The 55,640-nt window shown below is 66.5% G+C and carries 52 protein-coding genes and 1 pseudogene (2 of these 53 cut by a window edge); 21 read left to right on the top strand and 32 right to left on the bottom strand.

What is annotated here, in order from left to right:
* A protein-coding gene (locus LGM89_RS29335; protein ID WP_226207319.1) for an MFS transporter crosses the window boundary here: on the bottom strand, positions 1-476 show its start. 727 nt of this gene lie to the left of the window's left edge; the window shows 476 of its 1,203 coding nt (coding positions 1-476); the start codon lies at positions 474-476; its stop codon lies beyond the left edge, outside the window.
* A gap of 110 nt (positions 477-586) precedes the next feature.
* Here LGM89_RS29335 and LGM89_RS29330 point away from each other — a divergent pair, with 110 nt between their 5' ends.
* Positions 587-1,528, top strand: coding sequence for a LysR family transcriptional regulator (locus tag LGM89_RS29330; protein ID WP_226274772.1), 942 nt, complete (start codon positions 587-589; stop codon positions 1,526-1,528).
* Between the two features lie 78 nt (positions 1,529-1,606).
* Here LGM89_RS29330 and zwf read toward each other — a convergent pair whose 3' ends face one another.
* Both zwf and LGM89_RS29320 read right to left on the bottom strand, forming a co-directional pair.
* On the bottom strand, positions 1,607-3,082 hold the full coding sequence (zwf, locus tag LGM89_RS29325) for a glucose-6-phosphate dehydrogenase (RefSeq protein ID WP_089428943.1): 1,476 nt from the start codon (positions 3,080-3,082) through the stop codon (positions 1,607-1,609).
* A 282-nt stretch (positions 3,083-3,364) separates the two neighbouring features.
* Positions 3,365-3,985: an FMN-dependent NADH-azoreductase gene (locus tag LGM89_RS29320; RefSeq protein WP_226207321.1), complete on the bottom strand. Its 621-nt coding sequence runs from the start codon at positions 3,983-3,985 to the stop codon at positions 3,365-3,367.
* A gap of 111 nt (positions 3,986-4,096) precedes the next feature.
* On the opposite strand from LGM89_RS29320, the gene LGM89_RS29315 reads away from it, so the two are divergent.
* Positions 4,097-4,531, top strand: coding sequence for a winged helix-turn-helix transcriptional regulator (locus LGM89_RS29315; RefSeq protein WP_089496100.1), 435 nt, complete (start codon positions 4,097-4,099; stop codon positions 4,529-4,531).
* A 41-nt stretch (positions 4,532-4,572) separates the two neighbouring features.
* On the opposite strand, the gene LGM89_RS29310 is transcribed toward LGM89_RS29315, so the two are convergent.
* The 3 genes from LGM89_RS29310 to LGM89_RS29300 all read right to left on the bottom strand — a co-directional run bounded on the left by LGM89_RS29310 (position 4,573) and on the right by LGM89_RS29300 (position 6,904).
* Positions 4,573-5,151: a peroxidase-related enzyme gene (locus tag LGM89_RS29310; RefSeq protein ID WP_226274771.1), complete on the bottom strand. Its 579-nt coding sequence runs from the start codon at positions 5,149-5,151 to the stop codon at positions 4,573-4,575.
* An 85-nt stretch (positions 5,152-5,236) separates the two neighbouring features.
* On the bottom strand, positions 5,237-6,220 hold the full coding sequence (locus LGM89_RS29305; RefSeq protein WP_226274770.1) for an MDR family oxidoreductase: 984 nt from the start codon (positions 6,218-6,220) through the stop codon (positions 5,237-5,239).
* Between the two features lie 45 nt (positions 6,221-6,265).
* A complete protein-coding gene (locus LGM89_RS29300) occupies positions 6,266-6,904 on the bottom strand; it encodes a TetR/AcrR family transcriptional regulator (protein WP_226274769.1) in 639 nt (212 codons plus the stop codon).
* A 184-nt stretch (positions 6,905-7,088) separates the two neighbouring features.
* On the opposite strand from LGM89_RS29300, the gene LGM89_RS29295 reads away from it, so the two are divergent.
* A complete protein-coding gene (locus tag LGM89_RS29295) occupies positions 7,089-8,279 on the top strand; it encodes a M20 aminoacylase family protein (protein ID WP_089496104.1) in 1,191 nt (396 codons plus the stop codon).
* Positions 8,280-8,334: 55 nt separating this feature from the next.
* The gene (locus tag LGM89_RS29290) at positions 8,335-9,669 is read left to right on the top strand and encodes an MFS transporter (RefSeq protein WP_226207326.1); all 1,335 of its coding nucleotides are present in this window, start codon (positions 8,335-8,337) and stop codon (positions 9,667-9,669) included.
* 46 nt (positions 9,670-9,715) lie between these two features.
* On the opposite strand, the gene LGM89_RS29285 is transcribed toward LGM89_RS29290, so the two are convergent.
* Positions 9,716-10,636 (bottom strand): LysR family transcriptional regulator, encoded by a 921-nt coding sequence (locus LGM89_RS29285; protein ID WP_089428962.1) that lies wholly within the window; start codon positions 10,634-10,636, stop codon positions 9,716-9,718.
* Between the two features lie 136 nt (positions 10,637-10,772).
* Between LGM89_RS29285 and LGM89_RS29280 the strand changes: the two genes are divergently transcribed.
* Both LGM89_RS29280 and LGM89_RS29275 read left to right on the top strand, forming a co-directional pair.
* A complete protein-coding gene (locus tag LGM89_RS29280) occupies positions 10,773-11,546 on the top strand; it encodes a transporter substrate-binding domain-containing protein (RefSeq protein WP_226274768.1) in 774 nt (257 codons plus the stop codon).
* Positions 11,547-11,606: 60 nt separating this feature from the next.
* Positions 11,607-12,722 carry a succinylglutamate desuccinylase/aspartoacylase family protein gene (locus tag LGM89_RS29275; RefSeq protein WP_226274767.1) on the top strand — a complete coding sequence of 372 codons (1,116 nt, stop codon included), beginning with the start codon at positions 11,607-11,609 and terminating at the stop codon, positions 12,720-12,722.
* A gap of 260 nt (positions 12,723-12,982) precedes the next feature.
* Here LGM89_RS29275 and LGM89_RS29270 read toward each other — a convergent pair.
* Positions 12,983-13,066: pseudogene (locus LGM89_RS29270) on the bottom strand (IclR family transcriptional regulator); the annotation flags it as partial.
* A 102-nt stretch (positions 13,067-13,168) separates the two neighbouring features.
* Between LGM89_RS29270 and LGM89_RS29265 the strand changes: the two are divergent.
* Positions 13,169-14,293 (top strand): PDDEXK nuclease domain-containing protein, encoded by a 1,125-nt coding sequence (locus LGM89_RS29265; RefSeq protein WP_226274766.1) that lies wholly within the window; start codon positions 13,169-13,171, stop codon positions 14,291-14,293.
* A gap of 179 nt (positions 14,294-14,472) precedes the next feature.
* On the opposite strand, the gene LGM89_RS29260 is transcribed toward LGM89_RS29265, so the two are convergent.
* Positions 14,473-15,261, bottom strand: a complete 789-nt coding sequence (locus tag LGM89_RS29260; RefSeq protein WP_039367952.1) for an IclR family transcriptional regulator — start codon at positions 15,259-15,261, stop codon at positions 14,473-14,475.
* Between the two features lie 228 nt (positions 15,262-15,489).
* Between LGM89_RS29260 and pcaF the strand changes: the two genes are divergently transcribed.
* The gene (pcaF, locus tag LGM89_RS29255) at positions 15,490-16,692 is read left to right on the top strand and encodes a 3-oxoadipyl-CoA thiolase (RefSeq protein ID WP_071331902.1); all 1,203 of its coding nucleotides are present in this window, start codon (positions 15,490-15,492) and stop codon (positions 16,690-16,692) included.
* 92 nt (positions 16,693-16,784) lie between these two features.
* On the opposite strand, the gene LGM89_RS29250 is transcribed toward pcaF, so the two are convergent.
* The 3 genes from LGM89_RS29250 to LGM89_RS29240 form a co-directional block, all read right to left on the bottom strand.
* Positions 16,785-17,285: a DUF523 domain-containing protein gene (locus LGM89_RS29250; protein WP_413227488.1), complete on the bottom strand. Its 501-nt coding sequence runs from the start codon at positions 17,283-17,285 to the stop codon at positions 16,785-16,787.
* Between the two features lie 109 nt (positions 17,286-17,394).
* Positions 17,395-17,955 carry a GNAT family N-acetyltransferase gene (locus tag LGM89_RS29245; RefSeq protein WP_226274764.1) on the bottom strand — a complete coding sequence of 187 codons (561 nt, stop codon included), beginning with the start codon at positions 17,953-17,955 and terminating at the stop codon, positions 17,395-17,397.
* A complete protein-coding gene (locus LGM89_RS29240; RefSeq protein WP_226274763.1) occupies positions 17,952-18,809 on the bottom strand; it encodes a class I SAM-dependent methyltransferase in 858 nt (285 codons plus the stop codon). Before LGM89_RS29240 ends, LGM89_RS29245 begins: the two co-directional genes overlap by 4 nt.
* Before the next feature lie 324 nt (positions 18,810-19,133).
* Here LGM89_RS29240 and LGM89_RS29235 point away from each other — a divergent pair, with 324 nt between their 5' ends.
* Entirely contained in the window at positions 19,134-20,678 is a 1,545-nt protein-coding gene (locus tag LGM89_RS29235; protein ID WP_089433395.1) for a PAS domain-containing methyl-accepting chemotaxis protein, read from the top strand.
* Positions 20,679-21,090: 412 nt separating this feature from the next.
* A complete protein-coding gene (locus LGM89_RS29230) occupies positions 21,091-22,635 on the top strand; it encodes a PAS domain-containing methyl-accepting chemotaxis protein (protein WP_226274762.1) in 1,545 nt (514 codons plus the stop codon).
* Positions 22,636-22,753: 118 nt separating this feature from the next.
* Here LGM89_RS29230 and LGM89_RS29225 read toward each other — a convergent pair whose 3' ends face one another.
* From LGM89_RS29225 to LGM89_RS29180, 10 genes are all read right to left on the bottom strand, one after another.
* The gene (locus LGM89_RS29225) at positions 22,754-23,332 is read right to left on the bottom strand and encodes a TerD family protein (protein WP_089496113.1); all 579 of its coding nucleotides are present in this window, start codon (positions 23,330-23,332) and stop codon (positions 22,754-22,756) included.
* Between the two features lie 32 nt (positions 23,333-23,364).
* Positions 23,365-23,940: a TerD family protein gene (locus tag LGM89_RS29220; RefSeq protein WP_089428971.1), complete on the bottom strand. Its 576-nt coding sequence runs from the start codon at positions 23,938-23,940 to the stop codon at positions 23,365-23,367.
* A 28-nt stretch (positions 23,941-23,968) separates the two neighbouring features.
* Positions 23,969-25,000, bottom strand: coding sequence for a TerC/Alx family metal homeostasis membrane protein (locus LGM89_RS29215; protein ID WP_089475760.1), 1,032 nt, complete (start codon positions 24,998-25,000; stop codon positions 23,969-23,971).
* A gap of 11 nt (positions 25,001-25,011) precedes the next feature.
* Positions 25,012-25,461 (bottom strand): tellurite resistance TerB family protein, encoded by a 450-nt coding sequence (locus LGM89_RS29210; RefSeq protein ID WP_089428973.1) that lies wholly within the window; start codon positions 25,459-25,461, stop codon positions 25,012-25,014.
* A gap of 47 nt (positions 25,462-25,508) precedes the next feature.
* Entirely contained in the window at positions 25,509-26,717 is a 1,209-nt protein-coding gene (locus LGM89_RS29205; RefSeq protein ID WP_226274761.1) for a TerD family protein, read from the bottom strand.
* Positions 26,714-27,307 (bottom strand): TerD family protein, encoded by a 594-nt coding sequence (locus LGM89_RS29200; protein ID WP_226274760.1) that lies wholly within the window; start codon positions 27,305-27,307, stop codon positions 26,714-26,716. Before LGM89_RS29200 ends, LGM89_RS29205 begins: the two co-directional genes overlap by 4 nt.
* A gap of 167 nt (positions 27,308-27,474) precedes the next feature.
* Positions 27,475-28,425 carry an HpcH/HpaI aldolase/citrate lyase family protein gene (locus LGM89_RS29195; RefSeq protein WP_226274759.1) on the bottom strand — a complete coding sequence of 317 codons (951 nt, stop codon included), beginning with the start codon at positions 28,423-28,425 and terminating at the stop codon, positions 27,475-27,477.
* Positions 28,422-29,516: a cysteine protease StiP domain-containing protein gene (locus LGM89_RS29190; RefSeq protein WP_226274758.1), complete on the bottom strand. Its 1,095-nt coding sequence runs from the start codon at positions 29,514-29,516 to the stop codon at positions 28,422-28,424. The genes LGM89_RS29195 and LGM89_RS29190 overlap by 4 nt, the downstream gene beginning before the upstream one ends.
* Positions 29,509-30,267 carry a trehalose phosphatase gene (locus LGM89_RS29185; protein ID WP_089496118.1) on the bottom strand — a complete coding sequence of 253 codons (759 nt, stop codon included), beginning with the start codon at positions 30,265-30,267 and terminating at the stop codon, positions 29,509-29,511. Before LGM89_RS29185 ends, LGM89_RS29190 begins: the two co-directional genes overlap by 8 nt.
* Positions 30,257-31,384: a phosphoribosyltransferase domain-containing protein gene (locus LGM89_RS29180; protein WP_226274757.1), complete on the bottom strand. Its 1,128-nt coding sequence runs from the start codon at positions 31,382-31,384 to the stop codon at positions 30,257-30,259. Before LGM89_RS29180 ends, LGM89_RS29185 begins: the two co-directional genes overlap by 11 nt.
* On the opposite strand from LGM89_RS29180, the gene LGM89_RS29175 reads away from it, so the two are divergent.
* On the top strand, positions 31,383-31,628 hold the full coding sequence (locus LGM89_RS29175) for a hypothetical protein (protein WP_226274756.1): 246 nt from the start codon (positions 31,383-31,385) through the stop codon (positions 31,626-31,628). The genes LGM89_RS29180 and LGM89_RS29175 overlap by 2 nt on opposite strands.
* Positions 31,629-31,834: 206 nt before the next feature.
* Here the strand turns inward: LGM89_RS29175 and gabD are convergent, their stop codons facing one another.
* Complete coding sequence (gene gabD / locus LGM89_RS29170; protein ID WP_226274755.1) at positions 31,835-33,304, bottom strand: NADP-dependent succinate-semialdehyde dehydrogenase; 1,470 nt, start codon at positions 33,302-33,304, stop codon at positions 31,835-31,837.
* Positions 33,305-33,396: 92 nt separating this feature from the next.
* A complete protein-coding gene (locus tag LGM89_RS29165) occupies positions 33,397-34,686 on the bottom strand; it encodes a 4-aminobutyrate--2-oxoglutarate transaminase (protein ID WP_226274754.1) in 1,290 nt (429 codons plus the stop codon).
* Between the two features lie 119 nt (positions 34,687-34,805).
* Here LGM89_RS29165 and LGM89_RS29160 point away from each other — a divergent pair, with 119 nt between their 5' ends.
* Positions 34,806-36,317 carry a PLP-dependent aminotransferase family protein gene (locus LGM89_RS29160; RefSeq protein WP_226207340.1) on the top strand — a complete coding sequence of 504 codons (1,512 nt, stop codon included), beginning with the start codon at positions 34,806-34,808 and terminating at the stop codon, positions 36,315-36,317.
* Positions 36,318-36,435: 118 nt separating this feature from the next.
* On the opposite strand, the gene LGM89_RS29155 is transcribed toward LGM89_RS29160, so the two are convergent.
* The 3 genes from LGM89_RS29155 to LGM89_RS29145 are packed head-to-tail and all read right to left on the bottom strand — an operon-like array spanning position 36,436 to position 39,668.
* Positions 36,436-37,968 carry an SLC13 family permease gene (locus LGM89_RS29155; RefSeq protein ID WP_226274753.1) on the bottom strand — a complete coding sequence of 511 codons (1,533 nt, stop codon included), beginning with the start codon at positions 37,966-37,968 and terminating at the stop codon, positions 36,436-36,438.
* 30 nt (positions 37,969-37,998) lie between these two features.
* Positions 37,999-38,772, bottom strand: a complete 774-nt coding sequence (locus LGM89_RS29150) for an IclR family transcriptional regulator (RefSeq protein WP_089475750.1) — start codon at positions 38,770-38,772, stop codon at positions 37,999-38,001.
* Positions 38,769-39,668 (bottom strand): N-formylglutamate amidohydrolase, encoded by a 900-nt coding sequence (locus tag LGM89_RS29145; protein ID WP_226274752.1) that lies wholly within the window; start codon positions 39,666-39,668, stop codon positions 38,769-38,771. Before LGM89_RS29145 ends, LGM89_RS29150 begins: the two co-directional genes overlap by 4 nt.
* Positions 39,669-40,016: 348 nt before the next feature.
* Between LGM89_RS29145 and LGM89_RS29140 the strand changes: the two genes are divergently transcribed.
* Complete coding sequence (locus tag LGM89_RS29140; protein WP_226274751.1) at positions 40,017-41,120, top strand: porin; 1,104 nt, start codon at positions 40,017-40,019, stop codon at positions 41,118-41,120.
* A 35-nt stretch (positions 41,121-41,155) separates the two neighbouring features.
* Here LGM89_RS29140 and LGM89_RS29135 read toward each other — a convergent pair whose 3' ends face one another.
* The gene (locus tag LGM89_RS29135; protein WP_226274750.1) at positions 41,156-41,992 is read right to left on the bottom strand and encodes a DMT family transporter; all 837 of its coding nucleotides are present in this window, start codon (positions 41,990-41,992) and stop codon (positions 41,156-41,158) included.
* Between the two features lie 115 nt (positions 41,993-42,107).
* Here LGM89_RS29135 and selD point away from each other — a divergent pair, with 115 nt between their 5' ends.
* From selD to LGM89_RS29120, 3 genes are all read left to right on the top strand, one after another.
* The gene (gene selD, locus LGM89_RS29130; protein WP_076841442.1) at positions 42,108-43,172 is read left to right on the top strand and encodes a selenide, water dikinase SelD; all 1,065 of its coding nucleotides are present in this window, start codon (positions 42,108-42,110) and stop codon (positions 43,170-43,172) included.
* Between the two features lie 73 nt (positions 43,173-43,245).
* A complete protein-coding gene (locus tag LGM89_RS29125; RefSeq protein ID WP_206147068.1) occupies positions 43,246-43,836 on the top strand; it encodes a LysE family translocator in 591 nt (196 codons plus the stop codon).
* 247 nt (positions 43,837-44,083) lie between these two features.
* Positions 44,084-45,163 carry a purine-nucleoside phosphorylase gene (locus tag LGM89_RS29120; RefSeq protein ID WP_011353903.1) on the top strand — a complete coding sequence of 360 codons (1,080 nt, stop codon included), beginning with the start codon at positions 44,084-44,086 and terminating at the stop codon, positions 45,161-45,163.
* 219 nt (positions 45,164-45,382) lie between these two features.
* On the opposite strand, the gene LGM89_RS29115 is transcribed toward LGM89_RS29120, so the two are convergent.
* Together LGM89_RS29115 and ceoR are read right to left on the bottom strand one after the other, a co-directional pair.
* Positions 45,383-45,676, bottom strand: coding sequence for a DUF4148 domain-containing protein (locus LGM89_RS29115; RefSeq protein WP_226274749.1), 294 nt, complete (start codon positions 45,674-45,676; stop codon positions 45,383-45,385).
* Between the two features lie 408 nt (positions 45,677-46,084).
* Positions 46,085-47,089: a putative multidrug efflux transcriptional regulator CeoR gene (gene ceoR, locus LGM89_RS29110; protein ID WP_039367883.1), complete on the bottom strand. Its 1,005-nt coding sequence runs from the start codon at positions 47,087-47,089 to the stop codon at positions 46,085-46,087.
* 174 nt (positions 47,090-47,263) lie between these two features.
* Between ceoR and LGM89_RS29105 the strand changes: the two genes are divergently transcribed.
* From LGM89_RS29105 to opcM, 4 genes are read left to right on the top strand one after another with little or no spacing between them, the layout of a single operon-like run.
* Positions 47,264-48,124, top strand: a complete 861-nt coding sequence (locus LGM89_RS29105; RefSeq protein ID WP_226207348.1) for an alpha/beta hydrolase — start codon at positions 47,264-47,266, stop codon at positions 48,122-48,124.
* A 32-nt stretch (positions 48,125-48,156) separates the two neighbouring features.
* Entirely contained in the window at positions 48,157-49,374 is a 1,218-nt protein-coding gene (gene ceoA / locus LGM89_RS29100) for a multidrug efflux RND transporter periplasmic adaptor subunit CeoA (protein ID WP_089433383.1), read from the top strand.
* A gap of 45 nt (positions 49,375-49,419) precedes the next feature.
* The gene (ceoB, locus tag LGM89_RS29095; protein WP_089433382.1) at positions 49,420-52,620 is read left to right on the top strand and encodes a multidrug efflux RND transporter permease subunit CeoB; all 3,201 of its coding nucleotides are present in this window, start codon (positions 49,420-49,422) and stop codon (positions 52,618-52,620) included.
* A gap of 10 nt (positions 52,621-52,630) precedes the next feature.
* On the top strand, positions 52,631-54,166 hold the full coding sequence (opcM, locus tag LGM89_RS29090) for a multidrug efflux transporter outer membrane subunit OpcM (protein WP_226274748.1): 1,536 nt from the start codon (positions 52,631-52,633) through the stop codon (positions 54,164-54,166).
* A gap of 102 nt (positions 54,167-54,268) precedes the next feature.
* Here the strand turns inward: opcM and LGM89_RS29085 are convergent, their stop codons facing one another.
* Positions 54,269-54,865: a TetR/AcrR family transcriptional regulator gene (locus tag LGM89_RS29085; RefSeq protein WP_226207351.1), complete on the bottom strand. Its 597-nt coding sequence runs from the start codon at positions 54,863-54,865 to the stop codon at positions 54,269-54,271.
* A gap of 125 nt (positions 54,866-54,990) precedes the next feature.
* Between LGM89_RS29085 and LGM89_RS29080 the strand changes: the two genes are divergently transcribed.
* Entirely contained in the window at positions 54,991-55,425 is a 435-nt protein-coding gene (locus LGM89_RS29080) for a Tautomerase enzyme (protein ID WP_226274747.1), read from the top strand.
* Positions 55,426-55,490: 65 nt separating this feature from the next.
* Here the strand turns inward: LGM89_RS29080 and LGM89_RS29075 are convergent, their stop codons facing one another.
* Positions 55,491-55,640: the 3' end of a LysR family transcriptional regulator gene (locus tag LGM89_RS29075; RefSeq protein ID WP_226274746.1), read on the bottom strand. Its footprint extends 741 nt past the window's final position; the window shows 150 of its 891 coding nt (coding positions 742-891); the start codon falls outside the window, past its right edge — the gene reads right to left on this strand; the stop codon is at positions 55,491-55,493.

The raw sequence follows: 55,640 nt of genomic DNA, 5'->3' as shown, positions 1-55,640 counted from the left end.
GTCGCGCGCCAGCCGAAGTGCTGGCCGATGAAGGTGCCGAGCGGAATGCCGGCGACGAACGCGACGGTCATCCCGCTGAACATCGTCGCGATCGCGCTGGCGGCCTTCTCCTTCGGCACGAGCGTGGTCGCGATGATCGAGCCGACCGAGAAGAACACGCCGTGCGCGAGGCCGGTGAGAATGCGCGCGACGATCAGCGATTCGTAGCCGGGCGCCTGCCACGCGACGAGGTTGCCGACGGTGAACAGCGCCATCAGCGCGGCGAGCAGGGTCTTGCGCGGCACGCGGCCGGTTAGCGCGGTGAGGAGCGGCGCGCCGATCGCGACGCTCAGTGCGTAAAGGCTGACGAGCAGGCCGGCGGACGGCAGGCTGACGCCGAGGTCGGCGCCGATCGTCGGGATCAGCCCGACGATCACGAATTCGGTGGTACCGATGGCAAATGCGCTGATGGTCAGCGCAAGCAGGGCGAGTGGCATGACGGGTGCTCCAGGGTCCGGTGAGGATGGAGCGCAGTGTGCCGCCTTTACTTTTGCTGAAAACAGGTCTATAAACCAAATTGTTTTGATTTGAAATCAAGAATGCAGCGATGAAGATTACACTCGACGAACTCCAGGCCTTTGCCGCCGTGGTCGACTCCGGTTCGATCACGGCAGCCGCGCAGCAGCTCGATCTCACGGTGTCGGCGACGAGCCGCACGCTCGGGCGGCTCGAGGAGAAGCTGAAGACCACGCTGCTGCGCCGGACCACGCGCCGGCTCGAACTGACCGAGGAAGGGCGCGCGTTCCTGCAGGACGCGCGCGCGATCATCGAATCGGTCGAGACGGCGGAAGAGCAGATGCTCGCGCGGCGCGAGATGCCGTCGGGGCGGCTGCGCGTGGACGCGGCGACGCCGTTCATGCTGCACGTGATCGTGCCGCTCGTGCGCGGCTACCGCGAACGCTTCCCGAAAGTCGAGCTGGAGCTGAACAGCAACGAGGGCATCATCGACCTGCTGGAGCGGCGCACCGACGTCGCGTTCCGGATCGGCCGGCTGAAGGATTCGACGCTCCACAGCCGCCGCATCGGCACCAGCCGGATCCGCATGCTCGCGAGCCCCGCGTATGTGGCGGCGCATGGCCAGCCGCGCAAGGTGGAGGATCTCGACAAGCACACGCTGCTCGGCTTCACGCAGCCTGAATCGCTGAACGTGTGGCCGATCCTCGGCGCCGACGGCGAACCGTGCCGCATCGAGCCGGGCATCCGCTCGTCGAGCGGCGAGACGCTGCGGCAGCTCGCGCTCGATGGCGCGGGGGTCGTCTGCCTGTCGGATTTCATGACCGCGCAGGATCGCGAGGCGGGCCGGCTCGTGCAGGTGCTCGCGCGCCAGACGCTCGAGGTCGAGCAGCCGATCCACGCGGTGTACTACCGCAATACCGCGATCTCGTCGCGGATCGCGTCGTTCGTCGATTACCTGATCGAGGCGCTGGGCGGCGGCGGCAGCGATGCGCCGGGGCGGCGCAAGGCGGCGTCGTGGATGGAGCCGCGCTAGGCGGCGGCCGGGACGACGGGGCGGGTTACGCCACGTGCGATCCGGCGTGCCGTACTCCGGCACGCCGTCGGGTGGCGGTTACGCCTCTTCGGACCAGGACATCCCGTCGCGCGCGAGCAGCGCCGACGAAGCCGCGGGCCCGAACGTGCCGGCCGTGTACAGGCGCGGCCGGTCGCCGAGCTGCTTCCAGCCGTCGAGGATCGGCTCGACCCACGACCACGCGGCTTCGAGCTCGTCGCGGCGCATGAAGTGCGTGAGGCGGCCGCGGATCACGTCGATCAGCAGACGCTCGTACGCTTCCGCGCGCCGCTCCGGAATCGCCTGCTGCAGGTCGAGGTTCAGGCTCACGGGCACCATGTTCATCCCGCTGCCCGGTTCCTTCGCGAGCATCTGCAGCTGGATCGACTCTTCCGGCTGGAGCTGGATCACGAGACGGTTGCTGTAGTGGCGCGGGCCGGTCGGGATGATCGAGAACGGCATGTCCGCGAACTCGATCACGATTTCCGACTGGCGGCGCTGCAGCCGCTTGCCGGTGCGCAGGAAGAACGGCACGTTCGCCCAGCGCCAGTTGTTGATGTGCGCGCGCAGCGCGACGAAGGTTTCCGCGCGGCTGTCCGCCGGCACGTTGTCTTCCTCGAGATAGCCCTTCACCGGCTGGCCGTCGACCGCGCCGGCCGTGTACTGGCCGCGCACCGTGTCGCGCGCGACGTCGGCCACCGCCATCGGCCGCAGCGAGCGCAGCACCTTCAGCTTCTCGTCGCGCACCGCGTCCGGGTCGAGCGACACCGGCGGCTCCATCGCGACGATGCACAGCAGCTGCAGCAGGTGGTTCTGCACCATGTCGCGCAGCGCGCCGGTATGGTCGTAGAAGCCCGCGCGGCTGCCGACTCCGACCGTCTCCGCCACCGTGATCTGCACGCTGCGGATGCTCGGCGCCTGCCACAGCGGCCCGAAGATCGGGTTGCCGAAGCGCAGCACCATCAGGTTCTGCACGGTTTCCTTGCCGAGATAGTGGTCGATCCGATAGATCTGCGATTCCTCGAAGTGCTTGCCGACCGCATCGTTGATCGCCTTCGCGGACGCGAGATCGTGGCCGAGCGGCTTTTCGAGGACGACGCGCGAGTGCTTGTCGACGAGATGCGCGGCCGACAGGTTGTCGCAGATGGTGGTGAACAGCTCCGGCGACGTCGACAGGTAGAACACGCGGATCGCATCGCCGCGCGCCGCTTCCGCGAGCCGCAGGTAGTCGTCCGGCGCGTTCACGTCGATCAGCACGTACTTGAACAGGTCGAGGAAACGGCTCCAGGCCGCTTGATCGAACGCCTTTTCGTCGATGAACGGACGCGACTGCTCGTCCATGAACTTGCGATAGCCGTCGATGCCCCAGTCGCGGCGGCCGACCGCGATGATGCGCGTCTCGGGCGGAAGGTTGCAGTGCAGGTGCGCCATGTACAGCGCGGGCAACAGCTTGCGGGCGGCCAGGTCGCCGCCGCCGCCGAAGATGATCATGTCGACGGGCCGGTCGGCTCCGGTCTGGGTAGGCTGATTCGTCATGGGAGGTTCGCGGTGTGAAACGGGGAACGTGAAACGAACGTCGGAGGCGTCGGGCGCCGGTACGGCAAAACCCTAATAGTGCACGCTTTTGATGGATTGCGTGCGTGTCCGTTTACGGTCGCGAAGCGGCCGGGCGGCGTATTGCCGTCGAACGTGCAGGAGTGAGCGCTGACATCGGGTTGGCTCGCCGGGAGCGGCAAGCGGCCGTTCGGCCCCAGCGCGTGAGGGCGGGCGTCGGCTGGCGCCGCCCGCGTGCGGCGATCGACGGGCGCTGCCGTTGTTTCAACCCGCCTGTTCCACCAGCGCCTGCACGTCCTGCCCGGCCTTCGCGATGGCCGCTTGCACCGCATCGGCGCCCAATACGGTGCCTTCCATGCGGACTTCGCGGATGTCGGTGATCCCGATGAACCCGAGCAGATGCTTCAGATAGCCGGACTGGTAGTCGAACGGTGCATACGGGCCTTCCGAAAAGACGCCGCCGCTGGCGGTGACCAGATAGGCCTGCTTGCCTTCCACCGTGCCGGCGACGCCGCTTTCGCCATAGCGAAACGTGACCTGCGGCCAGATCACGCGGTCGAACCACGCGCGCAGCTGCGTGGACGGGCCGAAGTTGGTCATCGCGGAGCCGATCACGACGATGTCGGCGGCGCGCAGTTCGTCGACCAGCGCTTGTGCCAGCTCGACGGCCTGCACTTGCTCGGCGTTGCGCGCGTCGGGCGGCAGCATGCGGCCGACGATGTAGGCATCGTCGATATGCGGCAGCGGATCGGTGGAGAGGTCGCGCAACGTCACGGTGCTGTTTGCGTTGCGCGCCGCGAGTTGCCGCGCGAGGTCGTGCGCGACGCGCGTGGACAGGCTGTCGGTGCTGCGGGGGCTGGAGGTGATCAGCAGGATGCGGCTCATGAGCGTTCCTTTCGGGATAAGATGAGAACCTGGTAACTTTTGATAACTCAGTTACCGAAAAGCATGTGGAATGCTAGGGTTCGCGCCCGGGCCCCACAAGAACGCACAGGCTTGTGCCCCAGTCACATCGATGTTCCTGCCACCATGCCCCGACCCAGCGAAGACGGCTGCCAGGCGACCCGCCAGATCCTCGACCGGATCGGCGACAAGTGGAGCCTCTACATCATCGCGACGCTGAACGACGGTTCGCGGCGCTTCAACGAGCTGAAACGCGAGATCGAAGGGATTTCGCAGCGCATGCTGACGCTGTCGTTGCGCGGACTGGAGCGCGACGGGCTGGTCACGCGGACGGTGTTCCCGACGATTCCGCCGCGCGTCGACTATGCGCTCACGCCGCTCGGCGCAACGCTGCTGGAGCCCGTCATGGCGCTCGTCAGGTGGGCGGAGCAAAACAAGGAGCCGATCGCGCAAGCGCGCGAGCGTTTCGACGAGGCGGCCGATGCGGCGCCGAAGCCGGGCGAGGGCGTCGTTTACCGCAGTCGCTAGGGGCGGGGCGCGGGCGCCGCGTCCCCGAGCGTCGCGTGCGCTCAGCGCCCCAGCGCGTAGAACTCCGCATTCGGCCGAATGTTCGTCACGTTCGCGATGCGGTTGGACATGCCGAAGAAAGCCGAGATCGCCATGATGTCCCACACGTCTTCTTCGACGAAGCCGTGCGACTCGAGCGCGTCGAAGTCCGCTTCGCCCACCCCCTGCGCGGCCTGCGACACCTTCATCGCGAAGTCGAGCATCGCCTTCTGCCGGGCGGTGATATCGGCCTTGCGGTAGTTGGTGGCGACCTGGTCGGCGATCAGCGGATTCTTCGCGCGAATGCGCAGGATCGCACCGTGCGCGATCACGCAGTACTGGCACTGGTTCGCGCTGCTGGTGGCCACGACGATCATCTCGCGCTCGGCCTTGCTCAGGTTGCCCGGCTTGTCCATCAGCGCGTCGTGGTAGGCCATGAACGCGCGAAACTCGTCGGGACGATGCGCCAGCGTCAGGAATACGTTCGGGATGAAGCCCGATTTTTCCTGGACGGTCGCGATGCGTTCGCGAATGTCCTCGGGCAAGTCTTCGAGCGCGGGCACGGGAAAGCGGCTGATGGGGGCGGTGTGTGCGGCGGTCATGAGGTCTCCTGGATAACGTGGCGCGGGCGGACTCGATGCGCGAGCCGCCGTTCGAATAAAGAAACGCCGGTGATCGTCATCGGCGTCACGCGTTGACGTCGACGACGACGCGGCCGCGCACCTTGCCGTTGATCAATTCCCCGGCAAGCGGGACGACGTCGCCCAGGCCGACCTGGTGGCTGATCGCGCCCAGCTTCCCGACGTCGAGGTCGGATGCGAGCCGGCGCCACGCTTCCAGGCGATCGGCGCGCGGGCACATGACGCTGTCGATCCCGACGAGCGTGACGCCGCGCAGGATGAACGGCATGACGGTCGCGGGGAAATCGAAGCCCGCGGCCAGGCCGCAGGCGGTCACGACGCCGCGGTAGCGCGTGGTCGCGCACACGTTGGCGAGCACGTGGCTGCCTGCCACGTCGACCGCGCCGGCCCAGCGCTCCTTGCCCAGCGGCTTGCCGGGCTCGCTGAATTGCGACCGTTCGAGGATCTCCGCCGCGCCGAGCTGCCGCAGGTAGTCGGCATCGGCGGGGCGGCCCGTTACCGCGACCACGCGATATCCCAGCTTGGTGAGGATGGCGGTGGCGACGCTGCCCACCCCGCCTGCCGCGCCGGTCACCACGATCTCACCGTCGTCCGGGCGCACGCCGTGTCGCTCCAGCGCCATCACGCACAGCATCGCGGTGTAGCCCGCCGTGCCGATGGCCATCGCCTGTTGCGGAGAAAAGGCGGACGGCAGCGGCACCAGCCAGTCGCCGTCGACGCGGGCCTTCTGCGCGAGGCCGCCCCAATGCGTTTCGCCGACGCCCCAGCCGTTGAGCACGACCTGATCGCCGGGGCGATAGTCCGGGTGCGTGCTCGCTTCGACTTCGCCAACCAGATCGATGCCGGGCACCATCGGGAACTTGCGGACCACCGGGCTTTTGCCGGTGATCGCCAGCCCGTCCTTGTAGTTCAGTGTCGAATAGCCCACGCGTACCGTCACGTTGCCGGCGGGCAACTGCGCGTCGTCCAGCGTCTGGAGCCGGGCCTGCTGGCCGGTTTCATGCCTGTCGATCACGATGCCTTGAAACATGTGTCCTCCTTTCTAGACCGATCGTCTAGTTAATGGCAAAAAAATTCAGCGGCGCGGTAGTCCATTGAAGAAAAACTGCGCGAACAGCACGAGCGGCCCGTCGCTGCGCTCCAGCTTCGCGCGCAGCACGGCGCCTTCCCAGCCGATCCAGAAGAATGCGGCCAGCTCGGCGGGATCGGCCGAACCCGCCAGTTCGCCGGCTTGCTGCGCGGCGACCAGGCATTCGGCGAGGCGCCGTTGCCAGTCCTCGAACGTGGTGCGCAGGCGTTCCCGGAAGCTTTCCGGCAGCGTGCCCATTTCCTGTCCGAGGTTACCGATCAGGCAGCCGCGGCTGTACGCGTAGCGGGCCATGCCGTCGCGGGCGTCGTCGACGAACGCGCGCACGCGCGCCAGCGGCGAGCGTTCTGGCTGGCTGAAATGGCGATCCAGCTTGCGGGCGAAGAACTCAGCGTAACGGTCGATCAGTTCGAGGCCGAACGCTTCCTTGCTGTCGAAGTAGTGATAGAAGGAGCCCTTCGGCACGCCGGCGCGCCCGAGGATCTCGTCGAGCCCGGTGGCGGAAAAGCCCTTTTCGGTGAGGATCTCGAGCCCGGTGCGCAACAGCATGTCACGCGTGGCGACGAGATCGTCGTGCTGCTTGGGTGGCCTGCCGCGGCGGCGAGGCGGATCGATTCGAGCGTCCATGGCGGAATAATAGACCGTTCGTCTCGAAAATCAATGGGTCGTGTGTCGTCCGTACTAACCCTGATTAAAAAACCTTATCGCGGTGAAAAATTCCGCATCTTATTGAACCGATATCGGCTCGCTATAGTGGCTCGCTTTCCCGCACGCACCGTTGCGTGCGCAGACAAACAGCAGGAGCCTCTTGATGCCCACCGATACCCGATTCACCGAAGTCGAGGATCTGTTGCCCGCCGCCGGCGGGTTGCGCGAGATCCGTCACCACATCCATCACCACCCCGAACTCGCGTACGAGGAGCACGACACGGCCGCGCTCGTCGCCGAGAAGCTCGAACAGTGGGGCTGGCAGGTGACGCGCGGGGTCGGCAAGACGGGCGTGGTCGGCACGCTGCGCGTGGGCGACGGCACGCGCAGCATCGGCATTCGCGCCGACATGGATGCGCTGCCGATCATCGAGGCGACGGGGCTGCCCTATGCGAGCGGCACGCACGGCAAGATGCACGCGTGCGGCCACGACGGCCACACGACGATGCTGCTCGGCGCCGCGCAGCACCTCGCGAAGACCCGCAACTTCTCCGGCACCGTGCACCTGTATTTCCAGCCGGCGGAGGAGCATGGCGTCGACAGCGGCGCGAAGAAGATGATCGACGACGGCCTGTTCGAGCGCTTCCCGTGCGACGCGGTGTTCGGCATGCACAACCATCCGGGCGCGGCACCGGGCGTGTTCCTCACGCGGCGCGGCCCGTTCATGTCGGCTGGCGACAAGGCGATCATCACGATCGAAGGCGTCGGCGGCCACGCGGCCCGGCCGCACCTGACGGTCGATCCGGTGGTCGTCGCGGCGAGCATCGTGATGGCGCTGCAGACGATCGTCGCGCGCAACGTCGATCCGTCGCAACCGGCGGTCGTCACGGTCGGCTCGATGCACGCGGGCACCGCGAACAACGTGATCCCGAACGGCGCGCGCCTCGAACTCAGCGTGCGCTCGTTCAGCCCCGACGTGCGCGCGCTGCTCAAGCGCCGCATCACCGAGCTGGCCGAAACGCAGGCCGCGAGCTACGGCGCAACCGCGCACGTCGAATACATCGAAGGTTATCCGGTCGTCGTCAATACGGATGCCGAAACGGATTTCGCCGCGCAGGTGGCGCGCGAACTCGTCGGCGACGCGCATGTGGTCGAGCAGACCGACCTGCTGATGGGCAGCGAGGATTTCGCGTTCATGCTGCAGCAGCGGCCGGGCTCGTTCGTGCGCCTCGGCAACGGCGAAGGCGAGGACGGCTGCATGGTGCATAACCCGAAATACGACTTCAACGATCGCAACCTGCCGATCGGCGCGGCGTTTTGGACGCGCCTCGTCGAGCGTTACCTCGGGCAGTGATCGCGGCGGCGGCGCGGGGCCGGCGCTTCCGGCGCATTGACAGGAGAGGATAGCGATGCAGAAAGACCATCTCGCGCTGCACCACGCATCGACGGGGGCGGCCGAAGTCAGTCCCGCGCCAGGCGCACCGGCCGTCACGCGGCGCGGTGCGATTGCCGCGGCCGTGATCGGCAACTGGCTGGAATTCTTCGATTTCACCGTGTACGGCTTCTTCGCGGTGCTGATCGGCAAGCTGTTCTTCCCGTCGAGCGACCCGACCACGTCGCTGCTGCTGTCGGTCGCGACGTTCGCCGCCGGCTTCTTCACGCGGCCGCTCGGCAGCGTCGTGCTCGGCGTCTACGCGGACCGCAAGGGGCGCAAGGCCGCGCTGAACCTGACGATCATGCTGATGGCGCTCGGCACGGGCCTGATCGCGATCGCGCCGACGTATGCGCAGGTCGGCGTGGCCGCGCCGCTGCTGGTCGTGTTCGCGCGGCTGATGCAGGGCTTCTCGCAGGGCGGCGAATTCGGCGCGGCGACGTCGACGCTGCTCGAACAGGGCGGCACGTCGCGCCGTGCGTTCCGCGCGAGCTGGCAGCTCGCGACGCAGGGCGGCGCCGCGCTGATGGGTTCGGGTTTCGCGGCGCTGTTGTCGAACACGATGACGAAGGATGCGCTGGAAGGCTGGGGCTGGCGCTTGCCGTTTCTCGTCGGCGTGCTGATCGCGCCGGTCGGGATGTTCTTGCGCCGCCGGCTCGCCGACGATGCGCCCGGCGACAGCCATCACGGCATCGAACGCGGCGTGCTGCACGAGCTGTTCTCGAAGCACACGCGCACGGTGCTGCTGCTGATGCTCACGGTAATGGGCGGTACGGTGTCGACCTACATCCTGACGTTCTACATGCCGACCTACGCGATTCACACGCTCGGCCTGCCGATGAAGCTGTCGATGTTCGTCGGCGTCGCATCGGGCTGCGTGATGCTGGTCACGTGCCCGCTGTTCGGCTGGCTGTCGGACAGGCTCGGCAGCCGGCGCCTGCCGATCTTCGTCGGCCGCGGCGTGCTGGTCGCCTTGCTGTTCCCGGCGTTCTGGCTGATGAACCATCACCCGACGCTGTCGGTGATCCTGCCGCTGACCGCGCTGATGCTGCTGTTCTATTCGCTCGGCTCGGCGTCGGAAATGGCGCTGATGTGCGAGTCGTTGCCGCGCCACGTGCGCGCGACCGGCATCTCGATCGCGTATGCGCTCGCGGTAACGATCTTCGGCGGCACCGCGCAGTTGATCGCGACCTGGCTTGTGAAGACGACCGGCAGCAAGCTCGCGCCGGCCGGTTACGTGGCCGCATGCGTGGTGCTGTCGCTGATCGCGGTGGCGATGCTGCGCGAGACGGCGGGGGATTCGATCGACTGATTCGCGGCGCAGCGCAGCACGACGGGCGGCCGGCGGCAATACGCGCTTACCGCCCGCGCACCACCCTCAGGTACGACGCGAGCATCGTCGCGAGTTCCTGCGCGGCCGGCGTCAGCGGCACGGCCGCGCGCTGCAGCAGGCAGATGTCCTGCGATTCGGCCTGTTCGCGCACGGGCACCTTCGCGAGCGCGCCGGCAAACGGCCCGTGCCGCGTCACGGCTTCGGTTTCGAGCGACAGGCAATCGGTCTGCGTGACGAGCTGCAGCGTCTCGAACATTCCTTCGACGGTGGCGAGGATCTTCGGCGGCGGCAGGCCGTGCACGTCGAAGTACGCGAGCAGCCGGTTGACGACGGGATCGGCGCTGAGATTCGGCGAGCGTGTCGACACCCACGCGTAGTCGGCCAGTTCGGCGAGCGATTGCGCATGCATCGCCGGATGCCCGTTGCGGCACACGACCACCGGCGCGGATGCACGCAGCGGCGTAACCGCGAGATCGGTCGTGTCGGTCTGCTTCGCGACCAGCGCGATCGCGAAATCGACCGCGCTTTCCCGCAGCCAGCCGATCATCATCCGCGACGTGCCGGTGCGCAGGTGCACGTCGACCTTGTCGAAGCGCGCGCGGAACGCGCTCAGCACCGGCGCGAACGCATCGATTAGCGGTTCGGCCACGAGGCCGAGCGTGACGGTGCCTTCATACGCGCCGCTCAGTTGCCGGATTTCCCGCTCGACCTGCTCGCATTCGCCGAGGATCGACCCGGAGCGCGCGAGCAGCCGCTGGCCGACGGCCGTCGGCACGATCCCGCGATTGGTGCGCGTGAACAGCGTCGCGCCGAGCGTCGCCTCGAGGCTCTGCAGCTGCTGCGTGACGCCGCTCTGCGCGAGGTCGAGCGCGCGTGCGGCCGCGCGCAGGCTGCCGTGCTCGACGACGGCCTGGAAGATGCGGAGCTGGGAGAGCGTGAACGCCATGGGCAAGCGCGGGGCCGGTGATCGGGAAAAGTGATCATGATAAGGCAGCGGGCGATTCCGGCGGCGGCGTGTGCGCACTACGATCGCAGGCAGTCCGGCTCGTGCCGTTTGCCCATCGTCCCGCCCTTCGTCGACCATGAAACGTCCCTTCCTGCCGCTCGTTTCCCTATGCCTTGCGCTCGCGGCCGATTCCGCGCACGCACTCGATGCGCGCCCCGTGCGCCTCGGCATCGATCCGACCTATCCGCCGATGGATTCGAAGGCGCCCGACGGCAGCCTGAAGGGCTTCGACGTCGATCTCGGCAACGAGATCTGCCGCCGCGCGCAGTTGCGCTGCCAGTGGGTCGAGCTCGAATTCTCCGGGATGATTCCCGCGCTGCAGGCGCGCAAGATCGACGCGATCCTGTCGTCGATGGCGATCACCGAGAAGCGCGAGAAGCAGATCCTGTTCTCGTCGAAGCTGTTCCGCTTCAAGTCGCGGCTCGTCGCGCGGCCCGGCAGCGGCGTCGACAGCACGACCGCGTCGCTTGCGGGCAAGCACGTCGGCGTGCAGTCGGGCACGCAGTTCGAATCGTGGGCGCTCGCGCACTGGGCGCCGGCCGGTGTCGGCGTGATGCCGTACAAGAGCCAGGACGACGTGTTCGCCGATCTCGTCAACGGCCGCCTCGACGCGGCGTTGCTCGGCACCGTGGAAGCCGACTACGGCTTCCTGCGCACGCCGAAGGGCAAGGGCTTCGCGTTCGTCGGCGCGCCGCTCGACCTGGGCGATCGCGGCGTCGGCATCGGCATGCGGCAGTCGGATACCGCGCTGAAGGCGTCGATCGACGGCGCGATCGCATCGATGCTGACGGACGGCACGTACGACCGGATCGCCAGGAAGTATTTCGACTTCAACCCGTACGGCGACTGAGCGCCGACTCACCTCGACGTTTCACCGGCTTCTTCGTTTTCATTTCGTTCGAGACCATCGATGCAGATTCGCACCACGCCGCTCCTGTCACCGTCGATCGGCACGCAGCGCACACTGACGAGCTTTCATTTCGGGCCGGCCGACACCGGCCGCAAGATCTACCTGCAGGCCGCGCTGCACGCGGACGAGACGCCCGCGATGCTCGCGGCGTTCGTGCTGAAGCGGCGTCTCGCGCAGCTCGATGCCGACGGCCGGCTCGCGGCCGAGATCGTGCTCGTGCCGGTGGCGAACCCGGTCGGCCTCAATCATCATCTGCTCGGGCAGTTCATCGGCCGTTTCGAACTGGCGAGCGGCCGCAACTTCAATCGCGGCTTCCTGCCGCTCGCGGAGATTGCCGCGCGTGCGCGCGACCGGCTCGGCGACGACGGCGAGCGCAACCGCGCGATCGTGCGCGAATGCGTCGGCGCGGCGCTCGACGAGATCGCGCCGCGCACGGAGTTCGATGCGCTGCAGCTCACGCTGCTGAAGTTGTCGCTCGATGCCGATGTGGTGATCGACCTGCATTGTTCGCTCGAAGCGGTGATGCACGTGTACACGAGCGACACCGCATGGCCGGAGGTCGAGCCGCTCGCGCGTTATCTCGGTGCGGACGTGTCGCTGCTCGCCGAGGATTCGGGCGGGCACGCGTTCGACGATGCGCATCACCTGCTGTGGACGCAATTGCGGCAGCACTTGCCGGCAGGCACGCCGATGGCGGCGGGCACCGTGGCCGTGACGGTCGAGTGCCGCGGCCAGCGCGACGTGACCTACGAATATGCGGAACGCGATGCCGATGCGCTCGTCGACTATCTCGTGTGGCGCGGCGCGGTACGCGGCGAGCGCACGCCCCTGCCGCCGCTCGCCTCACCGGCCACGCCGCTCGCGGGCAGCGAGCAGTTCTACGCGCCGGTGAGCGGGATCCTCGTGCACCGCGCGGCGATCGGCGCGACGATCCGCGCCGGCGATCCGTTGTTCGACATCGTTGATCCGTTGACGGATGCGAGCACGACGATCTCGAGCGGCACTGATGGTGTGTTCTACATGCGCCGCGCGATTCGTTTCGTCACGGCTGGCGCACCGCTGGGCCGCGTGACAGGCACGGTGCCGGTACGCAAGGGGATGTTGCTGGGCGCGTGAGCGGCGCGGTGTCCTACCCGTGTGCGACGCGGTTTCGTTCTTGTCAAATTGACTGCGGTTCCGTGCGTCACTAAATTGTGCGGCGCGGAGTTCGCTCCGTGTTCCGTGAGAAGAACGTTGTAACCAAGTGGAGTTGATACGGGCAGCCCTGGGCTGCCCGTTTTTTTGCTCGAGTTGTCGTATTGCTGATACGACAATTCGAGCCGGATGCGTCGTTGCCCCGGTCATTCGGGAAGCCGCACGTCATGCCGGCCCGTTGTTTACCCCCGCCGCGCCACCAGCTCCGACACCGTCTGCGCGGCCTGCTGCAGCGGCCCGAGAAACTCCTTCACCATCTGCTTCGCGTACAGGTGCAGCGTATTTTCGTTCGTGTCAGATAGACCGAGTCTTGCCCCGTCACTAAATTGTGTTGCGCGGTCATCTCCGTGTTCCGCGGAGGGGATCGCATGGGCAACAGGACGCTTTCTATGACAACCGCGAAAAGATCTGTCGTGCCGGCCGGCTATGCCGGCATCCATAGTGGCATCGTCGAATTGCTCGAGGCCGCACGCCATGCGGCGGCCCGCAAGGTCAATGCGTTGATGACGGCGAGTTATTGGGAAATTGGTCGCCGTATCGTCGAGGCTGAGCAGCAGGGAAGGCGGCGCGCAGGATATGGCGAGCAGTTGATCGAGCGCCTCGCGAACGATCTCACCGGGCGGTTCGGTCGCGGGTTCAGTCGCCAGAACTTGCAGCAAATGCGGTCGTTCTTCGTGACCTGGCCAATTCGCCAGACAGTGTCTGGCGAATCTTCCCCGGCACCGGTACACCCGAGGCGGCTCGACGAACTGGCGCAGTGCTTCACGCTGCCGTGGTCGGCCTATGTGCGGCTGCTGTCGGTCAAGGACGACCAGGCCCGTCGGTTCTACGAGGCCGAAGCCCTGCGTGGTGGATGGAGCGTGCGCCAGCTCGACAGGCAGATCGGCAGCCAGTTCTACGAACGCACGGCGCTGTCCCGGGACAAGGCTGCGATGCTGGTCAAGGGCGCGGTACGCAAGCCGGCGGACGCCGTTACTCCCGACGACGCGATCAAGGACCCTTATGTGCTGGAGTTTCTGGACCTCAAGGACGAGTACTCGGAGTCGGACCTCGAAGCTGCGCTGATCGAGCGGCTGGAAGATCTTCTGATCGAGCTCGGCGAGGAGTTTGCTTTTGTCGGGCGTCAGCGCCGGTTGCGTATCGACCAGACCTGGTATCGGGTGGACTTGCTGTTCTTCCATCGTCGGCTGCGCTGTCTCGTCATCGTCGACTTGAAGCTCGGCAGCCTGACCCACGCGGACGTGGGCCAGATGCATCTGTATTGCAACTACGCCAAGGCGCACTGGACGCTTCCTGACGAGAACCCGCCGGTGGGTCTGATCCTTTGCGCCGACAAGGGGCACGCACTTGCGCGGTATGCGCTAGAGGGTTTGCCCACCAAGGTCATGGCAGCAAACTATCGAACCGTGCTACCGGATGCGGAGTTGTTGCAACGAGAGTTGGAGAACACGCGGCGCATGCTGGAGTCTCGCGTCAAGCCGCTCCGAAGATAGCGGAGCACGCCGATACGGGCGGCCGCGTCGGCTTGGCGGGAGTGTCTCGGTCTGCATCGGAGCGCCATCTCTGCCGGCGCAGTGTTGACGACGATACCCACAGCGTTGCCGCTCCGCCCATGTCGAAGAACCAGCAGGGCGGCAACGGCTTCATCGTCGCCGTGCGTGGCGGCTTGTACTCACCCCCGCCGCGCCACCAGTTCCGACACCGTCTGCGCGGCCTGCTGCAGCGGCCCGAGAAACTCCTTCACCATCTGCTTCGCGGTATGCCGCTGCGCGTTGCCGCTGATGTTCATCGCCGCGATGATCTGCCCGCGCCGGTTGCGGATCGGCGCGGACAACGACATCAGGCCCACTTCGAGTTCCTGGTCGACCACCGCCCAGCCCTGCTGGCGCACCTGCGCGATCGCCGCCTTCAGTTCGCCGAGATCGGTGATCGTGCGCGGCGTATGCGCGCGGATGCCGCTTTGCGCGAGCGTCTCGTCGAGCTCGGCGTCATCGAGCGCGGACAGCAGCACGCGGCCCATCGACGTGCAGTACGCGGGCAGCCGGCTGCCGATCGACAGATTGATCGTCATGATCTTGCGGGTCGGCACGCGCAGCACGTAGACGATCTCGGTGCGGTCGAGCACGGCCGCCGAGCAGCTTTCGTGGATCTGCGCGGACAGCTGCTCCATCACGGGATCGGCGAGATTCCAGAACGGCATCGACGTGAGGTACGCGAAGCCGAGCTCGAGGATCTTCGGCGTGAGCCGGAACAGCCGGCCGTCGGCCTCGACGTAGCCGAGCGTCTGCAGCGTGAGCAGGATCCGGCGCGCGCCCGCGCGCGTGAGCCCGGTGGCCGAGGCAACCTCGGTGAGCGTCTGCTCGGGACGGGCCGCGTCGAATGCGCGGATCACCGCGAGGCCGCGCGCGAACGACTGGACATAGGAGTCGCCGGGTTTCGTCTGAGTGTCTTCGGTTGTCATGAGCGCCTGGAATATCGTGCAGCCGAGAAGATAGCGCATGGGGCCTGACACGCCAACCGCGCGGCGGACCGCGCGCTTGACAGGTCGTCCCCGCACTCCCTATGATGCGGTGAACGTTCGATACACGATCTTATGTTCGTATATAGAACATTTAAGCGCATCCCGACGGGCAATGCAAGGGGCGCGCCCTGTTCATTCCCCCAGCCTGTCCTGGGACCGGAGACACTGATGACCGAAGCTTTTCTGTGTGATGCGATCCGTACGCCGATCGGGCGTTACGGCGGTGCACTGTCCGGCGTGCGCGCCGACGATCTGGGCGCGGTGCCGCTCAAGGCGCTCGTCGAGCGCAACCGCGACGTCGACTGGACGGCGATCGACGACGTGATCTACGGCTGCGCGAACCAGGCCGGCGAGGACAACCGCAACGTCGCGCGCATGTCGGCGCTGCTCGCAGGGCTGCCGCAGGGCGTGCCGGGTTCGACGATAAACCGCCTGTGCGGTTCCGGGATGGATGCGGTCGGCGTGGCCGCGCGTGCGATCAAGTCCGGCGAGGCCGCGCTGATGGTCGCGGGCGGCGTCGAGAGCATGACGCGCGCGCCGTTCGTGATGGGCAAGGCCGCGAGCGCGTTCGCGCGCCAGGCCGACATCTACGATACGACGATCGGCTGGCGCTTCGTCAATCCGCTGATGAAACAGCTGCACGGCGTCGATTCGATGCCCGAGACGGCCGAAAACGTCGCGGTCGACTACAACATCAGCCGCGCCGACCAGGACCTGTTCGCGCTGCGCAGCCAGCAGAAGGCCGCGCGGGCGCAGCAGGACGGCACGTTGGCCGAGGAAATCGTCGCGGTCACGATTGCGCAGAAGAAGGGCGATCCGCTGGTCGTGTCGCGCGACGAGCATCCGCGCGAGACGTCGCTCGAAACGCTGGCGAAGCTGAAGGGCGTCGTGCGCCCGGACGGCTCGGTGACGGCCGGCAATGCGTCGGGCGTCAATGACGGCGCCGCCGCGCTGCTGCTCGCGAACGAGGAAACCGCGAAGCGCTTCGGCCTGACGCCGCGCGCTCGTGTGCTGGGTATCGCGACGGCCGGCGTCGCGCCGCGCGTGATGGGCATCGGCCCCGCGCCGGCCACGCAGAAGCTGCTCGCCCGGCTCGGGATGACGATCGACCAGTTCGACGTGATCGAGCTGAACGAGGCGTTCGCGTCGCAAGGTCTTGCGGTGCTGCGCATGCTCGGCGTGGCCGACGACGATCCGCGCGTGAACCCGAACGGCGGCGCGATCGCACTGGGCCATCCGCTCGGCGCGTCGGGCGCGCGTCTCGTGACGACCGCGATGTATCAGCTGCATCGCACGAACGGCCGCTTTGCGCTGTGCACGATGTGCATCGGCGTCGGCCAGGGCATCGCGATCGCGATCGAGCGCGTCTGACCTGCGTCACACGGCGAAGCGGCAGCGCACGCGCCGCTTCGCGCTATCCGAATCGATGCGCGGCACGAGGGTTCTCGTGCCGCGCATCGTCGTTAACCGGCCTGCGACAACTGCTTGAGGCGCGCATCGAGCGCGTCGATCTCGGTGTCAGCGAACACTTCGATGCCGTGCTCGCGCAGCAACGCCGCCGTGACACCGGCGCCCGCGTGCCGCCGGTTCTCGAAACTTCCGTCATAGATGAACGTGCTGCCGCACGACGGACTGCCGTCGGCCAGGATCGCGAAGCGGCAATCGTGCGTGCGCGCGAGGGCCAGCGCGGTGTGCGCGCCGGACACGAACGGCGCCGTCACGTCGGTGCCGTTCACGTCGACGATGCGCGCGGCGCCAGCCAGCACCCGCTGCCCCGATTCGCCGCCGGCGATTTCGGCGGGCGGGCGCGGCACGCTGAAGCCGCCGGCCAGTTCGGGGCAGACGGGGACGAGACGCCCTTCGCGCTGCCACCGTTCGAGCGCCTCATGCGCGGCGGTCTTGGCCGAGCCGTTGTAACGGACCGGATGACCGATCACGCACAGGCTGACGAGGATCTTCGGCATGGCTTGCGGCTGCGCTTCGTTTTGCAATTTCACTCTCCGTGATGCGGCGATAGCCGATAGCGGCCGTGGCAAAGCGGGAAATTCCACGCTTCAACCGCGCGCCGGTGCGTCAGGCCGTCGGTCCTTCCAGGTGAATGTCTTCCGGCTCGAGCGCGTACAGCGCCGGGTCGGGCGATGTGCTGACCGTGAAGCCGAGCCGCAGGTAGAAGTCGATCGTGTTTTGCGACGGCGTCGCGGACACATACAGGCGCGCAGCGCCCATCGCGCGCGCCTGCTCGCGGGCCGCGCGGTAAAGCTGCTCGCCGAGCCCGCAGCCGCGCCAGTCGTGGCTCACGTGCAGGAACTTCAACTGCAGCATGTCGCCGTGCGGGCCGAGCGGCTGGCTGTCGACGAAGACCGCCGCGACGAGCCGCGCGCCGTCGAACATGCCGACGCACCAGCCGCCGCGATCGTGGCAGTCGAGCAGGATCGGCGTGTAGTGGTCGGCTTCGCCGTCGGGCCAGCCCGCGACGTCATAAAAGTCGGGAACGAGATGCAGCGTGCCGTCGCGCAGCACGTACAGGTGCTCGATGATCTCGCGCCGGTCGATGGTCCACACGAGCGGCACGTCGTCGCGCGTGAGCAGGCGGGTGGACAGTGCGTCGCGTTCGGCAGCGGTGCGGCGCGTCATGCGGCCTCCCGATGCGCGGCGATCGCATACATCAGCGGCAGGCGCGGCATGTGATCGGGCGGCACCATCCGGCGGCCGTCCAGCTCGCGCATGTCGTCGAAACCCTTCCAGCCGTTCGCGTACGGATATTCGGTCAGGCGGTCGATCGCGAGCCCGGCCGATACGAGCGCGTTCACGACATCGCCGATGCCCCACATGAACTCGTAGCTCGGATGCGGGTTCGCGAAATCGACGACGCCCGGATGGTCGTGCTGCGCGCCGAGCCCGGTGCCGGACGCGGCAACGTAATCGCCGACACCTGCCGGCTCCTCGGTCGCATCGCCTTTGAAATAGTCGTAGTGCGGCTTCCAGTGTTCGTCGAAATACAGCGCGAACGGATGGAACTCGACCATCGCGAAACGGCCGCCGGGCGCGAGCAGCGCGGCGATCCCGCGGGCCCACGCGTTCAGGTCGGACAGCCAGCAGATCGCGCCGTACGACGTGAACACGCGCTCGAAGCGCTCGCCGCGCGCCGCGGCCTCGGGCATCCAGTCGAGCACGTCGGCGCGCTCGAAGCGTGCGGGCAGGCCCGCGTCGGCCGACAGTTGCCGTGCGAAGGCGATCGCTTCGTCGGAGATGTCGACGCCCGTCGCGTCCGCGCCGTCGCGCACGAGGCTCAGCGTGTCCTGCCCCGCGTTGCACTGCAGATGCAGGAGCCGCACCCCGCTGACGTCGCCGAGCAGTTCGCGTTCTTCCGGGAAGAGCGTCGAGCCGCCCGCGCGGAAAAATGCGGCCTGATCGCCTTTATGACTGTTATGCGCGACTGTCGCCGTATTCCAGGACAGCCGATTCAGTTCGTGCAATGCCTTTTTCATCGAATTCGAATACCGATTGAATGGGACAGGATAGACGGAATCGTTTCGCCGAGTGCAACGGCCGACGGCGTTGGCGTGCCGTGCGGCCTGGCTGGGCGGTGCGGCGTGACATGCGGATGAACACGCGCAGCGAATATTGCCGGATTATTTGATCGAAATCATGGCGTCCGCCGAATTGAATATTTTATGCGATCAAAGGGTAAGGTTTTTCCCCAATATGCCGACAGTAAGATGAAGACCGTCGTAAAGCGATAAACCGTTTTTCGGCTACTGAGCGTGAAGTCAGCGCGACGCGGACGTCAGATCCGCTTTTCGGAGCCTTGCATGCGCAATAACCAGCCCGTTACCCAACAGGAATTCGATTTTCCCGACGACGTCACGCTGATGTCGACGACCGACGCAGACAGCATCATCACCTACGCCAACACGACGTTCGCGCAGGTGAGCGGCTTCACGAACGAGGAACTCGTCGGCCAGCCGCACAACGCGGTGCGCCACCCGGACATGCCGCGCGAAGCGTTCGCCGATATGTGGGCGACGCTCAGGCGCGGCGAGCCCTGGACCGCGCTGGTGAAGAACCGCCGCAAGAACGGCGATCACTACTGGGTGCGTGCGAACGCGATTCCGGTGATGCGCAACGGCGAGCCGCAAGGCTACATGTCGGTGCGGACGAAGGCGCCGCACGACGAGTCCGAGGCCGCCGACGCGCTGTATCGCGCGTTCCGCGAAGGCAAGGCCGGCCAACGCCGGTTCCACAAGGGGCTGGTGATCCGTACGGGGCTGCTGCGCATCGCATCGCTGTCGCAGACGATGTCGGTGCGCGCGCGCGTGCACTCGGCGCTGTGCGTGCTCGCGCCGGCGGTCGTTGGCGCGGGCTGGGCATGCGGGCTGGCGGGCGGCGGGCTCGCGGCGTTTGCCGGCGTGACGGTTGGCGTGGCGGCGGCGGCCGGCCTGTGGCTCGATGCGCAGATCGTGCGTCCGCTGAAGCGGCTGCACGACCAGGCGCTGAACGTCGCGACCGGCGAAAGCCGGCGCGGCGTGCGGATGAACCGTGTCGACGAGATCGGCATGACGCTGCGCACGATCAACCAGCTCGGGCTGATGTTCCGCTGGCTCGTCGACGACGTCAGCGAGCAGGTGCACAACGTGCAGCGCGCGAGCAACGAGATCGCGCAGGGCAACAACGACCTGAGCGCGCGCACCGAGCAGGCGGCGTCGAGCGTACAGGAGACGGCCGCGTCGATGGCCGAGATGACGGCGACCGTCGACAGCAACGCGGAGACCGCGCTGCAGGCGAACCGGCTCGCGATGTCGGCGAGCGAGGCGGCCGGGCGCGGCGGGCAGGCGGTGGGCGAGGTCGTTACGACGATGAGCGACATCACGGCCAGCTCGCGCAAGATCGCCGACATCATCGGCGTGATCGACGGCATCGCGTTCCAGACCAACATCCTTGCGCTGAACGCGGCCGTGGAAGCGGCACGCGCGGGCGAGCAGGGGCGCGGCTTCGCGGTGGTCGCCGGTGAGGTGCGGGCGCTCGCGCAGCGCAGCGCGAATGCGGCGAAGGAGATCAAGACGCTGATCGGCGCGAGCGTCGAGCGCGTCGAATCGGGCGCGCGGCGCGTGGACGAGGCGGGCAAGACGATGGAGGACATCGTCGCGCAGGTGAAGCGCGTGTCGGACCTGATCGCGGAGATCAGCTCGTCGACGGTCGAGCAGAGCACGGGCGTGTCGCAGGTGGACCAGGCGGTCGTGCACCTGGACAACATCACGCAGCAGAACGCGGCGCTGGTCGAGCAGAGCACGGCGGCGTCGGAGAGCCTGAAGCAGCAGGCGACGCGGCTGGTGGATGCGGTGAACGTGTTCCGGTGAGCGTCGGGGCGCGCACGTGATGTGCGCGCCAAATCAAACCATCCGCGGTGACGCGCGCAATGCGCGTTCAGGTTTTTCGATTCATTAAAAATGCCCCAAACGAGAAATATTCGTATTCAAGATTTCACGATTTTGCTTTGAATCAATTCGAGAAAATTACGTTGAATCATCAGGTGAATATCCGCCAAACCGTTGCCTGTCTTGGCGTTTAGTTTCATCCATAAACAATGTGTTCGGTAAAAACAAGACAATGTATTTCTAATGCATATTTACCCGAATACACCATAATGTTTTCGTGGAATGTGCCGAAAGCGCAGGGGTAAGACCAACGTGCATGCGGACAGACCGCAATGCGCGGGTCTCGAATCAATCGACAAGCGGACGCAAGATCCGTTACCCGGAGCTCCACACCATGCGCAACAACCAGCCCGTCACGCAACGCGAATTCGATTTTCCCGATGACGCGACGCTGATGTCGACCACCGACGCGAACAGCTACATCACCTACGCGAACGCGGCCTTCATCCAGGTCAGCGGATTTTCCCCCGAAGAGATCGAAGGCCAGCCGCACAACGTCGTGCGGCATCCGGACATGCCGAAGGAGGCGTTCGCCGACATGTGGGCGACGCTCAAGGGCGGCGAGCCGTGGACCGCGCTCGTGAAGAACCGCCGCAAGAACGGCGATCACTACTGGGTGCGCGCGAATGCGATTCCGGTGATGCGCAACGGCGAGCCGAAGGGCTACATGTCGGTGCGCACGAAGGCGACGCGCGACGAGATCGCGGCCGCGGAGGCGCTCTACAAGGAATTCCGCGAAGGGCAAGCTGGCAACCGGCATTTTCACAAGGGGCTGATCGTCCGCAAGGGCGTGGCCGGATTCACGTCGCTGTTCCAGACGATGTCGGTGCGTGCGCGGCTCCATGCGTCGCTGTGCGTGCTCGCACCGGTCGTGGTGGCCGGCGGCTGGGCGTGCGGGCTGGCCGGCGGCGGGCTCGCCGCGTTCGCGGCGGTGACGGCCGGCGCTGCGGCGGCCGCGGGGCTGTGGCTCGATGCGCAGATTGCGCGCCCGCTCATGCAGTTGCGCGACGAGGCGCTGCGCGTGGCGACCGGCGAGAGCCGCAGCGGCGTGCGGATGAACCGTGTCGACGAGATCGGCATGACGCTGCGCACGATCAACCAGCTCGGGCTGATGTTCCGCTGGCTCGTCGACGACGTCAGCGAGCAGGTGCTGAACGTGCAGCGTGCGAGCAACGAGATCGCGCAGGGCAACAACGACCTGAGCGCGCGCACCGAGCAGGCGTCGACGAGCGTGCAGCAGACGGCGGCGTCGATGGCCGAGATGACGGCGACCGTGTCGAGCAATGCGGAGACGGCGCTGCAGGCGAACCAGTTGTCGGTGTCCGCGAGCGAAGCGGCGGGGCGCGGCGGGCAGGCGGTGAGCGAGGTGGTCGCGACGATGAACGACATCACGGCCAGCTCGCGCAAGATCTCGGACATCATCGGCGTGATCGACGGCATCGCGTTTCAGACCAACATCCTTGCGCTGAACGCGGCGGTGGAAGCGGCGCGGGCCGGCGATCAGGGGCGTGGTTTCGCGGTGGTTGCGGGCGAGGTGCGGGCACTCGCGCAGCGCAGCGCGAACGCGGCGAAGGAGATCAAGACGCTGATCGGCGCGAGCGTCGAGCGCGTCGAATCGGGTGCGCGGATCGTCGATGGCGCGGGCAAGACGATGGAGGACATCGTCACGCAGGTGAAGCGCGTGTCGGACCTGATCGCGGAGATCAGCTCATCGACGGCGGAGCAGAGCACGGGGGTTGCGCAGGTCGATCAGGCGGTCGTGCACCTGGACAACATCACGCAGCAGAACGCGGCGCTGGTCGAGCAGAGCACGGCGGCGTCGGAGAGCCTGAAGCAGCAGGCGACGCGGCTGGTGGATGCGGTGAACGTGTTCCGGTGAGCGTGGCTTGCCTCGTTGGCCTTCACGCATGTCGACCGGCCTCATGCGTGGATCGCGCCGTTCAGTGACGAACTGAACGGCGCGATCGGCCAGGCTGGAGATTTTCCAGCCTTTCGGATTAACCGATGCTCACCCCGTGAGCTTCTGCCAGAGGCTTCAGGCCACCCGTGAAACCTTGTCCGATCGCCTTGAACTTGAACTCGTCGTTGTGGCGATACAGCTCGCCGAAGATCATGGCGGTTTCGGTCGATGCGTCTTCGGACAGGTCGTAGCGGGCGATTTCCTTGCTGTCGGCCTTGTTGACGACGCGGATATAGGCGTTGCTCACTTGACCGAACGACTGCTTGCGGGCTTCTGCGTCGTGAATCGTGACGGCGAAGACCAGCTTCTTCACGTCGGCCGCCAGACCGGTCAGCTTCACGTTGACCTGCTCGTCGTCGCCGTCGCCCTGGCCGGAACGGTTGTCGCCCAGGTGCTCGATGGAACCGTCGGCGGACTTCTTGTTGTTGTAGAAGATGAAGCTGGCGTCGTTCAGGACTTTGCCGTTTTCACCGGTGACGAAGATCGAGGCGTCGAGGTCGAACTCGGTGCCGTCGGTGACGCGCGGGTCCCAGCCCAGGCCGACGACGATTTCGCTCAGGCCCGGGGCCTCTTTCGACAGGGAGACGTTACCGCCTTTGGACAGACTGACAGCCATGGTGTGATTCCTTGTTCAGGTGAGGAGACCGTTCAGAAGTTCATGCCGTAGCCGTTGGCCAGGGCACGCAGGCCGCCGGCATAGCCTTGGCCAACGGCGCGGAATTTCCATTCGCCGCTGCTGCGATACAACTCCGCGAAGATCATCGCGGTTTCGGTGGAGGCGTCTTCCGCCAGGTCGTAGCGGACCACCTCGGCACCGGAGGTCTCGTTCACGACGCGGATGAACGAATTGCTGACCTGGCCGAAGTTCTGCTTGCGCGCTTCCGCGTCGTGGATGGTGACCGTGAAGGCGATCTTGTCGATGTCGGCCGGAACGCGGCTCAGGTCGACCTTGATGACTTCGTCATCGCCGTCGCCCGCGCCGGTACGGTTGTCGCCGGTATGCTCGACGGAGCCGTCCTGGCTGCGCAACTGGTTGTAGAAGATGAAGTCGGCTTCACCGCGGACTTTGCCGTTGGCCCCCAGCAGGAACGCGCTGGCGTCCAGATCGAACTCGGCGCCATCGGTCGCGCGCGGGTCCCAGCCGAGGCCGACCAGGATTCGGGTCAGGCTCGGGTCGGCTTTGGACAGGGAGAGGTTGCCGCCTTTTTGAAGAGTCAGTGCCATGAAAACAGCTCCTTTGAGTTGTGACGGGTTACTGATTTTCGGCTTGCGCGTCTTCCTTGTTCGGGAAGATCACGCTGGCCAGGATTCCGATTGCCAGGACCGCCATGACGATGAGCAGGCTGGTGTTCGGGGAGATGCTGATACCGTGGTGGAACAGGTGGTCGGTCGCGTTCAGGCCCAGCTTCGCCGCGATGAAGAACAGCAAGACGACCACGGCCTTTTCCAGATGCACCACGTAGCGCTTCAGCGCTTCCAGCACGAAATACAGCGTGCGAAGGCCAAGAATGGCGAACAGCATCGCCGAGTAGACGATCAGCGGTTCACGGCTGACTGCGATGACCGCGGGGACCGAGTCGAACGCGAACAGGACGTCGGACACTTCGATCACGACCAGGCAGAGGAACAGCGGCGTAGCGAACAGGCCGCCTTTGGCCGCCAGGCTCATGTCCCGCTCGGCCGTCCGTGCTTCCGCCTCGAGCTGCTTGCGGCTCACGAAAAATTTGTGGCCGTGCAGCCTGGGCCATACGGGGAAGAGCTTTTTCGCGAAGCGGCAAGCAAGATGCTGCGAGTAATCCTTCTCCTCGTCATCGTCGTCACCGCCCTTGAGCATCATGACGGCGGTCCACGCCACAATCAGCGCGAAGGCGATCTCGACCCATGGGCCGAATGCCAGCAGGCCGGTACCGATGACGACAAAGACCCCACGGAAGACGATGGCCCCGATGATGCCCCAGTGCAGGATGCGGTGACGCATGCCGTCCGGAACCTTGAACCACGCGAAGATCGCCATGAAGACGAACAGGTTGTCGACGGAGAGGACCTTCTCCAGCGCATAACCGGTCAGGAACAGGCTGGCCACTTCCGCGCCGTGCTGCACGTACAGGAAGCCGGCAAAGGCAACGGAGATGGCCACCCAGAATACCGACCAGATGGACGCCCGGGCGAGGGTGATCGGCTTGTCGTCGCGGTGGGTCACCATGTCCAGCACCAGGGCGGCCAGCGCCAGGCCGATGAATACCGCCATGGTCAACGGCGGGAAGCCAATGTGTGTCGTTTCCACGTTTCGGTTTCCTACAGTTCGAAGTCAACCGGGTTCAAGCCGAGCTCGAGGCAAATCAGGCGGCAAGCTGCTTTTTCCTTGTCGTCGAAATGACCGTCGGATGCGCCAATGGCACAGGCCACGCGCACCAGCAAGCGTGCTTCGCCGTCCTTGCCCTTGATCTTGCCGATCGCCTTCAGCGCCTCGGCCTGGCCGATCTGGAAATCGAATTCGAACTTGCCGCAGGCGTCGTTGAACACCGCGATCACGTCGCTCAGGTTGAAGACCTTCAATTCCGGGGAATTGTTGATGAAGCCGACCATCTTCAGCTTCTCTTCGGATTTGATCTCGCCATCCGCGGCGGAGATCAGCGCGCAAGCGTTGGCGGTTGCCTCCATGAACGTCCGGTTCTTGAATTTGGCGACTTCGATGGTCAAGGTTTCGCGGGCTTTGGCCGCGTTGGTTTTCAGCCAGTCGAGCATGTGTTTCCTCTCAGTGAGCGGGGCCGGACGGCCCCGCCGGTCAATGGTTACTTGGAGCCTGCTTTCCAGCGCATCCCCCAGCCGTAGGCACGATCCATTTCCTCGTGTCCGGGATGGAAGTCGACTCGACGAGAGACCTTGACGGCCCCGTTCACGTTTTCAAGCAGGGCAATCGCGCACATGCCGTGGCGGCCGCCCTCCTCGTTCATGCGAACTTCGATGTCGGACTGGCCGGGCACGAAAATGGTGACGACACCATCCGTTGCCTTCCAGTTCGGCGCGCCGTCGTAGATGAACGCGAAAATCAGGATGCGTTCGATCTTGTTCCACTGTTGCCCATTGATGCGAAGCCACTCGCCATCGGCCACCGAGCCGGTGCGGTCATCTCCCATCAGCTGGATGTAGGGTTCCTCCCGCAGATCGCCGAAACGCTTGCCGAGCGCCTGCACGGCGCCTTTGAATCCGTCCTGCATTTCGAACAGGCAACCCAGGTCGAGGTCGATGGCGCCGCGTTTTCCCAGGAAGCCGCCGAGCAGGCCACTCGTACCCTGGTTCCAGTTGAGGTTCACCTTGATTTCACCGAAGCCGGCAGCGGTCTTCTCCAGGCTGATGCTGGGGCGTGATTTGTCGAGCGTGACTTTGCCGAGTCGGATCGTGGACGTCGGTGCGCCAGGCGGTACCGGTGCGAGCGCGGGCGCCGGGACGGGCGCCGGAGCCGGCGCGGGAGGGCTCTGGGTCGGGCTACCGGAAGGTGCGGCAACGTCGACGCCGAAGTGCCTGGCCAGCGGCTCCAGGCCGCCGGCAAAGCCTTGTGCGACACAGCGGAATTTCCATGCGTCCTGACGGCGGTAAAACTCCCCGAGGATCAGCGCAGTCTCCTTCATCCCGGTAGTCGGGATCTGCGCCTCGATCCCTCCCGTCACGGCCAGCGCCAGCGTCGAGACGCGATCGAAGGTCGCCTTGTTCTCATGGATAGTCGCGGTGAGCGCGACTTTCTCGACGGCAGGGTCGATCCGGGCGAGATCCACGGTGAACGTTGCCCGGCCGGCCGTCGTGGCGGTCAACTGAACCGCGCCGCCCAGGACACTGGTTTGGCCGTAGAAGCACATGTCGCCATCGCCCCGGACTTTCGCGGCAGCGGTGAGCGCGAATGCGGAGATATCGATCTCCGCGCCTGGAATCGGCGCGTAGTTGATGTCCACGCGCAATTGACCGGTGGCCACCGGTGCATTGCCGCCAGGTACCAGTGTCGTCATGCTCGCACCGCCTGAATCGCCAGATTGACGAGATCGTCCGCGGTGCGGCCGTGGGTGGACTGGCCGATCGCCTTGAATTCCCAGCCGCCGCCGCCACGGCTGAGGCTGGCCATGACAACACCGGTGTGGCGGCCCTTCTCCGCCAAGTTGAAACGCGCCAGCTCCTTGTCTTGGGCGTCGTCGAGGATGCGGCAGTAGGCGTTTTCGACTTGGTCGAACGTCTGACCGCGGAAGCTGTTCACGGTGAACACCAGATGCCGGATGGTGCCCGGCAGGCGCTGCAGGTCGACGTGGATGGTTTCATCGTCGCCATCGCCTTCACCCGTCAGGTTGTCGCCGGAGTGCTCGATGGCGCCGTCCCTGGATGCCAGTTGTCGGAACCAGACCAGGTCGACGGATTTCATGTCGCCGTCCAGCAGGATGCAGGACGCATCGAGGTCGATGTCGTTGCTGCCGCCGCCCAGCATCTTGGAGAAGAAGCCGCTGGGCTTTACCGGGTCCCAACCCAGGCCCAGACTAATCGAGGTCAAGCCACGGCCCGCGGTTTTTTCCAGCGAGATGCTCTGATTCTTGCTCAGGGTGAGTGCCATCTTTACGCTCCTTGTTGATCTTCAATGTTCAGTGTTCGTGCGAGGGATCGGACGGAGTCACGTTGCCGAGTCCCGGCTTGGCCAAACGGCGAGCGGGATTGCCGCCACACGGGGAAAGCGTCGCCATGACTCGTCTTGTGCGGCAGCCTCATGCATTTCCGCGCGCATCAGCCGGCCTCCGCCAGTCGGACGCCATGCTCGCCATGACTCGGGGCGGTGGGCTTCACCCCGTGCCACTTGGCGCGTTCGAGGATGTTGACCGCCCACTTGTAGTGGGTTGCCGGCTCGCACATCGCGTCGTTGTGCTTGAAAACGGCAGGCGCCGCATCGTTGACGATCAGCGTGGCGCAGTTGAAGTCCTCGAGGCTCACGCGCAGCGCCTCCTGGATGATGCGGATCTGGCTCGGATGAATGGCCGTCTTCCCTACCAGGCCATGAGCGATGTCCAGTTCCAGTTCCTCGTTCAGGAGATGGGGCGTCGCGAGTTGCTCGAAGACGGGCGCGGTCAGGGCAAATCCCTGCGCCCCCATGATTCCGGCAAGCATGGGAATCACGTAGCTGAGAGGCGTGCTGTAGAGCGTGGTGGCCGGATTGCGCCGCAGACCAAGACAACCCATCAGGTCGTTGCCGCCGATGCGCAGCGCGATGATGCGTCGGTTCAGGTTCGCCTTCAGGGCCGAGCCAAGCTCCACCATTGCGCCCGGGTCGTAAACGTCGGCTGTCTCCAGTGTAGGCATGAGGTACAAGTCAGGACGACTGACCGTGTTCTCCCACGACGAAAGGGACTGCAGCGTCAACTTGGGCACGACGAACCCGTCGACGTGCTTCATCAGCGGCCAGTCGTTCAGCACCGCCGCCATCGCGGCATCACGTGGCCGAACGAACAGCAAGGGACCGGATTCGGCGCGCCCGCCCCGGGCATCGATATTCATGAGGAGCGCCCGCAGGTTCGCCAGCGCGCTGTCGACGTCGATTGCCGCCACCGCGTCTTCCAGACAGACCACCAGCGAGCGCAGCTCAGGGAATCGGGTGCCGGAAACCACATCCAGAATGTCGCTGCGGGTGGCCGGCATGTACAGCGTCGCGCCGAGGGCGAACGGAGAGAGGGTTTTAATCAATTCGCGCTCCGAATGATGGTGACCGCGCAGTACGGCCCCAGATCGGCGCCAGCTTCCTCTACGGTCACGCCCGCGCGTTCGGTGAGGTGCAGCAGCAACTGAACGTCGCAGTCATCGCGGTCACGTACCAGCACGCGATCCGGCACACGGCGCAGGACCGCCCGGGTTGCCTCGGCGATACCCGGTTTCACGCGGTTCAGGTTGCCGATGTCGAAGCGGGTTGCCAGCGCGGACACCACGTCGTCCGCGGACGCCTGAAGCGTCAGTCGCTGGTCGTTGGTCCATGGAGCGGCAAGTCGGGCGGCTGCCAGCGCCCGACGTTCGGCGTCGATCCTGTCGATGAACGCGCGCGTGACATCGTGTTCGCGCAGGTGTTCGTAGACCACGCAACCATGCAGGCCGCCTTGAGCCGGCCAGATGGAGCGGGACACCAGCCCGGAAACGGTTGCACCGAGAATGCCGGACGGAATGGTCCAGTCTTGCGCGGAGGCAGCCAGCCACGCGCGGCCGCAAGGATCCGCCAGAACCACGAGGCGCGGACCTTCAGGGAAGCGCGTGTCGTCCGCGAGGGTCCGTGCGAGCTCGCCGGAAATAGCGCCTTTGCCGGTCCAGCCGTCGACGAAGACGATGTTTTCGGCGCCATGCAGCCGGATGATGGCTTCCAGCGCAACCGTGTCGATCCCGCGATCGCGAATGATGCTGATCCCGTAGTGGCGGGCGTCGCGCCCCATCTCCACGAGTGCCCGGCGCAGCAGCACGCCAAGCGGCAGGCCCGCGCGCACAAACGAGACCAGCGCGATGCCCGGCCCGGTGCAAGCGGCATTCAGCGCCAGCGCCAGGGACTGCACCTCCGAAGCCATGCGGGCGCCGTTCTGCACCAGCGCGCGGGCGTAAAGGCGCTGGTGCACGTCGCTGGGCGCCTGCTCGAGGCCGATCATTTCCGAGTAGTGTTTTTGATTCGTCTGGATCAGACGCTCCTTCTCCTCGACGTCGGTGACGCTCATCCGCACGTGTTGCAGAAGGACGTGCACATCGTCGGGGGCATAGCTGCCGCTGCCGACGGTGTTCAGGCTCGCGAGGCGATTACCCATGGATCGTCCCCGTCACCCAATTCGCAAGCTGGCTGCGCGCGGGTGTCGCCCACATGTGGCAGAGATCCATGTACCCGAGATCGGTGATGCTGTCGCCGAAGCCCAGGACCGGCCGCTCGCCGTGAATCTCACGGTCGCGGCGCAACCATTCCTGAACGGCTGCACGCTTGGCCAGCCCCGTTGGCAGGAAGGCAAGGTTGTTGCCGTTGGCGTGAACGTGCATGCCGTCCACCATGCGCCGGGACCGCACGCCGGCCAGCACCTCGGCGAGCACCGCGTCGTCGGACGCGTTGTGCTTGATCACCACGTAGTGGCGCAAGCCATCTTCTTCCACGACCCAGCCGCGGAGCGAGTGGCCGAGTTCCTCGCCGATCGCCAGCGTGGCCTCGCACAGTGCCGGCAGTCGCTCCTGAACGCTCTGGAGAACCTCGACCATTTGCCCGTGCCAGCTTCGATCGCGTAATCCGTCGGGGCGGAGCATGACGCCCCCATGCGAGCAGATTGCGCCTTCGGTGAAGGGAAGCATGACGCGGCCGTATGCCTCCACGCTGCGCGCGGTGACCGGAACGACGTCGGCGGTGGCGAGCAGCCACGTGATGAAGGCGTGCTGGACCGGGTCCATGAAGCCGTTTGGCTGACCGTGCACGTCCAGCGTGGCCGCCGTGCGCGGGACGCCTTCCGCCATCTTGCGGGCGGTCTGGAACAGGGTGTCGTCGAGGTCGACGAATGCCAGGGGGCGGTTACCGCTCATCGACAATCACCTCTGCGTTCAGTGCATCGACGAGTTCCACGGGGAGTGCCTGAGCGGGCGTTTCCGTGCAGATCAGGACCCGGTCGAACTGGCCGGGCTTCACGTTGTAGAGGAAGTTCGGAATACCGAGGCCGTAGTTGTCGGGGAACGACAGCGCGTGCTCGATGGCATGGCCCAGAGCGATGGGGGACCGCGTGGTCGAGCTGAAGTGGACATCCGCGCCAGATCGCTCCAGGCGTTCCGCCAGCAGAAAAGGACGCCAGACGAACTCGCCGGTACCGACGACAATGACTTTCTCGCCGGGCCGGACCTGGACGTCCGGCGCAAGCGTGTCGTCCACCTCCCGAACGCCCAGACGTCCCCAGTCATTGCGGGGCGAGAGCGGCCATTCGCCCATGGAAACGGTGCCGACGTTCGGCATATCCGGGAGCGGCGCGGACTGATCCTCGTGGAACTGGTAGGAGCCGGTCAGCAGCGATACCGCGGTGGCCGGTTCCCCGATCGCGTGACGCGCGGCACCGGCAGTCCAGTCCGTCAGGACGCAGGTGACCACTCGCTCGACGTTGCTCAGGCCTGCTGCGACCAGTGCGCGGTGCAGGTTCAGGAAGGTCTTGCCGGTGGAGGCTTCGTCGTCCACCAGGATCAGCGATCGAGCCTTCAGCATCAGGTCACGCATCTCGGGATCGACCGGCCAGTGGATCAGATGAGCGCTCGCATGGCTGTGTTCTTCCTCGAATCGAGCAAAGACGCGCGTACCCAGCGGATGCCGGGTACTGGTGAGGTACACGCTGTCAGGGCGGCCCGCACGATAGGCGCGGTGCACGCCGGCACCGAGGCCCACCGCGGTTTCGGCCATGCCGATCACCAGTACCGGCCCGGGCAGGTCCGCCGGAATGCAGGCCGCCAGGCGCTCGAAGCTGGCCGCCATGATCGACGGGCGTACCGGGATGTGACGGCCCAGGACCTTGGATACGAAGAGGAAGGCTCGCTTGGGATTCCGGCGCTCCGCGAAACCGAAGAGGTTCGCAGGAGGCAGCGCGGCGGCGTCGACTCTGATCTCGAGCAGCCCCCGCTTGAGTTGGGCGCGCAGGCACGTTGGTCCTACGTGGCTTTCCATGAACAGCATCCTCGTTGAGCGTGGCTCGAAGACTGACGACGACCGCTTGCGCCGGGTGCGCAGTCGGTCGAACCGCGTTCGCGCCGGGCGCCAACACCATCGGTCCGGCATCCCGAAACCTTTCAAAATGAAATTGAATCGTATCAAATTTGAAAGGTTGGTGGGTGAAGGCGTGTGCCGATGTCGCGAGGGCTTTGGTTTTTCGGTTTTGTTCGAGAGGATGGGCGTGGCGGGCGTGGCCTGATGACGACGGTCAGCCGTTCGATCAAGGCCGATGCGGTGATCGCGGTCTGGTGAAAGCGGCGAGGGGGGAAGCGGCGAGGAGGGGGAAGGGGCGAGGAGGGGAAGAGATGACGCGGGCACGGCGGAGAGGAGTACCGGCCCGCGTCGGACCGCCCGGTTCCGGCCGGGCGGTCAGGACCTGTCGCCGAAGCGCCAGGCCCTGAACCGTCAGACGGCGAGGCAGAGGTACTTGATCACGACGTAGTCGTCGATGCCGTAGTGCGAGCCTTCGCGGCCGAGGCCCGACTGCTTCACGCCGCCGAACGGCGCGACTTCGTTCGAGATCAGGCCCGTGTTCACGCCGACCATCCCGTATTCGAGCGCTTCCGCCACCTTCCACACGCGGCCGATGTCGCGGCTGTAGAAGTACGCGGCCAGGCCGAACTCGGTGTCGTTCGCGAGGCGGATCACTTCGTCGTCGCTGCCGAACTTGAACAGTGGCGCGAGCGGCCCGAACGTCTCTTCCTTCGCGACCTTCATCGTCGGCGTGACACCCGTCAGCACGGTCGGCTCGAAGAAGCCGTGGCCGAGCGCGTGGCGCTTGCCGCCCGTCACGACGGTCGCACCTTTCGCGAGCGCGTCCTCGATATGCGCCTCGACCTTCAGCACGGCGGCTTCGTTGATCAGCGGACCTTGCGTGACGCCCGGCTCCGTGCCGCGGCCCACCTTCAACTGGCCGACGGCTGCCGCGAGCTTCTGCGCGAACTGGTCGTACACGGCTTCATGCACGTAGAAGCGGTTCGTGCACACGCAGGTCTGGCCGCTGTTGCGGTACTTCGATGCAATCGCGCCCTGCACGGCCGCATCGAGGTCGGCGTCGTCGAACACGATGAACGGCGCGTTGCCGCCGAGTTCCAGCGACACCTTCTTGACCGTCGCCGCGCATTGCGACATCAGCAGGCGGCCGACCGGCGTCGAGCCGGTGAACGACAGCTTGCGCACGATCGGGTTCGACGTCAGCTCGCCGCCGATCGCCTTCGGGTCGCCCGTGACGACGCTGAACACGCCCGCCGGCACGCCCGCGCGCTCGGCCAGCACGGCCATCGCGAGCGCGGAGAACGGCGTCGCCTCGGCCGGCTTCACGACGATCGGGCAGCCTGCGGCAAGCGCCGGGCCGACCTTGCGCGTGATCATCGCCGCCGGGAAGTTCCACGGCGTGATCGCCGCGCACACGCCGATCGCTTCCTTCGTCACGACGATGCGCTTGTCGCTCGCCGGCGTCGGGATCGTGTCGCCGTACACGCGCTTGCCTTCTTCCGCGAACCACTCGAGGAACGATGCGGCATAGCCGATCTCGCCCTTCGCTTCGGCCAGCGACTTGCCCTGCTCGGTGGTCAGGATCAACGCGAGATCGTCGGCGTTTTCCATCATCAGGTCGTGCCACTTGCGCAGGATGACCGCACGCTCCTTCGCGGTCTTCTTGCGCCACGCCGGCCAGGCGGCGTTCGCGGCTTCGATCGCGTGACGCGTCTCGGCCGTGCCCATCGCCGGCACCGTGCCGAGCAGGCCGCCCGTCGCCGGGTTGCGGACTTCGAACGTCTCGCCGTTCGTCGCGCCTTGCCATTCGCCGTTGACGTACGCCTGCTGGCGGAACAGCGACGGGTCTTTCAGTGCCAGGGTTTCCTGAACCGTGCTCATATGAATCACCTGCTTCGAAAAGGACGGATGAAACGGCCGCCGCCGTCATGAAGACGGCGGCGGCGCATTCAGTGGATGAAATCGACGGACACTCAGGCCGGCACGCCGACCGTTTCCTTCAGCACTTCCTCGAGGATCACGAGCGCTTCGTCGAACACGGCTTGCGGGATCGTCAGCGGAAACAGGAAGCGCACGACGTTCGAGTACACGCCGCACACGAGCAGCAGCAGGCCGCGCTCGAGCGCACGCGCCTGCACGCGCTTCGTGAATTCCGCATCCGGCTCGCCCGAGCCCGGCTTCAGGAACTCGACCGCGATCATCGCGCCCGGGCCGCGCACGTCGGCGATCTGCGGCACGTCGGCCTGCAGTGCGTTCAGCTTCGCCTTCAGCACGTCGCCGAGTTGCGTCGCGCGTTCGCACAGCTGCTCTTCGTCGATGATCTCGAGCACCGCGTGTGCCGACGCGACGGCCAGCGGGTTGCCCGCGTACGTGCCGCCGAGGCCGCCGGGCGCTGCCGCGTCCATCACGTCCGCACGACCGACGACGCCCGACAGCGGCATGCCGCCCGCGAGGCTCTTCGCCATCGTGATCAGGTCGGCCAGCACGTCGTAGTGCTGCATCGCGAACAGCTTGCCGGTACGCGCGAAGCCCGTCTGCACTTCGTCGGCGATCAGCAGGATGCCGTGCTCGTTACAGATCTTGCGCAGTGCGCGCACGAACTCGGCCGGCGCCGCGTAGAAGCCGCCTTCGCCCTGGACCGGTTCGAAGATGATCGCGGCGACGCGCTTCGGATCGATGTCGGCCTTGAACAGCATCTCGATCGCCTTGATCGAGTCGGCGGTCGTCACGCCGTGCACGGCGTTCGGGTACGGCGCGTGGAACACGTCGCCCGGGAACGGGCCGAAGTTCAGCTTGTACGGGGCGACCTTGCCGGTCAGCGCCATGCCCATCATCGTGCGGCCGTGGAAGCCGCCCGAGAACGCGATGACGCCCGGGCGGCCGGTCGCTGCACGCGCGATCTTGATCGCGTTCTCGACGGCTTCCGCGCCGGTCGTGAAGAACGCGGTCTTCTTCGGGAAATCGCCCGGCGCGCGGTCGTTGATCTTTTCAGCCAGCTCGACGTACGACGCGTACGGGACGATCTGGTAAGCGGTGTGCGTGAAGTTGTTCAGCTGATCCGCGATCGCCTTGACGATCTTCGGGTGGCGGTGGCCGGTGTTCAGCACCGCGATGCCGGCGGCGAAATCGATGAAGCGGCGGCCTTCGACATCCCACAGTTCCGCGTTCTCGGCGCGGGCTGCGTAGAAATCGCACATCACGCCAACGCCGCGCGGGGTGGCGGCGTTCTTGCGGGCCTGCAGGTCGGCATTCTTCACGGTCATCTCCTTGATGTTCTTTCCGGTGAGTAGAAATCGGGCGCTTCGACCGCCCATGGAGGCGACTATAATCACATTTGGCTCTGGCAATCAGAGCCATTTCAATAAATATTCAGGAGCCAATCATGCGCGCGAGCGTGTTGTCGGACTGGCTGGCGCAGCGCCTCGTGCGCGGCGGCGAACAGCCGATCTACCGGCAGCTTCACCGGCTGCTGCAACAGGCGATCCTGTCGCGTGAACTGCCGGCCGGCACGCGCGTGCCGTCGTCGCGGCTCCTGGCTGCCGAGCTCGGGATCGCGCGCAACACGGTCACGCAGGTTTACGAGCAGCTTGCGCTCGAAGGCTATGTGAACTCGGCGACCGGCCGCGGCACGTTCGTCGCCGACAGCGCGCCGGACGAGATCGTCGGTGCGCCGACCGACGCGGCCACCACCCACGCGGCGCTCGTGCAGCCGTCGGCGCGGCGGCTGTCCGCGCGCGGCACGCGGCTCGTGGAAGGCGCCGGCGTGTCGAAACGGCAGGGCGGCGCGTTCATGCCGGGCGTGCCCGATGTGTCGCGATTTCCGGCGCGGGTGTGGACGCGGCTGCACAACAAGTACTGGCGGCGCCTGCGCCCCGACCTGCTGACCTACGCGCCGGGCGGCGGGCTCGCGCTGTTGCGCGAGGCGCTGGCCGACTACCTGCGCACGTCGCGCTCGGTGCGCTGCACGCCCGAGCAGATCGTGATCACGACCGGTATCCACCAGTCGATCGACCTCGCGGTGCGGCTGCTGACCGACCCGGGCGATGCAATCTGGACCGAGGATCCGTGCTACTGGGGCGTGCGCAGCGTGCTGAACGTGTCGGGGCTGACGACGCGGCCGATCCCGGTCGACGACGAAGGCATCGCGCCATCGGCCGCCGATCTCGCCGAACCGCCGAAGCTGATGCTGGTCACGCCGTCGCACCAGTATCCGCTCGGGATGGTGATGAGCCTCGCGCGGCGGCGGATGCTGCTCGAATACGCGCGCCAGCACGGCTGCTGGATCATCGAGGACGACTACGACAGCGAATTCCGCTACGGCAGCCGGCCGCTCGCGTCGCTGCAGGGTCTCGATACGGCCGGGCAGGTGATCTATGTCGGCAGCTTCGGCAAGACGCTGTTTCCGGGGCTGCGGGTCGGCTACCTGGTCGCACCGGAACCGCTCGCGGAAAGTTTCGCGACCGCCAGCGCCGAGCTGTATCGCGAAGGGCAGTTGCTGCAGCAGGCGGTGCTGGCCGAATTCATCGCGGAAGGGCACTTCGTGTCGCATATCCGCAAGATGCGCACGTTATATGGGCAGCGCCGCGAGGTGCTGCTCGACGCGGTCGCGCAGCGCTACGGCGACACGCTGCACGCGCTCGGCAGCGATGCGGGGCTGCATCTGGTCACGCAGTTGCCGGACGGCGTCGACGATCGCGCGGTCGCGCAGGCCGCGCTCGAACGCAATATCGTCGTGCGGCCGTTGTCGGGGTATTACGCGGACCGCGACCGTGCGGCGTCGGGGTTGCTGCTTGGCTATGCGTGCGTGCCGGAGGACGAGATCGCGACCGCGTTCGCGACGCTCGCCGAGGCGATCGACGAGCGGGCGTTCGGTCGGGCGGTCGAGGCGGCTTGAGCGGCGTATGCGGTGGCGGTATCGCGTGGCGATGCCCGCCGCGGCCATCGATGCCGGACGGCGGCGTGCGCTGCGCACCGCGAAGCGCACGCGCGTTGTGCAGACCCTGCCGCGAACCTCAATACCCGATCCACACCGCGAACGTCAGCACGACGCACGATAGTGCGAGCAGCGTCAGGAACAGCGGCAGCACGAAGCGGATCCACGCGCCGAAATCGACGCGAGCGGTGGCCAGATACGCGAGCAGCATCCCGGACGTCGGCGTGACGAGGTTCGTCAGCCCGCCGCCGAGCACGAACGCGAGCACCGACGTCTGGCCGCTCACGCCGGAGAGCTGCGCGATCGGCCCGATGATCGGCATGCTGACCGCGGCCTTGCCCGACACCGACGGAATGAACACGTCGAGCACCATCTGCACCCCCATCAGCCCGTTCGCGACCCACACCGGCGACTGCCCGTCCGCGAGCCGCGTGAAGAAGTGGATCAGCGTGTCGAGCACGAGGCTGTTCTGCAGCAGCAGTTCGACGGACGCGGCGAGCCCCATCAACAGCGCCGCGAGGATCATGTTCTTCATCCCGTCGACGAACGCGTCCGCCGCGCTGCGCGAATCGAGCCCGCCGATCACGGCCGTCACGATGCTCACGAACGTATAGAACGCCGCCAGCTCGACGTTGCCCCACTTCAGTTCGCGCGTGCCGTAGATCAGCATCGCGACCGCTGCGGCGAACACGGCCAGCGTCGCCTTGTGGCGTAGCGACAGCTTCGCGGTTGCGTGTGCGGCGTGGCCGGCGGCGGTCTGCCCGGCGCGATAGCCGGTGCTGCGCACGTAGCGCAGCAGGTACAGGATGCCGATCGTCAGGAAGACGACGAACACGGCCGCGCGCAGCGCGACGCCGCTGAACAGCGGTACGCCGACGAGCGGCTGCGCGACGGCGAGCGCGAGCGGGTTCGTCACCGACGCGATATAGCCGATCTTCGCGGCGAGTGCGACCAGTGCGACCGCGAACAGGTCGGAGAGACCCAAGCGCCGCGCGATGACGACCACCATCGGAATGATCACGAGGTACTCGGAGATGAAGCCGAGCAGCGTGCTGCCGAGCCCGATCAGGATCATCAGCATCGGTGTCAGCAGGTACGCATTGTTGCCGGTGAGCTGCAGCAGCCGGTCGATACCCGCGTCGACCACGCCGGTGCGGCGCATCACGCCGAACATCCCGCCGACGAACATCACCATCACGATCAGCGGCGCGTTCTTCAGCAATCCTTCCGGTATCGCGACGAATGCCGAGACGAGGCTCGCGGGCATCGCATGCGTGGGCGTGCTGTGGCTGACTGCCGGTGCAACGAGCGTCGTGAGCGCGGTGGTCTTCGGTACCACGTGATAGGTGCCCGGCACGACGAGGCGGCCGTTGCGCTCGAAGCGGCCGGAATCGACGATCCACGTGAGTGCGATCGCGACGGCCAGCACCCACAGCATCATCACGACCGGATGCAGCATCTTGCCGTGCGGATGCGGCGCGCGGCCGGCGTGGGCCGACGCGTCGCCGGGCGCATTGTCGGCCGCGTCGTGGCTCGCTGCGTCAGCCGGTGCCGCGAGCGTGGTGGCGTCGGCGGCGCGTGCGCCGGCAGGGTTCGGGGAAGAGGCGGTCATCGGATCCTCGTCGGAGAAGGAAGCGGGCCGTCAGGCCGGTTGCAGCGCGGCGCGCGCCGGGACGTAGCCGAGTTCGGCGGAAATCGCGAGGCTGCATGCCTGCAGGCGCTCGAGATAGTCGGGAATATCGGCGTGGCTCACGCGCACCTCGGGCCCCGTCACGCTGACCGACGCGACTGTCGCCCCCGTCAGGTCGCGCACCGGCACCGCGATCCCGACCGCGCCGGGCGTCACCTCGCCGCTGCTCACCGCATAGCCCTTGCGCGCGACCGCGTCGAGTTCGCCGGCGAGCTTCGCCGGATCGTCGGCGTGCCCGTTTCGACGCAGTTGCGCGAGATAGTCGTCGCGCACCGGATCGGGCGCGAACGCGAGCAGCACCTTGCCCGATGCGCCGAAATTGATTGGCCGGCGGTTGCCGACCGCGCCGACGGTGCGCACCGCGTGCGTCGTTTCGCAGCGCGCGACGCACACCGATTCGAGCCCTTCGCGCACGCGCAGCACGATCGTCTCGTTGATCGCCTGGTTGAGCGCGAGCATGTGCCGGTGTGCGGCGCGCACGAGCGCGTTCTGCTGCGACGCGGCCACGCCGATCACGAACGCCTGCGGGCCGAGCGCATAGGTGGACGTGCGCGGGTCCTGCACGACGAAGCGGTGCAGTTCGAGCGTGCACAGCATCCGGTACGTGCGCGACTTGTTGATGCCGAGCTGCGACGCGAGTTCGGTCACGCCGAGGTTCGGATGCTCGGCCACGTAGGTCAGCAACTTCAGCGCGCTGTCGACGGCGTCGACGATGTAGGTCGTCATGCGGGGTCTCCCTGCGGCGCGATGCGCGCGCGGACGTAATCGGCGAGTGCATCGAGATACGCATCGACCGAGCGCTTCAGCGTGGCGAAGCCCGCGTGTTTCGTGAATGCGGCCTCGTCCATGTACAGCGCGCGGTTGAATTCGATCTGGATGCTGTGGCGCTGTCGCGCGGGATCGGCGAGCGCGGTCAGCAGGTCGCCGCCCTGGTACGGGTCGTTGACCTGCACGCGATAGCCGGCGTCGGCGAACCACTGCGCGGTCCACGCGGTGAAGGCCGGGTCGGCGGTCGTGCCGCGCCGGTCGCTGACGACGACGTCCGGCCGCCATGCGCCCGCGTCGACGTTCATCGCGTTGCCGCGCGACTTCATCGAATGGCAGTCGATATGCCACAGCGCGCCGTGCGTGGCGTGCAGCGGCTCGGCGATGCCGGCGAGCGCGCGGCGGTACGGCAGGTAGTACACGTCGATCCGGTTGCGGACTGCTTCGAGCGACAGCTTGCGGTCGTACAGCGGCACGCCGGGCAGCGCGTCGCGCCGGATCAGCCCCATCCCGCGCTGCGTGTACGGCTGCGGCGCAAGCGGCTCGGGCCACGGTTCGGCGAGCAGCGTCGCGTCGATGTCCGTTTCCGCGCGGTTCGGATCGATGTACGCGCGCGGAAACGTCGCGCCGAGCAGCGTGCCGCCGCGCGCCGGCGCGCCGGCCCACAGTTCGTCGACGTACGCGTCCCACGTCGTGCGGATCGCGTCATCGGGCGCGACGGTGGCGAAGTCCGGCGGATACGCGATGCCGCTGTGCGGCGAATCGACGACGATCGGCAGCGCCGGCACCGTCGGCGTCGCGACGAAATACGCAGGCGACGCACCGGCAGTCGCGTTGTTGCAATTAAACGTCAGCATGGGGATCAGGTTCTTTACCTAGTTTCTCGAAGCGTCTCGTGCGTTTGTTTTAATCATTAAAACAGTGTATCAATATTTCACAACGACTGAAAATCGCGGTCAAGGGCTTTTTTCGATACCGGGATTGCACGTCGCGATCTGGCTAGAATGCCCGTGGTTATTGGACTCGTTTCATTCGTTGAAACGCCTGGTGATTCAGGGGTATTCGACTCCCATGTGAGATTTTTGGCATTGCTTGACGCTTCAAATCGCCGAATTCGACAATTAATAAGACGATGTTTTATTCAATAAAACACGTATCGAGCGAATTAAATCGCTCCCCATATTCATTTGATAAAAGGGTCGGAGATGAAGCGAAAAGGAATGGCGGTCGCGCTGGCGGGACTCGCATCGGCGGCGGGTGCGATGCACGCGCATGCGCAGTCGAGCGTGACGCTGTACGGTGTGGTCGACTCGGGGATCACGTACACGAACAACCAGAACGGCCACGCCGCGTGGCAGGCAACCGGCGGCAACGAGCAGGGCACGCGCTTCGGGCTGCTCGGCAAGGAAGACCTCGGCGGCGGCACGCGCGCGGTGTTCCGGCTCGAGAATGGCTTCAACATCGAGAGCGGCGCCGCGAGCCAGGGCGGCCGGCTGTTCGGGCGCCGTGCGTACGTCGGGCTGGAAAACGACCGCTGGGGCACGCTGACGATGGGCCGCCAGTACAACGCGGCGCAGGAAGTGCTGGAGCCGCTGCAGATCGGCGCGACCACCGCGCTCACGCAGTACGCGCTGCATCCGTTCGACACCGACGACCTGAACAACACGTTCCGCACCAACAATTCGGTGCAGTACCAGACGCCCACCTGGTACGGCTTGCGCGCGGTCGGCCTGTACGGCTTCTCGAATTCGACGTCGTTCGCGCAAAACCGCGTGTGGAGCATCGGCACGAGCTACGAGAACGGGCCGCTGCAACTCGGTGCGGCCTACGTGCGCGTCGATCATCCGGCGCTCGACACCACCGGCGCGGCGGCATCCGACAACTACTACACGTTCATCAAGGGCGTGACACGCCAGCAGATCTGGGGCGCGGGCGGCGCGTATGCGTGGGGCGCCGCGACGTTCGGGCTGCTTTACACGAGCTCGCTGTTCAACCTGCAGACGGGTGGCGCGATGCGCTTCAACAACTACGAGGGCAGCGTGCGCTACCTGATGACGCCCGCGCTGCAGTTCGCGCTCGGCGAAACCTATACGCAGGTGCTCGCGTCGCAGGGGCCGAAGCCGAGTTCGCACTACCTGCAGACGAGCGTCGGTGCACAGTATTTCCTGTCGAAGCGCACCGATATCTACGTAAACGCGTTCTACCAGCGTGCGTCGTCGAACACGGTGGCCACGATCGAAGGAATCTCGAATCCGTCGAGCACGCGCACGCAGATCGTCGCGGTGACGGGCATCCGCCACAAGTTCTGACGCGCCGGCAAGCCGCGAGCGCGCGCGCTTTCCGCTTACAGCCGGATCAGCGCCGCGCCCGCCACCACCAGCGCGCATGCGGCGAGCCGCTGCGCGCCGGGCCGCTCGCGCATCACGAGCCAGCCGATCGCAACCGCGAAGATCGAGCTCGTTTCGCGCAGCGCGGACACCGTTCCGACCGGCAAGTACCGGTACGCGAGGATCACGATCCCGTACGCCGCGAGCGAGATCGTGCCGGCAATCGCGCCCTGCGTGAGCGCGGTGCGCGAGCCGAGCACCGCGCGCGGGCCGCCCCGCGCCGCGCAGACCAGCACGAACTGCGGCACGCTCCACAGCACGTACACCCACGCGATGTAGCCGAGCGCGTTGCCGGACACGCGCGAGCCGATGCCGTCGCAGATCGAATACGCGGCGATGAACACGCCCGTGAGCAGTGCAAACGGCACGCCTTCGCCGGAGAACCGGAAGCCGCGTCGCAGCGCGAGCGACATGATGCCGAACGACACGAGCGCGATGCCCGCGAAGCCGAACGGCGTCGGCCGCTCGTGCAGGATCGCGAGCGCGAGTACCGACACGAGTAGCGGAGAAATCCCGCGTGCGATCGGGTAGATCTGTCCGAATTCACCACTGCGATATGCGCGCGCCAGCGTGAAGCAGTACGCGACCTCGAGCACGGCCGACCCGGCGATGTACGGCCACGCGGCAGGCGCCGGCGCGGGCAGCAGCGCGACGCCGGCCGCGCCGAACACGAAATACGGCAGCGACATCGTGCCGAGCTGGACGAGCCGGTCTTCGCTCACGTGGAGGAAGGCATTCCAGATCGCGTGCAGCAACGCGGAGCACAGCACGAGGCCGATGAAGAGGTGGTCCATGGACGATGCGGCGGACAGGGGCGGGAGCGGAGGCGGCGCCGTCATTATGTGGGTATCGGGCGCACTCGCATGGAATTGTCGATAATGGCGTGTTGTTATTCACCGGATGCCGACCATGACCGAAGCCACCCAAGCCCAGCCTGCCGTTCCGCGCCTCACGAGCCTGTCACATGGCGGCGGCTGCGGCTGCAAGATCGCGCCGGGCGTGCTGTCCGAGCTGCTGAAGCGCGCGACGCCGCCCGCGCTGTTCCCGGATCTGCTGGTCGGCACCGAGACCTCCGACGACGCGGCCGTCTACCGCCTCAACGACGAACAGGCGATCGTTGCGACCACCGACTTCTTCATGCCGATCGTCGACGATCCGTTCGACTTCGGCCGCATCGCCGCGACCAACGCGCTGTCCGACGTCTATGCGATGGGAGGCAAGCCGATCCTCGCGCTCGCGCTGGTCGGCATGCCGATCAACGTGCTGCCGCACGAAACGATCGCGGCCGTGCTGCGCGGCGGCGAATCGGTGTGCGCGGACGCCGGCATCCCGGTCGCGGGCGGCCATTCGATCGATTCGGTCGAGCCGATCTACGGGCTTGCGGCAATCGGCGTCGTGCATCCGTCGCGTGTGAAGCGCAATGCGGCCGCGCGCGCGGGCGACGTGCTCGTGCTCGGCAAGCCGCTCGGCGTCGGCGTGCTGTCCGCCGCGCTGAAGAAGAACCAGCTCGATGCCGATGGCTATGCGCAGATGGTCGCGACGACCACCAAGCTGAACCGGCCGGGCGCCGAGCTCGCCGCGCTGCCGGGCGTGCATGCGCTGACCGACGTGACGGGCTTCGGGCTGCTCGGCCATACGCTCGAGCTGGCGCGCGGCGCGCACCTCACCGCGCGCGTGCACTATGCGTCGCTGCCGTGGCTCGCGGGCGTCGAGGCGTTCGTCGCCGATGGCGTGTTCACCGGCGCGTCGGGTCGCAACTGGGCCGCGTACGGCGCGGACGTGCAGCTGGCCGCCACGCTGCCGCCCGTCGCGCAGGCGCTGCTGACCGATCCGCAGACGTCGGGCGGCCTGCTGGTCGCGTGCGCACCGGAGGCCGTCGACGACGTGCTCGCGTGCTTCCGTGCCGACGGCTTCGACCGCGCGGGCGTGATCGGCGAGATGGTGGACGGGCCTGCACGCGTCGACGTCGCGTGACGCTCACGCGCCACACAGGATTTTTTTTGCGGTCGCTAGAATCGATGCCTTCCATCGAAGGCATCGACGACCGATGAACGACTTCCTGTTCGGGCTGATGATCGCGCTGTCGGTCGGGCCCGTCGCGCTGATGATCGCGAACTACGGAATGCGCGCCGGCACCGCAAGCGGCGTGCGCGCGGCGGTGGGTGTCGCGACGGCCGACGGCTGCTATGCGGTCGTCGCATTCACGCTCGGCGCAATGCTCGCGAGCACGCTCGCCGCCCATCTGTTGCTGTTTCGCCTGGTCGGCGCGCTCGTGCTGCTCGCGATGGGCGCGCGGATGCTGTGGCAGGCGCTGCGGGATCGCCGCCGCACGCTCGACGGTGATGCACGGCCGCCAGGCAGCCGCCCGTTTTCATCGATGTTTTTCGTCACGCTGGCGAATCCGCTCACGATCCTGTTGTTCTACGGCTATGCAACGGCTGCCGCCGGTGCGCATCGACACTGGCTGCTGGGTGCCGCGTGCGTGTTTGCCGGCAGCCTCGCGGGGCAGCTCGTGTTCGCATTCGGCGGCAGCGTGATCGGCCGGATCGTCAAGTCGCCGGCGCTGCTCGCGGCGAGCCATGTGGTCGCGGCGCTTGTCGTGCTGGGTTACGGGGTGGCGGGGCTGGCGCGGTTGTAGCGGTTCGCCGGATTACGCGCGTGCCAGTGCGATTGACGCGTCGGTGTCGAGCAACCGGATAGTAATCCTGATGGTGTGTCGACGCGCGGAGACCATTTCCTGCGTCATTCCCGCACGTAGCGGACCCGCACCGTCGCACCGCCGCCGTTTCGTAGTCGGGTTCCGCATCGGGCACGCGCGTTCTATACTCCGACGCGCAGTCTACGAGAGCCGTTCTCACCCAACATCATCGAAACAAGGAACGCCGATGCTGACTCGCTCCATTCTTTCCGCCGCTGCATTCTCGCTCGCAGCCTGTGCGACCGCGCCGTCGATCGCGCAGGACAACCAGGGCAACAACGCGGGCAACAATGCATTCGCCGAGACCGGTGCACAGGGCCGCCCGGTCAAGGTCATGATCATCACGATGTTCGGTCCGGAGGGCCAGGCCTGGCTCGACCGGATCGGCCCGTGGCGCGACATCGCCGTGCCCGGCCTGTCGCCCGATTACCCGAACGTGCATTGCAACAAGCAGGACGTGTGCGTGGTCACGACCGGCATGGGCTATGCGAACGCGTCGGCGACGATCATGGCGCTCACGTTTTCGCAGCGCTTCGATCTGCGCCGCACGTACTTCCTGATCTCCGGCATCGCCGGCGTCGACCCCGCGCAAGGCACGGTCGGTTCGGCCGCGTGGTCGAAATACCTCGTCGATTTCAGCCTGCAGTGGGAGCTCGATGCACGCGAGATTCCGGCCGGCTGGAATACCGGCTTCCTCGGCATCAACACGAAGAGCCCGAACGACAAGCCGCCGCTCGACTATCGCACCGAGGTGTTCCAGCTCAATCCGCAGCTGACCGACGCCGCGGTCGCGCTGTCGCGCAACGTCGTGCTCGCCGACAGCGCGCAGGCGCAGGCCGCACGCGCGAAGTTCAACTACGCGCCGGCGAACCGGCCGCCGACGGTGATCCAGTGCGACACGTCATCGGGCAACACGTGGTTCTCGGGCACGCTGATCGGCGAGCGCGCGCGCCAGTGGACGAAGATCCTGACCGACGGCAAGGGCACGTACTGCATGACCGCGCAGGAAGACAACGCGACGTATGAAGCGCTCAAGCGCGCGGCGAGCGTGAAGCGGGTCGACCTGTCGCGCGTCGCGGTGCTGCGCACCGGGTCCGATTTCGACCGGCCGTATGCAGGGCAGACGAGTGCCGACAACCTGCTGAACTACGCGGACCAGGGCGGCTTCGCCCCGGCGACCGAAAACCTGTACCGCGCGGGCAATCCGCTGGTGCAGGACATCGTGACGCACTGGGGCGAATGGCGTGACGGGGTGCCGCGTCGGTAAGTGCCGGACGACGACTCAGCCGCGATCAGTGCGCGTGCGGGGCCGAACGGAACGGCGTCCACACCGGCGTGGTGTCGTCCCAGTGATCGAGCGGCGAAGGGAGTTGATCGTTCATCATATGCTCCTGCAACTAACTATCTAGCTGACTGACTCGGCGAGTCGTCGATGAAGGGTGCGAAACGCCGCGCGCGGGGCAACCCGTTGCGCGGCGTTGCGCGTTTACCGGCCCCCGCCGGCGAGCTGGTTGCTCTCCGGCAACGAGCGATACGGGCCTTGCGCCAGGTCGAGCCCTTGCGGATACGAATTGGCCTTGCGCAGGTACGCCAGCGTGCCGTCCTTGCGTGCCTGCTCGACTTCCGCGTTCACCTCGGCGCGCGTGCGCGGGCCGTTGTGCTGCGAGTACCACGACGTGTTGCCGTAGTCGCCGGCGTGCGGGGTGCCGGAATCGGCGAAGGCCGGGGCGGACACGGCGAGCGTGAGGGCGAGGGCGGAGAGAAGATGGCGGCGGTTCATGGCGAGACTCCTAGAATGTCGGAGCTGGCGCTCGAGCGCTTACTCCGGTCCCATCAAGCGGGATCTGTTCGATGCGCAACGAGGTGCGCGACAGGGTTTACTCTAGGTATCTGCTCCGTCGCGATAAATGCGGCAGAGGCGAATTGAATTGTCGTGTCAGTGGAACAATCGCCATCCGTACACCCGGCAGGGTTATGCGGAAATCGCTCGAACCCGCTTGAAGCGGGCCTCGCACGGGAGCGACGACGGCGCGCGACGACGCAGGCGGACGATTGCGTCGCCTGGCACAAAGGTTTGCTGCGGATTCGGGAAGGATCGGGTGCGCCGGGCGGGAAATGGGGCGCGGAGGCGGGACGACACGCGGGCTTGGCAGCCCGCGTGTGCGGTTCAGTTGCTCAGTTCAGGCGCTTACGCAACCCATTCGTTGATGACCGGCGTGTCGAGCGCCGGCGCGCGTTCGGCTTCCTCGAACGTGCGCTTGCTGCACGTCGCGTCGAGGCTGCCCTTGCCGCTCAGCAGCGGGCAGCGGTCGAACACCTCGGCGATCCAGTCGACGAACACGCGCACCTTCGGCGACAGATGGCGGCTGTGCGGATACACGACCGAGATCGGCATCGGCAGCGGCTTGACGCCCGGCAGCACTTCCTTGAGCCGGCCTTCGCGCAGATGCGGCAGCACCATGAAGAGCGGCGGCTGGATCAGCCCGAAGCCTTCGATCCCGCAGGTCACGTATGCATCCGCGTCGTTCACCGACACGATGCCTTCCATCTTCATCTCGACTTCCTTGCCGTCGGTCAGGAATGTCCAGTCGATCGTGCGGCCGGTGCGGCTCGAGAAGTAGTTGACGGCCTTGTGCTGGTTCAGGTCGTCGATCGTCTGCGGCTCGCCGTGACGCTCGAGATAGTCGGGCGACGCGACCGTCACGCATTCGAACAGGCCGACCCGGCGCGCGACGAGCGACGAGTCCTGCAGCGCACCGACGCGGATCACGCAATCGACCCCTTCCTGCAGCAGGTCGACCGGCCGGTCGGACAGGCCGAGCTGCAGGTCGATGTCCGGATAGCGCGTATGAAATTCGCACAGCGACGGAATCACGAGCAGCCGCCCGATCGAACCCGGCATGTCGATACGCAACTTTCCGTGCGGCTTCCGGTTGTTTGCCTGGAAGCTCGCCTCGGTTTCCTCGACGTCCGCGAGGATCCGCACGCATCGTTCGTAGTACGCGGCGCCGTCCGGCGTGAGCGACAGCCGGCGCGTGGTCCGGTGCATCAGCCGCACACCGAGGAACGCTTCGAGATTCTGGATGATCGTCGTGACGGACGCTCGCGGCAAGCTGAGCGTTTCTGCTGCCTTGGTGAAGCTGCTTGTATCGACGACGCGAGTAAACACCTGCATGGCCTGAAGCCGGTCCATCACAACCTCCGCAATCTAATGAGCCTCCGGAACAAAGAGGCTGCGCTACCTCGTGGGTAAACGCAGCCTCGGATTGTTCGGGGGCGTTGAATTGTGTTGCCGGATTATAGGCATTTATCCCAATGTCTGCCGGACCCAGAATTCGTTCCATCTCGAAATGGATGCTGCATCGTCATGGACGCTTCTGAATTCAGCAAATTCCTGAAGGCCGCGTTGCCCGTGCAAGCCACGGCAGGCGCGGCGCTGACGGTCGCCGAAGTCGAAATTCCCGGCTACGCGCAGGACATCGTGCTGCGCCTCTACCGCCGCCCGGACAAGACCGGGTTGCCAGTAGTGCTTTATTTCCACGGTGGCGGCTTCGTGCGCGGTTCGCTCGAAGACGCCGATTTCGCCGCGCGTTTTTTAGCAGAACGCTTACCAGCGCTCGTAGTGTCGGTCGATTATTCGCTCGCACCGGCCTTTCCTTTTCCGGCCGCGCCGGAGGATGCGTATCGCGCCGCCGTGTGGGCCGCGACGCGCGCCCGCGCGTTCGGCGGCAACCCGAAGAAGATCGGTGTCGCGGGCCACGACGCGGGCGGCCAGCTCGCGAACTGCCTCGCGTTCATCGCGCGCGATCGCGGTGAGGTGCAGATCGTCGCGCAGGCGCTGTTCGGGCCGATGCTCGACCCCAGCATGACGCGCATCGGCGACGCCGATCGCCTTTCCTCCGACATCACCCCGCGCGAATGCGCGGCCTGTTATCGCGCGTATCTGCCGCAGGCCGCGCAACGCATGCACCCGTACGCGGCGCCGCTCGAATCGGTGCGCCTCGCGGGGCTGCCGCCGACGCTCGTCGTCACCGCGCAGAACGACGTGCTGCACGTCGAGGCGGAGAAATATGCGGGCTGCCTGATCTCGTCGGGCGTGCTCACGCAGGTGATCCGCTATCCGGACATCACGCACGCCGCGCTCGCGACGCACGAAGCCGCCTTCGAGGAAGCCGTGCGCTTCTTCCAGTGCCGCTTCCAGGCGCGCCAGCCGAACCGTCCCGAATAACCAAAACCAATCCACGTTTACTGGAGATCCACATGGCCATCCTACGCACCTCCCGTTCCCGAATCGCGACAGCGGCGATCGTGACGCTCGCCGTCGTCGGCCTCGGAACATTCGGCGCGATGCGCGTGAACGCAAACGCACCGGAGAAAGCGGCCGCACCGCTGCCCGAAGTCGACGTCGCGACCGTCGTGCCGCAGACCGTGACCGACTGGCAGAGTTATTCGGGCCGCCTCGAAGCGGTCGAGAAAGTCGACGTGCGCCCGCAGGTGTCGGGCACGATCGTCGCGGTGAACTTCAAGGACGGCGCGCTCGTGAAGAAAGGCGACGTGCTGTTCGTGATCGACCCGCGCCCGTACCAGGCCGAGACCGATCGCGCGGCCGCGCAGCTCGCGGCAGCACAGGCGCGCAACGGCTACGCGCAGACCGACTGGCAGCGCGCGCAGCGGCTGATCGGCGACAACGCGATCGCGAAGCGCGACTACGACGAGAAGCAGAATGCGGCCCGCGAGGCGACGGCGAACCTGAAGGCCGCCGAAGCCGCGCTGGAAACGGCGCGCATCAACCTCGGCTATACGCGGATCACGGCGCCGGTGTCGGGCCGCGTGTCGCGCGCGGAAATCACGCTCGGCAACGTCGTGTCGGCCGGCGCAGCGGCCGCGCCGCTGACGACGCTGGTGTCGGTGTCGCCGATCTACGCATCGTTCGACGCGGACGAGCAGACCTACCTGCAATACATCAACGGCGCGCGCAGCGGCCGCAAGGTGCCGGTCGAGCTCGGCCTCGCGAACGAAACCGGCTACTCGCGCAGCGGCGAGATCGACTCGGTCGACAACCGCCTCGACACGTCGTCCGGCACGATCCGCGTGCGCGCGCGCTTCGACAACGCCGACGGCGCGCTCGTCCCGGGCCTCTATGCACGCGTGAAGGTGGGCGGCAGCGCGCCGCACGAGGCGCTGCTCGTCGACGACGCGGCGATCAACACCGACCAGGACAAGAAGTTCGTGTTCGTCGTCGACCAGCAGGGCCGCGTGTCGTACCGCGAAGTGCAGCAGGGGATGCAGCACGGCAACCGGCGCGTGATCGTGAGCGGGCTCTCCGCCGGCGATCGCGTGGTCGTGAACGGTACGCAGCGCGTGCGCCCCGGCGAACAGGTGAAGCCGCACATGGTCCCGATGACGGGCGGTGACGCGCCGTCCGCGCCTTTGGCGGGCAACGCGAAGCCGGCCGCCCCGGCGAAGGCGGATTCGTAAGCGGCTCGCCGCTTCCGATCCGCGTTCAACCAGACAGAGCCACACATGAACATTTCAAAATTCTTTATCGACCGGCCGATCTTCGCAGGAGTCCTATCGGTGATCATCCTGCTCGGCGGGGTGATCGCGATGTTCCTGCTGCCGATCTCCGAATATCCGGAAGTCGTGCCGCCGTCCGTGATCGTGAAGGCGCAGTACCCGGGTGCGAACCCGAAGGTGATCGCCGAGACGGTCGCGTCGCCGCTCGAAGAGCAGATCAACGGTGTCGAGGACATGCTCTACATGCAGTCGCAGGCGAACAGCGACGGCAACATGACGATCACCGTCACGTTCAAGCTCGGCACCGATCCGGACAAGGCCACGCAGCTCGTGCAGAACCGCGTGAACCAGGCGCTGCCGCGCCTGCCGGAAGACGTGCAGCGGCTCGGCATCACGACGGTGAAGAGCTCGCCGACGCTGACGATGGTGGTCCACCTGATCTCGCCGGACAACCGTTACGACATGACCTACCTGCGTAACTACGCGCTGATCAACGTGAAGGATCGCCTGTCGCGGATCCAGGGCGTCGGCCAGGTGCAGCTGTGGGGTTCGGGCGACTACGCGATGCGCGTGTGGCTCGATCCGCAGAAGGTCGCGCAGCGCGGGTTGTCGGCCGAGGACGTCGTGCAGGCGATCCGCGAGCAGAACGTGCAGGTCGCGGCCGGCGTGATCGGCGCGTCGCCGTCGCTGCCGGGCACGCCGCTGCAGTTGTCGGTGAACGCGCGCGGCCGCTTGCAGACGGAAGACGAGTTCGGCGACATCGTCGTGAAGACGACGCCGGACGGCGGCGTCACGCACCTGCGCGACATCGCGCGGATCCAGCTCGACGCATCCGAATACGGGCTGCGCTCGCTGCTCGACAACAAGCCGGCCGTCGCGATGGCGATCAACCAGTCGCCGGGCGCGAACTCGCTGCAGATCTCGGACGAAGTGCGCAAGACGATGGCCGAGCTGAAGCAGGACATGCCGGCGGGCGTCGACTACAAGATCGTCTATGACCCGACGCAGTTCGTGCGTTCGTCGATCAAGGCCGTCGTGCACACGCTGCTCGAAGCGATCGCGCTGGTCGTGATCGTCGTGATCGTGTTCCTGCAGACCTGGCGCGCGTCGCTGATTCCGCTGATCGCGGTGCCGGTGTCGATCATCGGCACGTTCTCGCTGCTGCTCGCGTTCGGGTATTCGATCAACGCGTTGTCACTGTTCGGGATGGTGCTCGCGATCGGGATCGTGGTCGACGATGCGATCGTGGTGGTCGAGAACGTCGAGCGGAACATCGAGAGCGGGATGAACGCACGGGCGGCGACCTACAAGGCGATGCAGGAAGTGAGCGGGCCGATCATCGCGATCGCGCTGACGCTCGTCGCCGTGTTCGTGCCGCTCGCATTCATGTCGGGCCTGACCGGCCAGTTCTACAAGCAGTTCGCGATGACCATCGCGATCTCGACGGTGATCTCGGCGTTCAACTCGCTGACGTTGTCGCCGGCGCTGTCCGCGATCCTGCTGAAGGGTCACGGCGACAAGGAAGACTGGCTCACGCGCGTGATGAACCGCGTGCTCGGCGGCTTCTTCCGCGGCTTCAACAAGGTGTTCCATCGCGGCGCGGAGAACTACGGCCGCGGCGTGCGCGGCGTGCTGTCGCGCAAGACGCTGATGCTCGGCGTGTACCTCGTGCTGGTGGGCGCGACCGTGCTCGTGTCGAAGGTCGTGCCGGGCGGTTTCGTGCCCGCGCAGGACAAGGAATACCTGATCGCGTTCGCGCAGTTGCCGAACGGTGCGTCGCTCGACCGCACCGAGAAGGTGATCCGCGACATGGGGTCGATCGCGCTGAAGCAGCCGGGCGTCGAGAGCGCGGTCGCGTTCCCGGGGCTGTCGGTGAACGGCTTCACGAACAGCTCGAGCGCGGGCATCGTGTTCGTCACGCTGAAGCCGTTCTCGGAACGGCACGGCAAGGCGCTGTCGGCCGGCGCGATCGCGGGGGCGCTGAACCAGAAGTACGGCGCGATGAAGGACTCGTTCGTCGCGGTGTTCCCGCCGCCGCCGGTGCTCGGCCTCGGTACGCTGGGCGGGTTCAAGATGCAGGTGGAGGATCGCGGCGCGGTCGGCTATGCGCGGCTCGCGGATGCGACCAACGACTTCATCAAGCGCGCGCAGCAGGCGCCTGAACTCGGCCCGTTGTTCACGAGCTACCAGATCAACGTGCCGCAGCTCAACGTCGATCTCGATCGCGTGAAGGCGAAGCAGCTCGGCGTGCCGGTGACCGACGTGTTCAACACGATGCAGGTGTATCTCGGCTCGCTGTACGTGAACGACTTCAACCGCTTCGGCCGTGTGTACCAGGTGCGTGTGCAGGCCGATGCGCCGTTCCGCCAGCGCGCGGACGACATCCTGCAGTTGAAGACCCGCAACGACCGTGGCGAGATGGTGCCGCTGTCGTCGCTCGTCACGGTGACGCCGACGTTCGGCCCGGAAATGGTCGTGCGCTACAACGGCTACACGGCGGCCGACATCAACGGCGGCCCGGCACCGGGCTTCTCGTCGGGCCAGGCGCAGGCGGCGATCGAGCGCATCGCGCATGAAACGCTGCCGCGCGGCGTGCGGTTCGAATGGACCGACCTCACGTACCAGCAGATTCTTGCCGGCGATTCGGCGATGTATGTGTTCCCGATCAGCGTGCTGCTCGTGTTCCTCGTGCTCGCGGCGTTGTATGAAAGCCTGACGCTGCCGCTCGCGGTGATCCTGATCGTGCCGATGAGCATTCTGTCGGCGCTCACAGGCGTGTGGCTCACGCAGGGCGACAACAACATCTTCACGCAGATCGGCTTGATGGTGCTGGTGGGGCTGTCGGCGAAGAACGCGATCCTGATCGTCGAATTCGCGCGTGAACTCGAACACGACGGCAGGACGCCGCTCGAGGCCGCGATCGAGGCGAGCCGGCTGCGGCTGCGCCCGATCCTGATGACGTCGATCGCCTTCATCATGGGGGTGGTGCCGCTCGTCACGTCGACGGGCGCCGGTTCGGAAATGCGCCATGCGATGGGCGTCGCCGTGTTCTTCGGGATGCTCGGCGTGACGCTGTTCGGGCTGATGCTGACGCCGGTGTTCTACGTCGTGCTGCGCACGCTCGCGGGCGGCAAGATCCACGTCGCCGGGAAGGACTCGGCGGGTTACGGTGTGCCGTCCCAGCACGTGCCGGCTTCGGATGCTTGAGGACAGGAAGATGAATAACTTGCACAACACGAATGGCCTGATGCGCTTCGCGAAGGTGGCGGCCGCGAGCACCCTGCTCGCGACGCTGCTCGCCGCGTGCGCGGTGGGGCCCGACTACAAGCGCCCGGACGCGCCGACGCCCGCCGCGTTCAAGGAAGCGCCGACGCTCGCCGTCGGCGAGCAGGCCGGCACGTGGAAGACGGCCGAGCCGGCGGACGGCGCGCATCGCGGCGAATGGTGGAAGGTGTTCGGCGACCCGGTGCTCGATTCGCTCGAGACGCAGGCGCTCGCCGCGAACCAGAACCTGAAGGCCGCGGCCGCGCGGGTCGAGGAAGCGCGCGCGGCGACGCGTTCGGCGCGCTCGCAATGGTTCCCGCAGGTCGGCGCCGGTTTCGGGCCGACGCGCGAGGGGCTGTCGTCGGCGTCGCAGTTCCAGCCGCAGGGCACGGGCCCGACCAACGCGACGCTGTGGCGCGCGCAGGGCACGGTGTCGTATGAAGCCGACCTGTTCGGCCGCGTCGGCCGCAACGTCGAGGCGTCGCGTGCCGACCAGGCGCAGAGCGAAGCGCTGTTCCGTTCGGTGCGGCTCGCGCTGCAGGCGGACGTCGCGCAGAACTACTTCGAACTGCGTCAGCTCGATTCCGACCAGGACCTGTACCGGCGCACGGTGGAGCTGCGCGAGCAGGCACTGAAGCTCGTGCAGCGTCGCTTCAACGAAGGCGACATCAGCGAGCTCGACGTGTCGCGCGCGAAGAACGAGCTGGCCACCGCGCAGGCCGATGCGGTCGGCGTCGCGCGGCGGCGCGCGGCGTCCGAGCATGCGCTGGCGATCCTGCTCGGCAAGGCGCCCGCGGATTTCGCGTTCAAGGAAACGCCGATCGTGCCGGTCGCGGTGAAGGTGCCGCCGGGCCTTCCGTCCGCGCTGCTCGAACGGCGCCCGGACGTGTCGGCGGCCGAGCGCGCGATGGCGGCCGCGAACGCGCGGATCGGCCTCGCGAAGTCGGCGTACTTCCCGAAGCTCGATATCACGGGTGCGTTCGGGTATGAAGCGTCGACGCTCGGCAACCTGTTCCTGTGGTCGAGCCGCACGTTCCTGCTCGGGCCGTTCGCCGGCACCGCGCTGACGCTGCCGCTGTTCGACGGCGGGCGGCGTGCGGCCGGCGTGCAGCAGGCACGCGCGCAGTACGACGAGCAGGTCGCTAACTACCGGCAGCAGGTGCTCGTCGCGTTCCGCGAGGTCGAGGACAATCTCGCCGACCTGCGCCTGCTCGACGACCAGATCCGCGCGCAGGATGCGGCCGTCAACGCGTCGCGGCGCGCGGCGACGTTGTCGCGCACGCAGTATCAGGAAGGGGAGGTCGCGTATCTCGACGTGATCGACAGCGAGCGCTCGGTGCTGCAGTCGCAATTGCAGTCGAACCAGTTGACCGGCGCGCAGGCCGTGTCGACCGTGAACCTGATCCGCGCGCTGGGCGGCGGATGGGGGCCGGCTCCGACGGCGGTGGGCGATGCGGCGCCCGTCAAGGCGGAGGTGGCGGCGCGGTGATACACCGGCCCGAGACGGGTCGACTTAACGGGTAGTCGATCGACGAACCCCGATCCGTGGCGACGTGGATCGGGGTTTTCTATTGGCGGTCAGTCAGGGCGGTCAGGCCTGTTGCTCCGGCTTCACGTCCGTGCGTTCGGCGATCACCACCGCGTAGCGGCCGACCGCATCGGCGATGCGCTGCGCCAGTTCGGGATCGCGCACCGCGCGCGCGAGCGTGACGCCGCCCGACAGCAGCGCAAGCAACGCGATGGCCCGATCGTCATCGGGTGGGTTATCCATCCCGGCCGACACTTCGTCGACGATCTGCCGCAGTGCCTGCTCGTACGCGTCGCGCGTCTCGTCATCGGCACGCATCACTTCCGGGGACAGGCTCGGCAGCGCACAGCTTTCACCGAGTTCGCAGGTGCGTCGCGGGCCGAGGTAGAACGACACGAACGGGCGCCGCCAGCGCGCGCCATGCTCGGCCTTGAACGTCGCGACGCCTTGCCGGAGCTGGGCGAGGCCATCGAGGACGACCTGCCGGAACGCTTCGCCCTTCGTTTTGAAATGGCCATAGAACGCGCCGTTGGTGACGCCCGCCGCCTTCGTCAGCGGACCGATGCCGGAGCCGCCATACCCCTCCTCGCGGAACAGCCGGCTCGCGGCATCGAGGATGCGCGTACGGGTTTCGTGCTTGTGCTCGACGGAATAACGCATGACAGGCTCGCTTCAGAGCGATCACTCTTTATCTTGCATAGAGAGCGATCAGTGTCTAATGTATAGAGAGTGACTGATATTTATATCACGTCACCTGACCGATGACCTGACCAGGAGAAAGTGCGATGCCGATTACGCTGACCGTATCCGAAGGGGTTTTCACGCCGGACGACGAGGGGCCGGTGTTTGCCGAGTTGACCGATGCGCTGCTGGAAGTGGAGGGGCTGACCGGGAATGCGTTCCTGGCGCCGAACGTGGTGGGCACGCTCAACGTGCTGCCGCGACACCGGACCTTCGTGCATGGGCGCGCGGAGCCTGCTGCGTTCGTCGAGCTGAAGTTGCCTGCCGTGGCGCTCGCGGCGCCTGAGCGGCAGCGGCAATTCGTCGAACGGGCGACCGCGATCGTGCTGCGCCGGGCAGGTGGGCGGCTGACGGCCGCGCAAGTGTGGGTGAATGTGGTTCATGCGGTCGACGGTGGATGGGGCATTGCCGGACGACGCTACGACAACGCGTCGCTCGTCGATTCGATCCAGAGCGCGGCGGCGGCGGCCACGCCCTGATCGCAACTAACGGTCAAGCCGTCCGGCGTTGATCAACGGCGTGGCGGCGTTCGCCGCCACGCCGGTCATTTTTCGTCACCCGCCACCCGCAGCGCGCGAACCAGTTCGCTCGCCGCCTTGCCGAGCCCCGAATGCTTCGGCCGGCGCAGGTACACCGGTAGCGGCAACCCGTTGCGGATGTTCGCGAACACGAGCGGCGCGAGCTCGCCATCGGC

It is taken from the genome of Burkholderia sp. AU31624, from assembly GCF_020420065.1.
GTDB lineage: Bacteria > Pseudomonadota > Gammaproteobacteria > Burkholderiales > Burkholderiaceae > Burkholderia.
The sequence above is the reverse complement of the archived record's forward strand: the minus strand, read 5'-3'. Positions and strand labels throughout refer to the sequence as shown.

Excerpts from the sequence above, each read along its gene's own strand:
- gabD (WP_226274755.1), bottom strand. The coding sequence starts at position 33,304 with ATGAGCACGGTTCAGGAAACCCTGGCACTGAAAGACCCGTCGCTGTTC.
- LGM89_RS29320 (WP_226207321.1), bottom strand. The coding sequence starts at position 3,985 with ATGAGCCGCATCCTGCTGATCACCTCCAGCCCCCGCAGCACCGACAGC.
- LGM89_RS29240 (WP_226274763.1), bottom strand. The coding sequence starts at position 18,809 with ATGAAAAAGGCATTGCACGAACTGAATCGGCTGTCCTGGAATACGGCG.
- LGM89_RS29245 (WP_226274764.1), bottom strand. The coding sequence starts at position 17,955 with ATGACGCGCCGCACCGCTGCCGAACGCGACGCACTGTCCACCCGCCTG.
- LGM89_RS29185 (WP_089496118.1), bottom strand. The coding sequence starts at position 30,267 with ATGAGCGGTAACCGCCCCCTGGCATTCGTCGACCTCGACGACACCCTG.
- LGM89_RS29265 (WP_226274766.1), top strand. The coding sequence starts at position 13,169 with ATGGGCAACAGGACGCTTTCTATGACAACCGCGAAAAGATCTGTCGTG.
- LGM89_RS29085 (WP_226207351.1), bottom strand. The coding sequence starts at position 54,865 with ATGCGTTATTCCGTCGAGCACAAGCACGAAACCCGTACGCGCATCCTC.
- LGM89_RS29125 (WP_206147068.1), top strand. The coding sequence starts at position 43,246 with ATGAACGACTTCCTGTTCGGGCTGATGATCGCGCTGTCGGTCGGGCCC.
- ceoA (WP_089433383.1), top strand. The coding sequence starts at position 48,157 with ATGGCCATCCTACGCACCTCCCGTTCCCGAATCGCGACAGCGGCGATC.
- LGM89_RS29210 (WP_089428973.1), bottom strand. The coding sequence starts at position 25,461 with ATGCTCGACTGGCTGAAAACCAACGCGGCCAAAGCCCGCGAAACCTTG.
- LGM89_RS29250 (WP_413227488.1), bottom strand. The coding sequence starts at position 17,285 with ATGCCGAAGATCCTCGTCAGCCTGTGCGTGATCGGTCATCCGGTCCGT.
- LGM89_RS29225 (WP_089496113.1), bottom strand. The coding sequence starts at position 23,332 with ATGGCTGTCAGTCTGTCCAAAGGCGGTAACGTCTCCCTGTCGAAAGAG.
- LGM89_RS29200 (WP_226274760.1), bottom strand. The coding sequence starts at position 27,307 with ATGGCACTCACCCTGAGCAAGAATCAGAGCATCTCGCTGGAAAAAACC.
- LGM89_RS29080 (WP_226274747.1), top strand. The coding sequence starts at position 54,991 with ATGCCGATTACGCTGACCGTATCCGAAGGGGTTTTCACGCCGGACGAC.
- LGM89_RS29280 (WP_226274768.1), top strand. The coding sequence starts at position 10,773 with ATGAAACGTCCCTTCCTGCCGCTCGTTTCCCTATGCCTTGCGCTCGCG.
- LGM89_RS29290 (WP_226207326.1), top strand. The coding sequence starts at position 8,335 with ATGCAGAAAGACCATCTCGCGCTGCACCACGCATCGACGGGGGCGGCC.
- LGM89_RS29235 (WP_089433395.1), top strand. The coding sequence starts at position 19,134 with ATGCGCAATAACCAGCCCGTTACCCAACAGGAATTCGATTTTCCCGAC.
- LGM89_RS29120 (WP_011353903.1), top strand. The coding sequence starts at position 44,084 with ATGCTGACTCGCTCCATTCTTTCCGCCGCTGCATTCTCGCTCGCAGCC.
- LGM89_RS29135 (WP_226274750.1), bottom strand. The coding sequence starts at position 41,992 with ATGGACCACCTCTTCATCGGCCTCGTGCTGTGCTCCGCGTTGCTGCAC.
- pcaF (WP_071331902.1), top strand. The coding sequence starts at position 15,490 with ATGACCGAAGCTTTTCTGTGTGATGCGATCCGTACGCCGATCGGGCGT.
- LGM89_RS29180 (WP_226274757.1), bottom strand. The coding sequence starts at position 31,384 with ATGGAAAGCCACGTAGGACCAACGTGCCTGCGCGCCCAACTCAAGCGG.
- ceoB (WP_089433382.1), top strand. The coding sequence starts at position 49,420 with ATGAACATTTCAAAATTCTTTATCGACCGGCCGATCTTCGCAGGAGTC.
- LGM89_RS29300 (WP_226274769.1), bottom strand. The coding sequence starts at position 6,904 with ATGGACGCTCGAATCGATCCGCCTCGCCGCCGCGGCAGGCCACCCAAG.
- LGM89_RS29150 (WP_089475750.1), bottom strand. The coding sequence starts at position 38,772 with ATGACGACCTACATCGTCGACGCCGTCGACAGCGCGCTGAAGTTGCTG.
- zwf (WP_089428943.1), bottom strand. The coding sequence starts at position 3,082 with ATGACGAATCAGCCTACCCAGACCGGAGCCGACCGGCCCGTCGACATG.
- LGM89_RS29310 (WP_226274771.1), bottom strand. The coding sequence starts at position 5,151 with ATGACCGCCGCACACACCGCCCCCATCAGCCGCTTTCCCGTGCCCGCG.
- ceoR (WP_039367883.1), bottom strand. The coding sequence starts at position 47,089 with ATGGACCGGCTTCAGGCCATGCAGGTGTTTACTCGCGTCGTCGATACA.
- LGM89_RS29105 (WP_226207348.1), top strand. The coding sequence starts at position 47,264 with ATGGACGCTTCTGAATTCAGCAAATTCCTGAAGGCCGCGTTGCCCGTG.
- LGM89_RS29260 (WP_039367952.1), bottom strand. The coding sequence starts at position 15,261 with ATGACAACCGAAGACACTCAGACGAAACCCGGCGACTCCTATGTCCAG.
- LGM89_RS29295 (WP_089496104.1), top strand. The coding sequence starts at position 7,089 with ATGCCCACCGATACCCGATTCACCGAAGTCGAGGATCTGTTGCCCGCC.
- LGM89_RS29205 (WP_226274761.1), bottom strand. The coding sequence starts at position 26,717 with ATGACGACACTGGTACCTGGCGGCAATGCACCGGTGGCCACCGGTCAA.
- LGM89_RS29165 (WP_226274754.1), bottom strand. The coding sequence starts at position 34,686 with ATGACCGTGAAGAATGCCGACCTGCAGGCCCGCAAGAACGCCGCCACC.
- selD (WP_076841442.1), top strand. The coding sequence starts at position 42,108 with ATGACCGAAGCCACCCAAGCCCAGCCTGCCGTTCCGCGCCTCACGAGC.
- LGM89_RS29220 (WP_089428971.1), bottom strand. The coding sequence starts at position 23,940 with ATGGCACTGACTCTTCAAAAAGGCGGCAACCTCTCCCTGTCCAAAGCC.
- LGM89_RS29140 (WP_226274751.1), top strand. The coding sequence starts at position 40,017 with ATGAAGCGAAAAGGAATGGCGGTCGCGCTGGCGGGACTCGCATCGGCG.
- LGM89_RS29160 (WP_226207340.1), top strand. The coding sequence starts at position 34,806 with ATGCGCGCGAGCGTGTTGTCGGACTGGCTGGCGCAGCGCCTCGTGCGC.
- LGM89_RS29230 (WP_226274762.1), top strand. The coding sequence starts at position 21,091 with ATGCGCAACAACCAGCCCGTCACGCAACGCGAATTCGATTTTCCCGAT.
- LGM89_RS29175 (WP_226274756.1), top strand. The coding sequence starts at position 31,383 with ATGAACAGCATCCTCGTTGAGCGTGGCTCGAAGACTGACGACGACCGC.
- LGM89_RS29275 (WP_226274767.1), top strand. The coding sequence starts at position 11,607 with ATGCAGATTCGCACCACGCCGCTCCTGTCACCGTCGATCGGCACGCAG.
- LGM89_RS29155 (WP_226274753.1), bottom strand. The coding sequence starts at position 37,968 with ATGACCGCCTCTTCCCCGAACCCTGCCGGCGCACGCGCCGCCGACGCC.
- LGM89_RS29330 (WP_226274772.1), top strand. The coding sequence starts at position 587 with ATGAAGATTACACTCGACGAACTCCAGGCCTTTGCCGCCGTGGTCGAC.
- LGM89_RS29285 (WP_089428962.1), bottom strand. The coding sequence starts at position 10,636 with ATGGCGTTCACGCTCTCCCAGCTCCGCATCTTCCAGGCCGTCGTCGAG.
- LGM89_RS29305 (WP_226274770.1), bottom strand. The coding sequence starts at position 6,220 with ATGTTTCAAGGCATCGTGATCGACAGGCATGAAACCGGCCAGCAGGCC.
- LGM89_RS29115 (WP_226274749.1), bottom strand. The coding sequence starts at position 45,676 with ATGAACCGCCGCCATCTTCTCTCCGCCCTCGCCCTCACGCTCGCCGTG.
- LGM89_RS29145 (WP_226274752.1), bottom strand. The coding sequence starts at position 39,668 with ATGCTGACGTTTAATTGCAACAACGCGACTGCCGGTGCGTCGCCTGCG.
- opcM (WP_226274748.1), top strand. The coding sequence starts at position 52,631 with ATGAATAACTTGCACAACACGAATGGCCTGATGCGCTTCGCGAAGGTG.
- LGM89_RS29190 (WP_226274758.1), bottom strand. The coding sequence starts at position 29,516 with ATGGGTAATCGCCTCGCGAGCCTGAACACCGTCGGCAGCGGCAGCTAT.